Source organism: Bacillus cereus group sp. BfR-BA-01382 (genome assembly GCF_022663475.1).
Classification (GTDB): domain Bacteria; phylum Bacillota; class Bacilli; order Bacillales; family Bacillaceae_G; genus Bacillus_A; species Bacillus_A thuringiensis_S.
In genome coordinates this window covers 1-44501 of record NZ_JAKUFQ010000042.1, presented here as the reverse complement: position 1 = coordinate 44501, position 44501 = coordinate 1, and the positions used below count along the sequence as shown (strand labels likewise).

The following is a 44501-nucleotide window of genomic DNA, read 5'->3' as shown; positions in this document are numbered from 1 at the left end:
ACGTATTCCAGCACTACTTGAGGAAATTCATGACTCTTTATTTAATAAGGCAAAAGTATTTCGCGATGAGAATACGTATAGTGCGACGAATTTTGAAGAGATGAAACAAGTAGCTGATGAAAAGCAAGGATTTATTAAGGCAATGTGGTGCGGAGAATTAGCTTGTGAAGAGAAACTAAAAGAAGAAGTTGGAGTATCTTCACGTTGTATGCCTTTTGAGCAAGAGCATTTAGCTGACGAATGTATTTGTTGTGGTAAAGAAGCTAAACAAATGGTGTATTGGGGAAAAGCGTATTAATAATCCTTCTGATAGGTGATAAAAAGGACTTTAGGCTGCATAATAAAATGCAACCTAAAGTCCTTTTAGTTTTTACAATTTATTTCATGTATTTTTTAGATGGAAGGATGTGTTTTATTTTGCGTTTTTACGGCGAATAAATAGTAACATACCAATTAGGAATGTTGAAAGCCCCATTAAAATAGATGCAGGATAATGTGTTGCCGTATTCGGTAACTTATCGCCTTGTTTTTTCGCATTATCTTTTACATTGCCACCTTGAGAGCCGTTTCCACTGCTATCGCCTTTAACACGGTTACCGCCCTGAGAGCCATTACCACCTTGAGAACTGCTATCGCCTTTAACACGATTACCGCCTTTAGAGCCATTGCCACCAGAGCCATTGCCACCAGAGCCATTGCCACCAGAGCCATTGCCACCAGAACCATTGCCACCAGAGCCGTTGCCACCAGAGCCGTTGCCGCCAGAACCGTTGTCACCAGAGCTACTGCCACCAGAACCGTTACCGCCGGAACCATTGCCGCCAGAGCCGTTACCGCCGGAACCATTGCCCCCAGAGCCACTGCCACCAGAACCGTTACCGCCGGAACCATTGTCGCCAGAGCCACTGCCGCCAGAACCACTGCCGCCAGAACCATTGCCGCCAGAACCGTTGTCACCAGAACCACTATCGTTCTGAGAACCGTTATTTCCTGGAGGTTTATTATTATCCTTTGAGTTTCCTTCTGCAAAATGATCACTATTTTGTACAATAGCGTTTGTTAATGGGCGGAAGTTTTCAGTTGCAGCATTACCAATATTTAAACCGCTAAAAAAAGATAAAGAGAGTGTTGATGCTAAAATGAAGATTTTCGTCATGGTTTTCCTCCTAAGAAATTAATATTCCATCTAAAATACATCCCTTTGTAATATTTCTTAGGAAAAAGAGTTTTATGCAAAAAAAACTATATATAGAAAAAGGTGGTGTATTTCTCAAAGCAGAAAAGAGTTAATGTAGATTTCCTACAAATAGTAGAGGCGGAGAATTTACATTCAGAACGGTAGAGGAAGTGGCAGTAGATGAAAGAGTATATAGCGTTTGATATTGGCGGTACGCAAATTAAGTATGGCATTGTTTCAGAAATAGGGAGAGTATTAAAGCGTAAAACAGTTGCAACAGAAATTCATTTAGGCGGAGAACAAACTATTCAAAAACTTATATATGTATCAAAAAAAATAATGAATGAACATACTATTGCAGGAATTGGTATTAGCACCACGGGGATTGTTGATATTAATAAAGGAATTGTGACGGGAGGTGCGGATCATATTCCGGGATATCGTACTATTCCTATTATTGATAGATTGCAAGAGATATTAAAAGTTCCAGTATCGATTGACAATGATGTGAATTGTGCAGCGTTTGGAGAAAAATGGAATGGTAGTGGAAGAGAGAAAGAGAACTTTATTATGCTCACCCTTGGAACAGGGATTGGGGGAGCGATTTTTATAGACGGAGAATTGTACCGAGGGCATTCATTTAGTGCTGGTGAATGGGGGAATATGTTAATAGAAGGAAAACCGTTTGAAGAGGTTGCCTCGATTTCAGGATTAATTCGTCTTGTCAGAAAATATAAAGGCAAAGGTGAGTGGAATGGGAGATTAATTTTCGAGTTGTATGATAAAGGAGATCGGGAAGTTGCTCAAGCAGTTAGGATCTTCTTTAAACATTTGGCAATCGGAATTAGTAATCTTGCTTATATTTTCAATCCAGAAAAGATTATTATTGGTGGAGGAATTACCGATAGAGGAAATGAGTTTTTAAAAGAAGTAAAAGAAGAGGTCAGTAAATACTTAAATCAAGAGATTTATAATAATTGTGAGATTGAACTTGCACAAAACGGTAATTGTGCAGGAATGATTGGTGCTATTTACCACTTCTTACATCATCATAAGTAAATTATATGAATGTTTTCATATAACTGAGAATTTATCCTTTTTATCGCTAGGTAAATAATGCTACAATATAAGAGAAGAATACAATATTTTCCGATTTGGAAAATGCTTTGTAGAAAGGGAGAAACTTCATGCCTATTATTTTAGAAAAAGGTCAAAAGATCGATTTAACGAAAGGACAACCAAAAGTAGCAAAACTACAGGTTGGCTTAGGCTGGGATCCAATTGGGCAATCAGGTGGATTTCTGTCTTCATTATTTGGAAGTAAACCAAATGTAGATTGTGATGCATCTGTTGTTATGTTAGAAGGAGATCGTTTTTTAAACAAAAATGATTTAGTTTACTTCGGAAATAAACTTTCTACTTGTGGTAGTATTATTCATTCAGGAGATAATTTAACAGGTGAAGGCGCTGGTGATGACGAAACAATTTTCGTAGAATTACATAAAGTTCCGAGCCGTATTAATCGTTTAGTATTCGTTGTAAATATTTATGACTGTGTAAATCGTCGTCAAGATTTCGGGATGATTCGTAATGCATATATTCGTATTCAAAACCCGCAAACTGGTGAAGAATTAGCACGCTATAATTTATCGGATAATTATGCTGGCAAAACGACTCTAATTGCAGGTGAAATGTATCGTCACGGAAGTGAATGGAAGTTTTCAGCTGTTGGAGAAGGCACACAAGATAAAAACTTAAGTGAGATTGTATCACGTTATCAATAAAATAAACCGAGGAGGAATTGAATATGGCATCAATTTCATTGAAAAAAGGACAAAAGGTAGACTTAACAAAAACGAATCCGGGTCTTTCAAAAGTTCTTGTAGGACTAGGTTGGGATACGAATCGTTATGACGGACAAAACGATTTCGATTTAGATGTTAGTATTTTCTTAGTAGGCGCTAACGGTAAAGTTTCAGGTGCAGAGGATTTCGTCTTCTATAATAACCCAAAAGGTGCGAATGGTGCTGTCGAGCATTTAGGAGATAACCGAACTGGCGAAGGTGAAGGCGATGACGAATCGATCAAAGTAGATTTGAAAAATGTACCTGCACATATCGAACGTATTTGTTTCACAATTACAATCTATGATGGAGAAGGTCGTAGCCAAAACTTCGGACAAGTTTCTAACTCTTTCGTACGTATTTTAGATGAAGAAAAGAATGCAGAATTAATTCGTTACGATTTAGGAGAAGATTTCTCTATTGAAACAGCCGTAGTAGTAGGTGAATTATACCGTCATGCAGGTGACTGGAAATTCAATGCAATCGGAAGTGGATTCCAAGGTGGATTAGCGTCTCTATGTAATAACTTTGGTTTAGACGTAGAGTAATAGATTTAATTTATATATCCATCGGTGAAATGTATGTTTACCGATGGATATATTTTTAAAGATAAAAATATAGAGGTGAATATAGATGGTTATTCAATTACAAAAAGGACAGAAAATTGATTTGGGTAAGACAAGCCCTGGTTTAACAAAAGCAGTAATTGGTCTTGGATGGGATATTAAATCTTATGACGGTGGATCAGATTTCGATTTAGATGCATCTGCCTTTTTATTAGATGCAAACGGAAAATGTACGAAGGAAACTGATTTTATCTTCTATAATAATTTACAGTCTCCTTGTGGATCTGTTTTACATACAGGAGATAACCGTACAGGTGAAGGTGAAGGTGACGATGAGCAACTTGTTGTGGACTTAAAGAAAGTTCCAGCAGATGTGCACAGAATTGCTATTACAGTTACGATTTATGATGCAGAAGGCCGTAGTCAAAACTTTGGACAAGTAGGAAATGCGTTTGTTCGTTTAGCAAATGAAGAGACGAATGAAGAAGTTCTTCGTTTTGATTTAGGGGAAGATTTCTCCATTGAAACAGCAGTTGTCTTTTGTGAATTATACCGTCATAATGGACAGTGGAAGTTTAATGCAGTAGGAAGTGGATTCCAAGGTGGTTTAGGTGCGCTTGTAAGAGCGTATGGCTTGGATGCATAGAAAGGAAACGATATTCGTTTCCTTTTTTTGACCTTTCTATAAATCTAGCAAAGAATAGGGGATAAAGGTAAGATGAGTATTTTGCAAGGAATCCTTGATACGTATGCTCAGTTTTTCGACTTGGACATGTGGATTAAAGTGTTGCAAGATCCAGTATCTTGGGGATTAATAGGTACACTTGTTGTACTTGAAGGTTTGTTATCTGCCGATAACGCACTTGTGTTAGCAGTAATGGTAAAACACCTTCCGGAAGAAAAACGTAAAAAAGCATTATTCTATGGACTTATTGGAGCTTATGTGTTCCGCTTTATTGCGATTGGAATTGGAATGTTCTTAATTAAATTATGGTGGGTAAAACTTCTTGGTGCACTTTACCTTGCTTGGTTATCAGTAAAATACTTTATTGATAAGCGTAAAGGTGCAAGTGAAGAAGACGAAGCTCACGGTATGAATCAAAACAGTATTTTCTTTAGAATGTTCGGTGTCTTCTGGGGAACAGTTGCGATGGTTGAATTAATGGATATCGCGTTCTCTGTAGATAGCGTACTTGCTGCATTTGGTGTATCTAATGAAGTTTGGATTTTATTATTAGGCGGAATGCTAGGTATTTTAATGATGCGTGGTATCGCTGGTGTATTCTTAAAATTGTTAGAGCGTATTCCAGAGCTTGAAACGACAGCATATATTTTAATCTTAATTATCGCATCGAAGATGCTATTGTCTCTAATTGATATTCATATTAGTCATACACTGTTCTTCATTATTTTAGTTGTAGCATTTGGAGCAACATTTATAATTCACTACATGAAGAATTCTGGACAAGCTAAAGAAGAAGTTGCAGCTACTAAAGAAGACAATAAATAATTGAAATGGGTTTGCTCGTTTTACGAGCGCCCATTTTTTATAACCAAAAATAGTTTATAATAGAAGAAAGATTTAGAAAAAACGTAAATGTTTTTGGAGGTGAACTGTTGTGTTTTCACGTTTTACACTTCAACCATATGCATTAAAAGATGAATCAGATTTAAAGCAATTTGAAACACTTTTAGAAAAACGCCCACAATATGAGCTGACAGAGAATGAAATGAAATTTAGTTATATAGCATGTCGAATCCTTGGCGTTCCTAATGATGTAGATGAATATTTTAATGAACTGTTTGATTATAGTGAAGCGAAAGGAATCGAAGTTTTACACGAACAAAATTTAAACAAAGTGATTGATTCGGAAAAGCTTCGTCATATTCAAGAAGTGTTCGGATTACATCAAGAAGCACCAAATGGTCTGACAGTAAATAGGCTAGTTGCACATTTATCTGGGAAACAACTTTTACCGAAAGTAGACAATCCTGATTTACAGCATTACATACATGCGACGTTCATTTCAGTATTGAAATTATATGAGAAACAACATAATCAGTCGTTAAAGACAGAAGGTTTCCGTCGTTTCTTAATCGACATAATTAAACTAAGCGAAAATTACGTAGCGAAGTGGTTCTCTACGATTAATTATAAGAAACAAATGCCGCGTATCGTTTGGTATGGTGATGCACAGGAAAGCCGTATATATTTCTTATATTTTCTTATTATGCTCGGTTGTGATGTGCTTTATTATCACCCCGAAGGAAAAGATGGATTTGAAAATATTGATGAAGAGGGAAGAACTTTTGTTGTATCTCATCCGGGTCGCATTTCGCTTGAACCATTCCCTGATCGTCGACGTGAGCGTGTTGCAACAGTAGCGTATCAAGCTTCGAAAGAAATTGAACAAGTACTTCACCACGATAATTCACTATTATATAAACCGTGGCAATTTCGTTCGTATACACCTGTAGCACGTACGTTAAAAACGACATATGATGAACTCTTTTTAATTACGAAAGAAAAGGCATTTGTACGTCCAACATTCTTTGTTGAAAATAAACATATTTATATTCCTTCTTTATTTGCGAAAATATCAGGCGTTTCAAAGAATGATAAAGAATATTTTCAACGATTAAAGGTTGTTACATCATTTGATAACAGTTTATTAATTAATACATTCCCATTTACGAAAGAGCAAAAAGCAAATTTCCAATATCATTATCGAGATGCATTGGACCGAGCTGGGAAATTACATCCTGATCTAATTATGAATAGCCATTGGTGGCCGCATAAGCGTTTACCGGAAGGTTTACAACATGGGATTGCAGAGGCGATTATCCATACGTGCGAAAGTGAAATATGCAAACCAATTGCGAAAGAAACGAAACAAGATGTAGCACTGTATGTTTTCGCACAACTTTCTCAAATACCACCTAATATTTTAGAACAGCTTGAGAAATTTGATTATTCACAAGATGTACCGAAAATTGTTATATTTAATAATGAGAAGAGTGGAGAATTAACTCGTTCTGACGCTGTTTTATTACTATTTTTGAATCAAATTGGAGTAGATGTATTCCATTTCAATCCCACGGGCAGAAACGATATTGAACCGTATGTTGAAGCAGGAGCATTCGATTCCCATTGGCTTGAAGAAGTTAATTTCGATCTTGAGTTTCATGGCTCATCAGCCTATAAAAATTTATCACAAACAATAAAAGGACTATTTCGTCCATTTTTATAAGGAAAGGGAGAATACCATATGAATAACCCAGTCGTACTAGATTCGAAAACTGAATTGAATGAGCAAACCGCACAAGATGTTCGCTTGCAACTTAGACAAGATGCAGATGTGCAACGTATTTATAACGCAGTAGATATTAAAGATCAACTGGAATTAATTGAACTTGGAAAAGAACCTTCTATGGAAATTTCACGTTTCGCTGATCAAATTTTACATACAATGTCTCTATCAAAGATAGAAGATTCTGGTGAATTGTTAAAGCAACTTGGTAAAATTATGGACAGATTTGATAGTAAAGACTTTGCGGAAGAAAAAAGTGGTTTCTTCTCGCGCATGTTCAAAAAAGCGGATAAAATGATAGAACAAATCTTTAGTAAATATCAAACGATGGGCCGCGAAATTGATAAAGTTTATGTGGAAATTACGAAGTACCAAGATGAGATGAAAAAATCAATTGGTACGTTAGATGGCTTGTATGAGCAAAACTTAAAATATTATTTAGACTTAGAGAAGTATGTAGTAGCAGGAGAAATGTTATTAGAGCGTTTAAATACAGAATTAGTTCCGATGTATGAAGAGCGCGTGCGTAATAATGATCAATTAGCAGGTATTGAATTAGAGTCGCTTAAAAACTCGGTTGAAATTTTAGAGCAACGTATTGATGATTTAGAAAAAGCTCGTATGGTTGCGCTACTTACAGCACCACAAATTCGCATGATTCAACGTGGTAATAATAAATTAATTGGTAAAATCAATACAGCATTTATTACGACGATTCCTATCTTTAAAAATGGTATCATTCAAGCAGTAAATGCGAAACGTCAAAAGCTTGTTGCAGATTCTATGGCTGAACTTGATCGCCGTACAAATGAATTACTTAAGAAAAATGCACAAAATATCGCAACGCAAAGTGTAGAAGTAGCGAGATTATCAGGTTCTTCTAGTATTAAAATGGAAACACTTGAGGAAACTTGGAACATTATTTCAAGAGGTATGCAAGAAACACAACAAATTGAAGAACAAAATAAACGTGAGCGTGAAGAAAGTCGCAAGCGTATGGCTACATTAACAGAGAATATCAAAAAAGAATTACAAGGATAAATGAAAAGGCAATGAGGAATAGTCCTCATTGCCTTTTAGTTTCTCTTCACTAATTTAATAATTTCATTCACAACAAGTGGAATGATACTTAATAAGAGAACAAATCCCCAATCTCGCATCGTTAATGCATGTACACCGAATATATTTGCAAGGGGCGGGATGGAGATGATACAAACTTGCATAAGAACACCGATAAGAAGGGAGAAGACTAAATATTTATTTGTAAAGATCCCAATTGAAAAAATCGATTTCGTTCTTGAACGCAAGTTAAATGAATGAACAAGCTGAGAAAAACTAAGAACGACAAATGCCATCGTTTGGGCATGTAATAGAGCATCCTCATCAATTCGCTCTGGGAAAAGAGGGAATAAATTTGTATCTCCAGTATAGAATTTTGCTCCGGCGATAAAGGCTATTAACGTTAAAATCCCAATGACAGCCCCATTGAAAATAAGAAAAGGAACGCTACCACTAAATAGGCTTTCTTTCGCATGTCGTGGTTTTTCCTTCATCACATCTGGATCTTCAGGATCAACCCCAAGTGATAATGCAGGCAGTGTATCTGTAATTAAATTTACCCACAAAATATGAATAGGTCGTAGGGGTGTTGCCCAGCCAAGTAAAATCGCTAAAAATAAAGCGATAATTTCTCCAAAGTTACAAGAGAGTAGGAAGAGAATTGATTTTTTTATGTTACGATAAATATTTCTACCTTCCTCAACAGCTTTCACGATAGATGAGAAATTATCATCTGTTAACACGACATCAGCTGCTCCTTTTGCGACATCTGTTCCTGTAATGCCCATCGCTACGCCAACATCAGCTTGCTTTAAAGATGGTGCATCATTGACACCATCACCAGTCATAGAAACGATATTTCCTTTTGCGCGTAATGCCTTTACAATTTTCACTTTATGCTCTGGAGAGACTCTAGCGAATACATTTAAATGATTAATTTTGCTAGCTAGTTCTGTATCTGAAATGTTATCTAATTCAGTTCCAATCATAATTTCAGATATTTCTTCAGCAATGCCAAGTTCTTTGGCAATTGCAAAGGCGGTATCTTTATGGTCACCGGTAATCATAACTGTGCGAATACCGGCTTTTTTACATTCTGTAATTGAATCTTTCACTTCAGTTCGCGGTGGATCAATCATACCGACAAGACCGATAAAGATAAGATTTTCTTCAAGATGATTTATATCCACATCGTTTGAATTGTATTTTTTAAATGCGAATGAAAGTACTCTTAAAGCTTCTTGAGACATTGCTCCGGCAGATTCTAATATTTGATTTTTATCAGAATCAGTTAAAATCTCGATTTTCCCGTTTTTAAAAATATGGTTACATCGAGGTAAGAGCTTATCGATAGCACCTTTCGTCATGCTATAGCAGTTTTCATCGTATGTATGCACGGTTGACATCATTTTACGATCTGAGTCGAAAGGTAGCTCGTTAACACGTTCATGTATTTTTTCTAAATGATCTTTTTGCATGTTAAAAGTGCTTCCGGCCACCAGAAGAGCAATTTCAGTCGGGTCCCCGGTTTGTGATTCGTTATTGTAAGACGCATCATTACATAGCACCATATTCTCTAACAATAGACGTTGCGTATCATTATTTACATTCAAATGTTCTAAGTGATCGTATGTGTTATCACTATAAAAGTGAGTAACAGTCATTTTGTTTTGCGTTAATGTGCCTGTTTTATCTGAACAAATAATTGTGACAGACCCGAGAGCTTCAACAGCAGGAAGTTTACGGATGATGACGTTTTGTTTAATCATACGCTGCACACCAATTGCAAGAACGATGGAAACGATAGCTGGCAAGCCTTCTGGAATAGCTGCAACGGCTAAACTAATAGCAGTCATAAACATTTCTAGTGTATCTCGTCCTTGTAAAAAGCCGATGAGAAACATCACGATACAAATAGCTACAGCAACAAAGCCTAAATACTTTCCGACTTGTGCTAAGCTTTTTTGAAGTGGTGTCATATCATCGTCTGCTTCATGTAACAGGGTAGCAATCTTACCAATTTGTGAGTTCATTCCAGTTTCAACAGCAACACCGACGCCTCTTCCGTATGTTACAAGAGTAGACATAAAGGCCATGTTTTTTTGGTCGCCGAGTGGTACTTGCTCATCACTTTGCATGGAAGGGTGGTAGATTGCATCTTTATCAACAGGGACAGATTCACCAGTTAGAGCAGATTCTTCAACTTTTAAATTTGCGGTTTCGATAAGGCGTAAATCGCATGGGATATATCGTCCGGCGTCGAGCATAACGATATCCCCTGGAACGACGTGCTCAGATGGAATTTCTTTTAGTTCACCATTTCTCTTGACGATAGCTTTAGGCGTCGCCATCTTTTTCAATGCCTCTAAAGCTTGTTCTGCTTTCGATTCTTGGACAACACCGATAACAGCATTTAAAACTACAACGAGCGCGATAATACTGGCATCCGCCCATTCACCTACAAAGGCAGAAATAAGGGCAGCAATAATAAGGACATATACGAGGACGTCATTAATTTGGGCGAAAATACGCTGCCATAAAGTGCGTTTTTGTTTTGTAGCTAATTCATTAGAACCGTATTGCTTTAAACGGTCACTTACAATCTCATCTGTTAAACCGTGTTGTTCGTTTGTTTCTAGGTCAATTAATGTTTGATCTTTCGTCTTACTGTACCAATTGCTCATAAGTAAGCACCTCCAGTAAAAACAGTTAGCAATGGTAGTGTTGCTATTATTTGTGAGTAGTATGTATGGAGAAAAAATCTAAGATGAGGTTCTACTTCTATTGTACAATATTTTACAGTTGGTTGAGGGAAAGAGAAGAGTTGTCATGAATTTGTTGGAAATAAAAAAGAGCCTCATATAAGAGAGGCTTTTTTACTTTTTAATTAATGTACCTAATTCTTCTGTAATAGCTTGCATTTCACTAATGCTGAAAGTTTCACGTTTCATAACATGATCATAAATGTCACGTAAATCTTCGTACATTTCTTCGTTAAAACTAGCAGCTCTCATCGCTCCAGCATTAACCATACGTAATTTTTCTTTAATAGCTTCGACCATATATTCAACGTTTTCTTCTGACTTTACGGATAAATCCACCGAAGTGTCCCCCTTTAAAATAACATAAGGCTATCTTAACATTTTTTATCATTTTCGTTAATGAATCTTTTCAATCCTATTAAATTAGTAGGGATTTCCTTTATATTTAATAATTGGTTGTTTATACTATAAGTATATATGAAGAAATGCACCAAGAAGGGAAGAAACAAAAACATGGTTCAAGTATTGTTTGTTTGTCTTGGGAACATTTGCCGTTCTCCAATGGCAGAAGCGATTTTTCGAGATCTTGTCGTAAAAGAGGGACTCGAAGAGAAAATTGTCATTGATTCTGCAGGAACTGGAGATTGGCATGTTGGCCATCCGCCACATAAAGGAACACAAAAAATTTTAAAAGAAAATGCAGTCACTTTTGAAGGAATTAAAGCAAGGCAAGTAGAAAAAGAAGACTTAACAAAGTTTGATTATATTATTGCCATGGACAACAAGAATATAGCAGATTTAAAAAGTTTAGGTAAAACTGGAGGCTATATTGGTAGACTGTCCGACTTTGTTCCAGACGGTGGCTGGACAGACGTTCCTGACCCTTACTATACAGGGAATTTCCAAGAAGTATATGACCTTGTAACAGAAGGGTGTGCAAAGCTATTAGCTTTCATTCGAAATGAACAAGGAATATGAGGAAGCTTAGAAAGAAATACTTTCTAACATAAGAAATGAAAGGGTGAAGGAATATGGCAAAGAAAAATAATATTGCTCGAAACATTGCGATTGGTGTAGCGGCAGGTGTAGCTGTATCCATGTTAAAGAAAGAAAACCGTGAAAAAGTAAAAAATACAGCAGAAAAAGCAAAAACAAAGATGATTGAAATTGGTGAAAATGCAAAGATCAAAGAAAAAGTGCAAACTGTTACAGATAAAGGACGCGAACTTGCTGATTTCAATGTGGTAAAAGCGAAAGTAGCAGAAATTAAAAAATTAACGCCATCTGTTGTAGAGACGTTAAAAGAAACGAAAGAAATTTTTAGTAAGAAAAAAGTTGAGCCAGAAGAAAAGCCAGAAACGATTGAAATTCAAGCTGTATCTCCAAAGGTAGATGAGCTGAAAGCAGAAGAAGAGCCAGTAGTTGCTGAAGATGGTGGTATGAAAGAAGCGCGTGAATTATTTATAAAAGACTCAAATGCAGTGGAAAAAAAAACTGAAGCGTACATTGAGTTAAAGCAAGATAAAGAAGAGAAGAAAAGCGTTTAAACATATATGAGAAAAATTTTAGAAAAGGTGAGAAGAAATCGTACTTATTCGTTTGGTAAAGATTTATATGACCGGACGATGCGCGATGATGTAGCGGGCTTGGCAGCACAGCTCGCTTATTTCTTCTTGCTTGCAATTTTTCCTGGGCTCGTTTTCTTAATTACGCTTCTTGGATTTATTCCCATTCAAACAGAGGATGTGCTTAGTTTATTAGAGGTTTATGTACCAGATGATGCAATGAACTTAATTGAGGTAAATGTAGATAAAGTTGTAAACCAGCAAAATGGTGGTTTATTATCATTTGGTTTATTATCCATGTTATGGTTTGCCTCAAATGGTGTTAATGCGGTTATGAATGCTTTTAACCGAGCTTATGACGTGAAGGAAACACGTTCTTTTATTACAACAAGAGCGTTATCAATTGTGTTTACATTAGCTATTATTTTTATGATTGTCTTTGCGTTAATTGTTCCGGTATTCGGACAAGTTATTGGAGCAGCAGTGTTTAAAGCACTCGGTTTATCAGATAGTTTTTCTTTCGTATGGAGCATTACACGATTAGTAGCGAGTTTCTTCGTACTATTTGCTTTGTTTAGTTTCTTATATACATTTGCACCAGATCGAAAGTTAAAAAGAAGAGAAGTTATTTCAGGGGCGTTATTTGCTACTGTAGGATGGATTGTGGTGTCTTACTCATTTGCTTATTATGTAGATAAGTTTGCGAATTACGCCAATACATATGGTGGTCTCGGTGGTATCATTATTTTAATGTTATGGTTTTATTTAACTGGATGGGTAATTTTACTTGGCGGTGAAATTAATGGTTTACTCCACCATTATAGAACCGGTGACAATAATTCCCGTAATGAATAATGAGCTCTTGTTCCATAATAAAAAGGAACAGGGGGGATATTTCATGAGTAATAATAAAAAGAACCATAATAATAAAAGTAATAATAAACAAAAGAGCAGTTCGCATCCAAAGCATAAAACGAGTAGCAGTGCGAACGGTCATAATAGCTATCATTAAAAAAAAACGGGTCCTCTATGAGGGACCCGTTTTATTTGCTTCCTTTTAGTAATCGTAAGCCATTCAAAATGACAAGAATCGTACTTCCTTCATGGCCAATAACACCGAATGGAAGAGCTAAAAATTGCAAGAAGTTTGAACAAATTAGCATGGCAATAACGGCTAGCGAAAAGATTACGTTTTGCTTCACAATACGGTTCATTCGTTTTGATAAACGAATTGCTTGGGAAAGGCGAGATAGTTCGTTCTTCATCAGTACAACATCTGCAGTTTCTAAAGCTACATCTGTTCCTTCTCCCATTGCGACACCAATGCTAGCAGTAGCTAGTGCAGGGGCATCATTTATACCGTCTCCGACCATTGCTACTGTACCGTATTTTTCTTTTAACTTTTTAATCGTTTCAACTTTTGTTTCTGGTAAGCATGATGCGTAATATTCCTTTATATTACTTTCAGAGGCAATTGCTTTTGCCGTTTCTTCATTATCTCCAGTAATCATAATTGCTTCGACACCAATGCTTTGTAAATCACGAATAGCAGCTATTGTTTCTTGGCGAAGCGTATCTTTTAAAGCGATAAGTCCAAGAATGCCTCCCTCATCACTAATATAAACGACAGTTTTACCTTCTTTTTCAAGTGAGGCAGAAATACCATTATGAAATGTCTTTGTTTCTTCACCGATAAAATCAGCTTTACCTATTTTATAAGCGATGTTTTCCAATCTTCCTTTTAGACCAAAACCAGTTACATCTTCAACCTTTTCTGGTTTTTTTAATGTAATGTCGTACGCATGTTGTGCATATTTAACAATGGATTCAGCTAAAGGATGTGTAGAGTGACTTTCAATTGATGCTGTAATAGAAAGTACTTCTTTTTCTGTTATATTTTCTCGAACATATACATCTGTTACGGTAGGTTTACCTTCTGTTAATGTTCCTGTTTTATCAAACGCGATTGCTTTCACAGAAGCAAGGCGTTCTAAATGTATACCGCCTTTAAAGAGAATACCGTTTCTCGCTCCGTTAGAAATGGCTGATAACGTAGCTGGTGTAATGGCAGCTACGAGCGCACAAGGAGATGCGACTACAAGTAAGATCATAGCGCGATAAAACGTTTCATTCCAGCTCCAGTCAAGTAAGAAATGAGGAACGAACATCATAAGCGCAACAACGAGTAGTACACCTTTTACGTATGTTCCTTCAAACTTTTCGATGAATAGTTGTGATGGTGATTTTTCACTTTGTGCACTTTGGACGAGACGGACAATTTTTTGGAATAATGTTTGATCGCTCGGCTTCGTAATTTTAACTTCGATAGCACCACGTAAATTTACAGTACCGGCAAATACTTCATCGCCATGTCTTTTCTCATTTGGAATAGGTTCTCCTGTGATTGCTGCCTCATCGATATTTGTTTCACCGTTATGAATCGTACCGTCAGCAGGAACACGTTCACCAGGTTTAATTAAAATAATGTCGTTAATTTGTAACTCTCCAACAGGAACACGTTCTTCAGTTCCGTTGGAAATACGTAATGCTTCTTCAGGTTGTAAGTCAAGAAGAGCGGAAATTTCTTTTTGGCTTTTACTTAACGTATAAGATTCCATAGCACCGCTGAGCGCAAAGATAAAGATTAAGATAGCCCCTTCTGCCCAGTAGCCAATAATTGCAGCACCAATAGCTGCAAAGAGCATTAGCATTTCAACATTTAGCTCTTTTTCTTCAATCGTATCTTCAATGCCTTCTTTCGCTTTTGCATATCCACCAACTATATAAGCAAGGATATAGCAAGTAATACCTACATTCATTGCATCGTTCTTTGTGAATAACCAGCCAACTAAAATAAAAATACCAGATGCTACTGCAAATACAAGTTCATAATGTTTTTTTAATGTGTCCCATAAAGAGGGATGGGAAATTGCTTCTTTTGCCTGTAACGTTTTTACTTCTGAGTTCATTACTACTCGCTCCTTCCGAATTCTTATTGAGAAAAATAATCAAAATCGAAACCCCTATAAAACGACGAAAGCTGCCATCCATAATGGATAGCAGCATTTCTGTTGAATCTGTTTTTAATCGTTATTATATTGTAATTATTCTATAGTATATCATATGTTTTTATGAGATGGTACGGTTTTGTTTCAAGTATAAACGGAAAACTTGTGTTTTCGCAATTCCTCTGGTATATATGAATATTGTTCATAAAAGATCGGAAAGGAAGACAACAAGTGAAGACAGAGAAATTTTTTACCCATCCGATTGGCGTATTTATTGCTGCAATAGTAGCAACTTTTTTATGGGGAAGCGCATTTCCTTTTATTAAATTAAGTTATGTTGAACTTGGAATTCAACCACAAGAAGTTGGAGAGCAAATATTATTTGCTGGTTATCGTTTCTTGTTATCTGGGGTAATGCTTTTATTCTTTTTTAAAGTGTTAGGGAAAAATATGAGCTTCAAAAAAGGAACGGGGAAACAGTTAATACAAATTGGTTTATTCCAAACGTTTCTTCAATATATCTGTTTTTATATTGGAATGAGTTATAGTTCGGGGATTGAAGGAGCTATCATTTCAGGGACATCATCATTCTTTCAAATTTTACTCGCCCATTTTGTATATAAAGATGATGCTCTCAATATGAGAAAATTAATTGGGGTATCGATTGGTTTTTGTGGCGTCATTTTAGTAAATGTGCCGAGTGATGGTAGCTTATCATTTCATTTTGGAATCGGAAGCTTATTACTTCTTAGTGCAGCAATGCTGTATTCATATGGAAACATATTAGCAAAAGAAGGTAGTAAAACATTAGATGTTGGCTATATGACAGCATACCAAATGATTTTTGGTTCTATAGGATTATTATGTATAGGGGCTTTACAAGTTGGAGTAATGCCATTTACATTTAGTCTACACGCACTACTTATGCTGATTTATTTATCTTTCTTATCTGCAGCTGGTTTTTGCATTTGGAATACAATTATGAAATACAACAAGGTTGGAAAAGTATCTATGTATATGTTCTTTATACCCGTATTTGGTGTGTTATTATCGAGCATGATTTTAGGTGAAGCAATTCATTCATTTGTGCTACTTGGTTTAGCATGTGTAGCCGCGGGAATTATTGTGGTAAATCGGACGCCAGCTAAGCAAAAAATAGAGCAAGAAAAACAAGTGGCATAGAGAGCAGAAAAGCGATTACAATGGAAGAACAGTGCTGTTCTTCTTTTTTAGAAAAAGGATAATAGACTAAGTGTAACGAAAAAAGATACAAAAAGCATTTATTGAGGAGAACATATTATGAATCTACTTTACGTGGTGTTAATTGGGCAAATACTTCTTTTTTTTATTGGTGCAATTTATGCAATAGGGCAGACAAAAAGAACGAAAGTTAATATGCCGTTACCTTTAGCAATCCGTCTTATTCTTAGTTTTTCTTTAACAGCTAGTGCAATTTGGATATGGTTACAAGATCCATCTGTAGAGTATAGTACGTGGGTTGCACTTGGTATGACTTTATCGACTGTGGGAGATTTGTTTATGGCTGGGTTGATTCCAATTGGTCATCGATTAATTGGTGGGATGGTTACTTTCGCCCTTGCTCATTGTTTTTATGTAAAAGCATTTTTGCAAACAGGAATTTCATGGAATGGTTTTTGGATTGGCTTACTTGTATATGGGCTCTTTCTAATTGTAGGATGGTTCTCCTTTATCCGAAATGATAAACAGGATAAATTGTTTACGATAGGAGCTCTAATTTATGGATTGTGGGTTGGGGGAATGGCGTGCTTTGCATTCGCCTTATATTATGAAAATACAGGAATATGGTGGATACCAGCGTTTGGTGGTTTACTGTTTGTGATTTCTGATTTTATTATTGGCGTGACAGATATCGGAGGGCGCAAATTGAAGTATGAGCCACTTTGGATTTGGTTTACATATGTAGCTGCTCAAATGTGTATTGTATATGTGGGATTATAAAAAGATACTCTCAAAAATAGTGGATAGACTATTTTGAGAGTATCTTTTTTGCTTGTTTAATTTGATCAGTATTGTTATTTTGAAATTTCTAATATTATAATTTAATAATTCAGAATTTTATAGAAAAATATCAGTCGTATTATTTATAATAAAAGTAAAAAGATGATGAGATGGTGAAATGATGCAAAGGAAAAAATGTTGGCGTGAATTTTTTGGAACGATTGCAATTGCATGTTTATTGGTGTTTTTGGCGAAAATTTTTGTGTTTTTCCCTACGACTGTAAAAGGAGCATCCATGAGGCCGACGTTGCAAGATGGAGATAAGGTGATTGTTAATAAGTTAGCAAAACAATTTGAAAGCTATGGGAGAGAAGACATTATTGTTGTGAAAACAGATAATTTTTATGTCAAAAGAGTGATTGGATTGCCAGGAGATATTATTGAGATGAGAAATGATCAATTATATGTAAATTCTGAAGTGAAAGATGAAGAGTATTTGGATAGTAATAAAAAACAAGCAGAAAAAAAACTTATGAATTTAACAGAGGACTTTGGACCGATTACAATTCCTAAAAATAAGATTTTTGTTATGGGAGATAATCGCCTAATAAGTAAAGATAGTAGAAATGGTTTAGGTTTTATTGATAGAGAAGATGTGTTAGGAAAGTTAGCAGGCATTTATTATCCGTTTGAACATATGAAAATAATAAAGTAAAAAAACCAAGCAAATTTTAGTTTGCTTGGTTTTTCTGTTAAACAGTAGGAGATTCGTTAGATACAAAGATATCTTCATGTTTCTTTGTAGTACTTAAAACGAATTTATGTTGTAGCAATTGTAGTTTAAATAACGCTAAAGGATCATGATATGTTTCTGGATTGCTTCTTAGCGTTGCTAATGTTTGTTCATCTTCCTGTATCTCAAGTTGAGCTGCATCCACATTTTGTTTCAATATGCTAAGTGGATCTTTAAAGAACATCATGATATCGCGTTCTAATGCCCCTTCAAATACTTCAAATTGTAGGAAGAATTGTTTTGAAATTGTGTGAGCAATTTCTGTATAGTCTTCTGTTTCAATATATTGTTTATATTTGTTGGCGAGCATAGATTGGTTTTTTTGCATATTACCAAATAATTTTCCGGCACTTTTTAAGAAAAACTGTGTCGGTGTAAAGCGTAATAAAATATTGATGTTTGTTACTGTAATTCGATTTGTCATTCGTACAACATCTCGATTCCAATCATCTAATAATTTGAAATCGCAAGGAAGTTTCATACGTTCTTCTTTATATAATTTATTAAATGTTTCACTCATTTCATCTAAATAAGCTTGAGCTTGAATAAATTCATTATGTGCTGTTTCAATCCATTCTTGAATAGACCCAGTAAATTTAGGAAGAAGTACCTGTTGTACATGCTTTTGAACTCGTTCATTCATTGCAGCATTTAATTCTTCATGAACTAGTTTGAAATCACTATCTTCTTGAACAAGATCAGAGCAGCTCTGTAATAATTCAGGAATTTGAGAATGTATATCTCGTGTAATTTCTTCTTTCGTTAAAAGATAGGATTCGGTAATAGAGCGAATTTTATCTTTTTCAAGAGCAGTAAGGTTATTAATAAATCCAGTAAGTTTCACTGAGATGTGTTTATTCCAGCGTACGGATTTTACTAATGTATTTTCTAATTCCACACGTTCGTTTATGAGATAAGCAATCGTCTTTTGCGTAAACCATATTAGCTTTTCTATACGTTCTTTTTCTATATCGCGTTTTGCAAGATTAGAGAGAATAGATTCTGTTACATCTCCAAGTTGCTGGCTACTCTCTTGCGAAGGAGAGTATGGGAAGAATTGTGCATCTGGAAAATGCACTTTAAGTTTACTAATTAGTTTTTCATTAGTAGTCGTATTATTTGTGTGTAATACGAAGTGAATTTGTAAGTTTGATACTTGTTCACGTAAATAAATTAACGTATCAATTTCTTCACTATGCAATGGTGAAGAAGAATTTAATACGTAAACAAGACTATCTGCTGCTTGTAAGTATTCAAAGTATGCATTGTTTTTATCCAATTGTCCTTGAATGGATGGTGTAATAAGAAATGTAAACTTATTTTTTCTTAAAAACCTACTTGGTAGCTTAATTTCTATACATCTTTTCTCAAGTTCCGACTGAGCAGATGTAGCCGTTATTTGATGGAATTCATTAAGGTTAGGGATACTTCGTATATCTAACGCGGTAAATTCTGTTATTTCAGTTTGACTAGCGTCTTTAAATAGAATAGGAGTTGTTAAAGTTTCATTTAAGATGTTCTCTCCTAATATTGAATTAACAAATGATGTTTTATCATGGTCACTAGTTCCAGCTATTAGTAGTGGCGTGACATTTAAATCGCATAGTTCATGGACGAGTAGCGTAAATTGATGACTTAAATCTACATCATTTTTCTCAGCCCACACAGCGATTGTTTCGAATAAATGAGAAACTGTTTCCATATTTACATCTGCTTCAGCAGATGTATTAGAAAGTAAGGATCCAGCACTTTTTACGAGTAATGATTCTAAAGTTGTAGGTGAGACTTCATTCCATGCTAACACTGCTGCAGAGACAACTAGAGAATCTTTTGCTTTCGTTAAACTGAACCAATTTGTTAATAAATTTGGTACAAGTCCGTTTAATTCATGCATAAAATGATTTCCGGTAATTAATGCAAAGTATGTTTCTTGATAGCGAGTAGAAATTTCATTCCAATCGTCATTATTGTCTGTTTCAATATGCAAGAATAAATGATTAATACTTTGAATCCAAGGAAGGTATAAGGATTCATGTTGATAGCTATTCCAAAGAGCAATAACAAGTTCTTTAAATTGAGCTTGATCAACAGCATATAGAGCTTTTAAAGACTCATAGAAATATTCAGGCTTAATATTTTTTGTAAATCCTTTATTTATGTAATTTATTAACGTATCAAACCAGTGTAAAGATTGTGTTCGAATACCTTCTTGAACAGCTAGTTCGATAGCGTTGTTCCAATCTTCTTGTTTTTCATAGAAAGAACGTGCAATTGCAGTAATATTTGGGTAATCCGGTTGGAATGCAACAGCTTCACTAATCGTCTTAAAAGCAAGTCCTAAACGATCTTGTTCGATATAAAGAGAAAGAAGTTGTAAGGAAACCTCCATCGTAAGAGTTGTATCTTCTGTTTGAATGGATTGATAAATTTCTTCTGCCTTTGGTAAAAATCCTAGTTCAAAATAAGCATCTGCAATATTTTTTGTTGCCCAAAGTGCAAGAGCATTATTTACTTTTTCCCATTTAAATATAGCTGCTTCAAAATCTTTATTTTGATAATAAAATTCACCTTGAGCAAATCGAATATTAGAAATGTTGGAGAATTCATTTTTAGATTCATTTATATATGCTTCACCGAGTACTTCCGATGCAGGAGTAGAAGTTTCTTCTGTTAAAAATGTTTTATAGTAAACTTTTTGAATAAATTGATTTTCAATGGTCATGTTCGTTCCCCCCTGTATAATTTAGAAAAATGATGTTGTATGTAAAAGGGTTCATGTTCTTTTAATAGGTAGAAGTTGCATTATATAGACCAAACTATGTTTTTGCTAGATATATCATTTTTCTTGAGAGTTAAACCGTTGCGAAAAGTAACTTTCCTTTATTGTAACAAAAAAACACGCATATGAATTTTTATTTTTTATCGGGTCATTTGCGGGCAGTAAGAATCTACTCTCAAAATTGGTGAATGTAAGTGAGTTATGTGGGAGTCGGGATGTCTGTAGAAGCAAGATTGGCGTAGATTAATAATTAGTAGAGGATGAAGAAAAGCCCCACTGATTAAAGTTTCACTTTATCTCTGTTAAAGGAAAGAATAGAAGTAGAGTTCATTATAAAAACAATGTATAGTGAATATGTATACCATGTTTGCCTTAAAGATAGAAAGGGTACAATGTGGAATAACGATCGTGCATAGGATGTGTCTTCCGAATGGAACAACATATTGGCGAGTTAATCGCGCATTATGGCTATTTTGGAATTGTTATAGCTTTGGCTGGTGGGATTGTCGGATTACCGATACCAGACGAGTTTTTATTGACCTTTATTGGTTATAATGTTTCAAAAGGAGTTATGTCAGGAACTGCTGCTTTTTTAAGTGGGATGGCTGGTGCGATGTTAGGGATTACGTTAAGCTACATATTAGGTTTAAAACTTGGGCTCCCTGTTTTAAAGAAATATGGGCCGAAAATTAGAATTAAAGAACATCACATTGAAAAAACACATATTTTATTTGAAAAATATGGGCCATTTCTTTTAATGATTGGTTATTTTATACCGGGAGTACGTCATTTAACGGCATATTTTGCTGGGGTATCAAATTTGACACTTTGGCGTTTTTGTTTGTACGCTTACGGTGGTGCGCTCATTTGGATAAGTGTTTTTATTGGGCTTGGCTGGAAGTTAGGCGAGAAGTGGCGCTTCGTTGAGTATAGTTTACATCATTATGGAATATGGATTTTATTAATTTCAGCAGTTGTTACATGTGTTGTATGGTTTTACATAAAGAAAAAGAAAAACCGCTAATAGCGGTTTTTTTAGCTGAAAGCAATAAATAATACACCAGCTGTAATAAAGACTACACCAACACCGGTCATAAAGTTTAACTTTTCACCGAGGATAATCATAGCGAGAATGATAGAAAATACGACGCTTAATTTATCGACAGGAGCTACTTGTGAAACCTTTCCTGTTTTGAGGGCAAGAAAATAAAATAGCCATGAAGAAGCACCTGCAATCCCACTTAATGTGATAAATAGCAGTGCTTTTTTATTTAGCAGTACGTCGCCGATATTTTGAAATTTACCTTGTATGATAATAACGCCTATCATAAATAATGCCATAATAATAGATCGAATTGTTGTTGCAACGTTTGCATCGATTCCGTCTAAACCAAACTTTCCAAAAATCGATACAAGGGCAGCAGCAATTGCTGATAATAGTGCAAATAAGAGCCACGAACTCATAGTAAAATCCCTCCAATCTTACAGTATTATACATGAAAATGATTCTCATGTATAAAGTTGAAGTAATTAAGGTTTATAGGAAGCATGACTCCAACTTAACTTCTTGCTCCACTTGAATTTTAAGGTGGGAGTTTTACTGCCCGCAAATAGTGGGCTAAATAACGAAATAATCCCCACCTTATATTTTTAATAAGGTGGGGATTATTATGCTACTCTGCAATTTCCTCATATAAAAAGTACGTTACATTATAAATATGCTCTACTTCATCGTCTGTCATAAACAGTAATTCGTCACGCTCAATCCCTTTCTTCTTTTCAATAAACTCAATCATATTTTTGCGTTCTTCTCTCTTCATCAATTTTATTTCTCCTCTCAATCTGTTTTAATACAGTTTATTTAAGTTACTGCTATTATATAACAGAATCTTTAGAAAGTTCCACCTATTTTATTGTTTTTTTCAAAAGAACTTTTCGACAAAACAAGCCCACCTAAAGGGGGCTTGTTTTATTTTATAGTCGTAAAAACTCAGGCTCCGTCGTACCGGCACCATCGATGTAATAAATTGTGTCGGGATTGATTTTTATCAATACGTAATTAGGGTCTTCAGGACCGAGTAACCAACGTTTTAAGCTATTATTCCAAAACTTGTTTTTTAATGTTGAGTCTTCCTCGATTGAAGCTAACCCTTCAACTTCAATATAATCTTCATCTAATTTTTTTCCTTCTCGTCCGAGTAGTACATGGACATTAGGATTTTGTTCAATATCTGTTATCTTTTTTGATTGTCGATCTGTTGCAACATATAGTACAAAATCTTCATGGAAAAACATCATAAAGGCACTATGCGGTTTCTCGTTACGTACTGTGGATAATACACCGGTACGTTGTCCTTGGATAATAGTTGCAATTTTCTCTTTTAAGTGCATATTCTTTACCTCTTTTCCTAATTTATATTTTCTCTGTTTAAACAATATAATTTAAATATCTTTCATACTGTTTTCTTCAAGTCGATTTTTTAAACGTAATTGTGATGAAATCGGACAAGTTAGGAGAAGAATAATAATAATATTGAGGAGAAATACATACGATGGAAGGGTGAAAAGCATGTTTAATAAAATATTTCTTATAGTAGCACTTATAGGTGTACCACTATCTGTACTTGGAAAAACACTTCATTGGCCAGAAACAATTATGTTCGCTGTGTATTGTATTACGATTATCGCGTTAGCTGGTTTTATGGGGAGAGCAACAGAGAGTTTAGCAATTGTATCTGGTCCTAGAATAGGCGGATTATTAAATGCTACTTTCGGTAATGCTGTTGAACTTATCATTTCAATTTTTGCACTTCAAGCAGGGTTAATTGAAGTGGTGTTAGCTTCTTTAACGGGTTCTGTACTTGGAAATTTATTATTAGTAGGAGGACTATCCTTCTTTGTAGGTGGACTTAAATATAAAAGGCAAAGCTTTAACGTTTACGATGCAAGGCATAATTCAGCTTTATTAATATTTGCTGTTGTCGTGGCCTTTGTTATTCCAGAGATCTTTTCAATGAAGATGGACGCTGGCAAGACGTATCAATTAAGTATAGGTGTTTCTATTATTATGATTATCATGTACATTGCTGCATTACTATTTAAGTTAGTTACGCACCGTGGTGTATATCAACATAAAAGTGACGAAGTAGCGCATGAAGAAGAGCCAGAGTGGTCGAAAGGGAAGGCACTCCTTATTTTAGCGATAGCAACACTGGCGGTAGCTTATGTATCAGAGGCGCTCGTGCATACTTTTGAAACTGTTGCAAAATCATTTGGTTGGTCAGAATTATTTATAGGGGTTATTATCGTTGCAATTGTTGGAAATGCAGCGGAACATGCATCTGCAATTATTATGGCTTATAAAAATAAAGTAAATATTGCAGTCGAAATTGCAATAGGTTCTACATTACAAATCGCCATGTTTGTTGCTCCTGTACTAGTATTGCTATCTATGTTCTTCGCGCAGAGGATGCCTTTAGTATTTACCATACCAGAACTTGTATCTATGATTACAGCCGTTTTCTTAACGATTGCGATTTCAAATGATGGAGATACAAACTGGTTTGAAGGCGGCACTTTACTAGCGGCGTATGTCATTATGGGAATTGGTTTTTATTTATTATGAAAAATAGGCATAACAATTGTGCTCAGAGAAAACAATAAACAAAGTAGTATATATACCTTTACATAGGAAGGAGCCAGACAGGTGAAACGAGTATACAGCATATGTCTTTCAACTATGGTCTCGTTTATTTTATTATTTCCTAACATGAGTTTTGCAAAGACAACAGTAGGAACAAAAATGCCTTCATCTGTTTTAAATATTTCAAAAGACAATACATTTCCAAATGATGCGCAAGATTTGCCACGTTTACAGCCAAGTAAGTTTGCTCAAGAACTATTGAAAACAGCTAATATTAAAATTGAAAATCCAGACTTAATTCGGATGTTTAATGAAACGACAATTTCAAATGCGCCGCTTGCAGTAGGGTACCGGGCAAAAATTTATTTAGGTCAATGGGCTTTACATTATGAATCAGTAGACACATCGATTAATTGGGAATATAAACAAGTGAATCGAAATGTGTATGATAATCGCGGAGGAGACCGTTTATATCCACTTCGCTATAAGCAAGAAACACAAAAGACGGTTGAAGGCGATTTAACAGCAGATATGAAAGATGCTGCAGATGTGAAAAAAATGATGCTTCTCAAAGCGCTTGAAAAAGTACAATTGCCCCTTTCGTTTAAAACAACTATTGGTTATGGTACTGGACATGAGCGTGTGTATAATATTAGTCCGAGTCAACTCGGATATTTATACGCTTATACACCAGCAGTAAATGAAAAGGGAAAAGTAACATTTGGAGAAGTGTATCTTGTATTAAAGGGAAATCAAAAAAGACTTGTTGTGAAAAATATTACTTCTCAAGGAATTGGAGCGGCGATTCCAATTCATGATCATTTATTTTTTAAATTCATTTCTTCTTCCCACTCGCAATAACATAAAAAAACGTCAGCTTATAAGCTGACGTTTTTTTATAATGTAATGTTTGCTGTTTTTGATAAGAAATCTTCTGTCGGATAGTAGCTGTTTTTTACAAGAACATTTGGTCCAAGACATTTTACTGCAGGACAGTGACAGCTTAATGATTTTGCTGTTTTTGAAGCACTCCATTTGTCATATGCTTCTTGTAATGTGTTTGTTTGTATGTTTCCTAGAAGTGGAACATCACCAAAGTCCGTCACAATAATATTTCCATCGAAAATATTTACATTTAAACGAGAACGGCCATCTGGATCGTTACGAACGGTTACATTTTTGCTCTCTTGTAATTTTTTTAATGTGGCAATGTCTCGCTCGTCATCGCTACAAGCATAGAAAGGTAAAGTTCCAAATAACATCCATACATTTTCATCGCGAATTTCTAGTAAATGCTCAATCGCATCACGAATTTCAGCTTTTGTTAAAATCTCTAGATTACTCGCGAAGTCACTTGGATACATTGGGTGAACTTCATGACGTTTACAGCCCATCTCTTCGACGATTTGGCGGTGAATATGTTCAATATGTGGTAGAGTTCTTTTGTTTAACATTGTTTCGGCAGATACAAGTACACCTGCATCTGATAGAGCCTTACTATTTGTAATCATTCTTTCGAATAATTTTGCACGTTGTTCGTAAGTAGGTTTACGCTCCATCATTGCAAATCCGCCTTCAACGAAGTCATCAATTGTTCCCCAGTTATGAGAGATATGCAACACGTCTAAATAAGGAATAATTTGTTCGTAACGTGCTAAATCTATAGTTAAGTTAGAGTTGATTTGAGTGCGAACGCCTCGTTCATGGGCGTATTTTAAGAGTGGTGTTACATAGTTGTCGACGGATTTTTTTGAAAGCATAGGTTCTCCGCCAGTAATACTTAAAGAACGTAAATGAGGAATCTCATCTAATCGTTTTAATAAAAGATCCATCGGAAGCGGATTTGGGTCTTTCGGCTGTAACGTGTAACCAACAGCGCAATGCTCACAGCGCATATTGCATAACGTCGTCGTTGTAAATTCAACATTTGTTAATAGTAGTTTGCCGTACTCTTCAAGGTCCATATACGCTTCCCATGGATCGTAAGAAGGAGTAATCGGCTTCATTTTTTGTGATATCGTCATATGAAATACTCCTTTGACTATTGAAATAACAATTTGTCCATTCTCTATAATAGAAGAATATGTGCTTTTTATAAAGTGAAACTTTTTAGCATGAAAAGAGAGAGGGCTTACATTATAGTGGATGACTGTGACAAAATTGGTGAAATTTCATGCCCATAGCAATCATTTTTGCGGTATAATAAAAGCAACTCGAATTAAAAGGAGAGTGCCTTCATGGGAAAAGCAATTCAAGATAAAGATACACAATTAGTATATTTAAAAGAGCGTTTAAATATGTTCATTGAAGTAATTGATACAATTGAACCTGAAGAAGTAGAATTAGAAGATGTAGATCGTCTTCTTGCAATGTTAGATGAATTAGAATTAAAATGTGAGCAATTTAAAAAAGACGAATAATATATTAAAAAGGCTGCCAATTCCAATTTGGTAGCCTTTTTCTGTGCGGATAATAGAAGGACGATAGAAAAAGAGGTATAATCAAGTTGTGAAAAATTTCATTTATGCTTTAATAGCGTGAAACAAATAAAAAGCTAAAGAGCATAACAATGGAATTTTCAGCTCATAACGTTTTGGTAGCGTTCACAATTGAGGGGGAAGTAACAATGGAAAAGCTTCAAGAAAGCATGTATCAACTAATTGTTGAAACGTCAACGAACTTACCGAAAGATGTTCGTCGTGCGATTCAACAAGCGAAAGAGCGAGAAAATGCAGGGACTCGTTCTGCGATGGCACTTGGCACAATTACAAATAATATTAAAATGGCTGATGATAACATCTCACCGATTTGCCAAGATACAGGGATGCCAACGTTTAAAATTTATACACCAGTTGGTGTGAATCAATTAAAGTTGAAGGAAGCTATCTATAATGCGCTTGAGCGGGCGACAAAAGATGGTAAACTTCGTCCAAATTCTGTTGACTCTCTTTTTGGAGACAATAGTGGAAATAATTTAGGACCAGGTACACCGGTTATTAAGTTTGAACAATGGGAAAAAGATTATATTGATGCACGTTTAATCCTAAAAGGTGGTGGCTGTGAGAATAAAAATATTCAATATAGCTTACCGTGTGAACTAGAAGGACTTGGACGAGCTGGCCGTGATTTAGAAGGAATTCGTAAATGCCTTCTTCATGCAGTATACCAAGCACAAGGTCAAGGATGTAGTGCTGGTGTAATTGGTGTTGGTATCGGGGGAGACCGCACATCAGGTTATGAATTAGCAAAAAATCAATTATTCCGTACATTAGATGATGTCAATCCAGTACCAGAGTTACAACAACTTGAAGAGTACGTATTAGAAAATGCGAATAAGCTTGGCATTGGTACGATGGGATTTGGTGGAGAAACAACTTTACTGGGCTGTAAAATTGGCGTGTATAACCGCCTGCCAGCTAGCTTCTACGTATCTGTGGCGTATAATTGCTGGGCATATCGCCGCCTAGGTGTAACAATCCATCCTGAAACAGGTGAAATTATGGATTGGTTATATCAAGAAGGTGAAGATACACTTCAGCATGAAGCACAAGAAAAAACAGAGCAACGTGAGATTGTATTACAAGCACCAATTACAGAAGAGCAAATTCGTGGACTTCGCGTTGGTGATGTTGTAACAATTAATGGCATGATGTATACAGGTCGTGACGCAATCCATAAGCATTTAATGGATAATGATTGTCCAGTAGATTTAAACGGACAAATTATTTACCACTGTGGTCCAGTTGTTGTGAAAGATGACAATGACAATTGGCAAATTAAAGCGGCAGGTCCAACGACAAGTATTCGTGAAGAACCGTACCAAGGCGATATTATGAAGAAATTTGGTATTCGCGCTGTTATTGGAAAAGGCGGTATGGGTGCGAAAACATTAGCGGCTTTAGAAGAACACGGTGGCGTGTACTTAAACGCAATCGGCGGTGCCGCGCAATATTATGCTGAATGTATTAAAGAAGTGGAAGATGTTGATTTCTTACAATTTGGTATTCCAGAAGCAATGTGGCATTTACGCATTGAAGGTTTTAAAGCAGTTGTAACGATGGACTCTCATGGTAATAGTTTACATGCAGATGTTGATAAAACATCACTTGAAAAATTAGCGAGCTTTAAAGAGCCGGTATTTAAATAAACAAAAATGCATCTCGAATCTTTCGAGATGCATTTTTTGGTATATATAGAAAAACATGCACAGCATGAAAGTAAGTAAGGAAACAGAAACTACAGGTACGATTATATATGGAAAGGAGACTATTTATGAAATATAAATGGTTATATATCGGTCTCATTTTTTCAATTATGATGGCACTTGTTCCAGTTTCAACATTGGCTTATACAAATACTCCACATAACTGGGGAATCCCGCGTCCTAAAAATGAAACAGTACCAGATGCAGGAAAGTTATATACGGATTTACTGCAAAAAAATGGCGGGTTTTATTTAGGAGATACGAAGAAAAAAGATATTTATTTAACATTTGATAATGGATATGAGAATGGATACACAGGGAAAATTTTAGATGTATTAAAAGAGAAAAAAGTACCAGCAACTTTCTTTGTAACGGGGCATTACATTAAAACACAAAAAGATTTATTGTTAAGAATGAAGGATGAAGGACACATTATTGGAAATCATTCTTGGAGTCATCCTGATTTTACAGCGGTAAATGATGAGAAGCTTCGTGAAGAATTAACGAGTGTAACGGAAGAAATTAAAAAAGTAACTGGGCAAAAAGAAGTGAAATATGTACGTCCTCCGCGCGGCGTATTTAGTGAAAGAACGTTAGCTCTTACGAAAGAAATGGGCTACTATAATGTATTTTGGTCACTTGCATTTTTGGATTGGAAAGTGGATCAGCAAAGAGGATGGCAATATGCGCATAATAATGTTATGACGATGATTCACCCAGGATCTATTTTATTACTTCATGCAATATCAAAAGATAATGCAGAAGCACTTGCGAAAATCATTGATGATTTGCGCGAGAAAGGGTATCATTTTAAAAGTCTAGATGACTTAGTAAAAAGCAATCAACCGTAAGCATGTATGCTTACGGTTTTCTCATGCTATAATGATGTGTAAAAAGGATGGGGAAACGTATGTGGAGCGAACATGTTACGTTAGAGTATCCGTATCATTTTGAAGAAGTATTAAAACGTTTATCTTTTGATCCTCTTAACGTCATTCAATTAGATGAGAAAGTCATTTATATCCCGCTTTGCATAGAAGAGGAACAGGTTGTTGTTCGCTTACAAGGGATTGGTACTGTTCAAAATCCACAGTTTTGGATTTCTAGTCAGACAGGAGATCCGGAGAAAGTCATGAAACGAATGAGGGCCATTTTTCATTGGAATGAACCGTTTCAAGATATACAAAATCATTTTTTAAACACATCATTACGTCCACTATTTGAAACATATGCTTATACTCCAATTATTTTAGAATTTGATTATTTTGCTTGTCTTCTTCGCTGTATCATTCACCAACAAATAAATTTGAAATTTGCTACTGTGTTAACAGAACAATTTGTGAAACGGTATGGAACAGAGAAGAACGGTGTATTCTTTTTCCCCACTCCGGAAATAGTAGCAAATATTTCAATAGAAGAATTGAGAGAGCAGAAGTTTAGTCAGCGAAAGGCTGAATATATAGTAGGATTAGGTCGAAGTATTGTCAGTGGTACATTAAATTTAGCGAGTATAGAAACTGGGACGGAAGAAGAAGTTTCAGCACAATTGTTGCCAATTAGGGGAATTGGTGCATGGACAGTGCAAAACTTTTTAATGTTTGGGATTGGACGGAAAAATATGTTTCCGAAAGCGGACATTGGGATTCAGCGTGCAGTGCAAGGTATATTTCAATTAGATGATAAACCTGATGATGCATTTTTAGAAAAAGTGAAACAAGAGTGTGAACCATACTGCAGTTATGCAGCGTTATATTTATGGAAAAGTATAGAGTAGAGGTGTAATAATGATACAAAAGCAACATGAGAGTAAGTTGGAAGTTGGTCAAACGTTTCCTGTGACAATTAAACGTCTTGGGATTAACGGAGAAGGCGTTGGTTATTTTAAGAGACAAGTTGTTTTCATTCCAGGGGCATTACCAGGAGAAGAAGTTGTTGCAGAAACAACGAAAATTCAGCGTGGCTTCGCTGAAGCGAAAGTGAAAAAAGTTCGTAAAGCTTCACCGCATCGTGTGAAAGCACCGTGTCCAGTATATGAGGAGTGTGGCGGTTGTCAGCTGCAACATTTAGATTATAAAGAACAATTGAATCAAAAGCGTGATATCGTTGTACAAGCATTTGAGAAGTACATGAAAAACAGTATGGAAGAGAAAATTCGTCCAACGCTTGGCATGGAAAATCCATGGCATTACCGTAATAAGAGTCAATTACAAGTGGGGCGTAAAGACGAAAAGGTTATTACAGGGCTATATAAACAAAACTCACATCAGTTAATTGATATTGCTCACTGTATGATTCAACATAAAGCAACGAATGAAGCGACAAAAGTTGTAAGACGTATTTTAGAAAAATTAAATGTTTCTATTTACAATGAGAAAAAACAAAAAGGTTTAGTACGCACAATTGTAACACGTACTGCAGTTCAAACAGGGGAAGTACAAGTTACACTTATTACAACAAAAGAAGAATTACCAAATAAAGAACAATTTGTTGCAGAAGTACAAAAACAGATGCCAGCGGTTAAATCAATTATGCAAAATGTAAACTGGCGTAAAACATCTGTTATTTTTGGAGATAAAACATTTAAATTAGCTGGAAAAGAAGTAATTCAAGAAACACTTGGCGATTTATCATTTGAATTATCAGCACGTGCATTCTTCCAGTTGAATCCAGAACAAACAATTGTTTTATATGATGAAGCGAAAAAAGCAGCTGCGTTAACAGGCGATGAGAAAATTGTAGATGCGTATTGTGGTGTTGGTACAATCGGACTTTGGCTTGCGAACGATGCAGCGGAAGTACGTGGTATGGATGTAATTCCAGAAGCGATTGCAGATGCAAGAAAAAATGCGAAGCGTCACGGATTTACAAATACGAAATATGAAGCAGGTAAAGCTGAACAATGGTTACCGAAATGGGTAAAAGAAGGATGGCGTCCAGATGTAATTGTTGTCGATCCACCACGTACAGGTTGCGATGATAAATTACTGGAAACGATTTTAAAGGTGAAACCGAAACAAGTTGTGTACGTGTCTTGTAATCCTTCTTCATTAGCACGTGATGTACAAGCATTAATGAAGAGTTATGAAGTGGAGTATGTGCAACCAGTTGATATGTTCCCGCATACTGCGCATGTAGAAAATGTAGTTAGATTAAAGTTGAAATAAGAAGGATTAAAAATGTTGATGTAGTTAACTACATCAACATTTTTTGTTATGCTGGCAGCTAAATCACGTTACGTAATCAATATACATACTTTCTGTATGAAGTATATGAAATTATTTTCTGCATTTGAAAAGAATTTGTAAAAATATACAGTATTCAGATTGTATAGACCACTTTGTATTAATAAATTACAATATGGATGTAACATAGCAATTTTGCTATAGAAAATAAGCTGAAAGGGAGAAGATTTATGAAAAAATGGTTGGCATTGTTTGTTTTTGGGATGGTTTCTTTATTTGCAACTTCTGCACATGCGGAATCATATGAAACAACAAAAACATTAAAAGTATATGAAAGTCGTAGTTTTAATTCGCCTGTGAAAAAAGAACTGCAGCCAGGAGAAAGGGTTTATGTTACAAATCAACATCCTAGTGGATGGTGGAAGATAAGTGGTGGATTTATCGCACCAGAGGGCGCTAAAGTAGAAATTAATCGAACTTTTGAAGCTTTTGATTGGATTAATATGGACAGTGCGAAGTACGTATTTGGTCCTCAAACTGTTATTGCACGTGATGGTACACTAAGAGGTGAAATTTTGATTGATACATATTTGGGGCAGAAGTGGACAAGTGTAAATGGAATGCCACAAATAATGAAGCAGAATTTTGCAGCATACAGTAGCCCTGAAGCTAAAAATCCAGATGCTTGGTTCGCTCCACAAACGGTTAATATTTTGCAGACAAAAGAAAACGGTTGGTCTTTAATTAACACGTATTTAGGGCCAAAGTGGATTGTTCGTTATCCACACGTGGAACATATTAATCGTGATTTTTATGCATACAATGAACCTAAGTACATGCATCACGGTGTGAAATTCTCAGCCCAATCTGTAAGAGTACTTCAACAAGGAGAAAATGGTTGGAAGAAAATTAAGGTTGAGGTTGGAGAAAAATGGATTGCACCACAAGGATCTTATTACCATGTCCCAAATGTATTTACGGCATTTGATCAACCTTTCGGTAGAGCAATCGGTACTTTTGCACCACAAACTGTATTTGTAGTTGAAGAATCTACAACATCATTTGGTTGGTTAAAAATTAGAACATACTTAGGAGATTCCTGGATTCGAACGAATCGTAATTAGTAAATAGATTACTTTATTCCTTTTAGAATGAAGTAACAATATGTTATAGTTCCCTCATATGGAAAAGCTGTATGAGGGATTATATTTTTAGCCCATTAAGACAAGGAGAATACGATGAATAATTATAAATTAACGATTCAGTACGATGGTGCACGTTTTAAAGGATGGCAACGTCTTGGTAATAACGATAATACGATTCAAGGAAAAATCGAAAGTGTCATATCTGAAATGATCGGAAAAGAAATTGAAATTATCGGTTGTAGTAGAACAGACGCTGGTGTACATGCTTTGAATCAAGTTGCTAACTTTCAAAGTGATGAGAAGTTAGTGGAACATAAAGTGAAAAAATATTTAAATCAATATTTACCTAATGATATTAGCATTACGAATGTGGAAGAAGTACATGATCGTTTCCATGCTCGTTACAATTCTAAAGCAAAAACATATCTGTATAAAATTTGGAATGAAGAGCATACAAATCCATTTATGCGTAAATACAGCATGCATGTGAATAAAAAATTAAATGTGAAAAGCATGAAAGCAGCTGCAAAACATTTAGTTGGTTCACATGACTTTACTGCTTTTTCAAATGCGAAATCAAAGAAAAAATCTATGGTTCGAGAAGTATATACACTTGATGTGATGGAAGAGGCAGGATTTGTACAAATTAGAGTAAGTGGGAACGGATTCCTTCATAACATGGTAAGAAAAATTGTTGGGGCATTAATTGAAGTTGGATTAGGACAATTAGATGCTGAAGCAATTCCAAACATTTTAGAAGAAAAGCAGCGCAATCAAATTAATTGTCTTGCTGAGGCAAGTGGGTTGTATTTAGAGAATGTTGAGTTTTAATGGCAAATAAAAAAATCGGGCTAAGTAGCTCGATTTTTTTAGTATTACGAAGATTTCTCGTTTTTTATATGTAGCTTCAAATTCCAAAAAGCAGCAAGCATAATAGCTGCAAAGGAGCCCGAAATTGTTCCTAATAGCTTTGCATAAGGAGAGCTGCTTACATCGGAATTAATGAATAACATCATACAGAGCATGGCAGGGAAAAAGTATAAGTATTGTAATAACTTTAATTTTTTATCATTACTCATATATATAGCCCCTTTCTAGCATGTTATATGTTCATTATAACATATTTTACCAAATTATTTTTTGCATTTGGAGAAATGTTCATTTCATATGTGTAAATGCAGTTTTTTAATTCGATATTGTAAATTTTGTCTACTTAATCCTAAAAATTTTGCAGCTTGTGAGATGTTACCGTGATTCTCTTTAAGAATTTGATTGATGTAGTTTTTTTCCATTTTTTCTATTGTGTGTTTTAAAGTTTTAGGTGCATCAGTATTGTGATTAGTTAGTGTATGCTGCATGTTGAATTCTTTTTTTATTTGTTCGCGAAAGCGAGTAGGAAGATGAAAAGCTGTAATGATGGTTTCATCTTCTATCAAGTTCATGGAACCTTCAATTATATGTTCCAATTCCCGTACGTTTCCAGGCCAATCGTATGCATAGAAAAATTCACTTACATTTACATCTACATCGGTTACGTTGAGCACGAATTGAGTATTATATTTTTTAATAAAGTGCTGAACAAGAGCTGGAATATCTTCTTTTCTTTCCCGTAAAGGCGGAAGACATAAAGTAACGACGCTTAATCGGTAATATAAGTCTTCTCTTAATCGATCATGTGCGATGGCTTCGAAGGGATCTTCATTAATAGTTGCTATAATACGAACATCAATTTCTTTTTCGTGTGTACCTCCGATTCTTCTTATTGTTTTTTCTTGTATAGCCCGTAGCAACTTAGCTTGAAGAATTGGGCTTAATGAATTGATTTCATCTAATAACAAAGTTCCTCCGTTTGATTCTTCGAATAAACCTGGTTTATCTATTGCTCCTGTAAAGGCACCTCGATTTGTACCAAATAATAGGCTTTCCATTAAGGTATCAGGTATAGCGGCACAGTTTTGTGAAATAAAAGGTTTTGTTGAACGCTGACTTTCATTATGGATGCTTTGTGCAAATAGTTCCTTACCAGTACCTGTTTCTCCTACGAGAAGTATGGAGGAAGATGTACGAATTACTCTTTTTCCTTCTGTAATAATGGATTGAATTGCTTCAGAATCACCAATTATGTGATCAAAGGTAAATTTAGTGCTTTGTTTTCGAGAAGGGCCTATTCTTATTGTTTGCTTTAAGTGACTGATCTCTTTTGATATTTCAATGGCACCTTTAATTTTTCCATTTTCTATTATAGGGAAAGTATCGTTAATCGTTGTAATTTCTTGTCCTTTATTGTTAAAATACGTTTGTTTTATATTTTTCTTTGTTTTTCCAAATTTTAATGCCTCTATAAGAGTACTATTTTTATTTTCTTCAAATGCAAATACCTCTAAAGGACTTTTATATAGCACATCTAAGCGATCCATTGATTCAATTTCCATCATTTTGCGGTTATAGACAATCGTTTTACTTTCCTCATTAATAATATGAATCCCGATATCGAGTTCATTGAGTAAAGTTTCATATAGCATATTCATTTCAATGATCTGTTTAAAATTAATGTCTTCTGTACGCATAGATTATCTTCTCCTCATTTCACCCTATGAAGACTGACTTTTTATAATTTTATTAAAATTCTTATAAAACCGCAAAATTTTTTTGCTATTTTCCTTTTAAAACTTCTCAAATGATAGAAAAATTTTGCGGTTGTGCACGCTTTTTTGTGTGAAACTCTCATTTAATATATGAATCAGAGACTTGGTACGTATTTTGCATAAATAATATTCGAAATCTCTAGAGGGGAGAATATGAATTTTTATAGGATATACAACGTTGCGGTGTCAATTAATAAGAGGGGGAATTTATAAAGTGAAGACAGTTATAGAAGGTGTGTATAGTCCTTGTTATGGAAAAGTAGAGAAGTTATTTGTTACGGAAAGTTCTTACGTATACGAGTGGGAGAAATTAGCGTTAATTGAAACAATAGATAAACAGAAAGTAGAAATTAAGATAGGGATCAGTGGTTATATTGAATCATTAGAAGTAGTAGAAGGACAAGCTATTGCTGATCAAAAGTTATTAATAACAGTAAGGGATGACCTTTTAGTAACAGGCAGTGATTAATGTAAGTGACGTGTAATTTTGCTCTTTTAACTCATTATTTTTACGGTGAATAATTTTAAAAACGCTTACATTAAATGGGTTGGCAAAGTGAAAAGGGGGATTTATATGATGGATCAAAACCAAGGATTAAAAAGAGAATTGAAAAGCAGGCACATATTTATGATTGCACTCGGTGGAGTTATTGGTACAGGACTTTTTTTAGGGTCAGGTTATACGATTCATGAAGCTGGACCTGGAGGAGCAATTGTAGCGTATCTTGTCGGTGGATTTGTAATGTATTTAACGATGCTCTGTTTAGGAGAATTAGCTGTTGCGATGCCTGACGCAGGGTCTTATCAAACGTATGCGACAAAGCACATTTCCCCTGCAGCGGGTTATGTAGTGGGATGGATGTCGTGGTTAAACTGGTCTGCTACGATAGGCATTGAATTAATTGCAGTTAGTATTTTGATGAAACGCTGGTTTCCCGATGTACCGTCATGGATTTGGTGTGTAGTGTTCGCAGTACTGCTCTTTGCTATTAATGCGTTATCTTCAAGAAGTTTTGCGGAAGTGGAATTTTGGTTTGCAAGTATTAAAGTAATTACAATTATTGCATTTATTATTTTGGGCGGGGCAGCAATGTTTGGTTTTCTAGATATGAAAGGAAATGAACCAGCGCCAATGTTCTCTAGCTTTACTGATTATGGTGGATTGTTTCCAAATGGATTATCAGCCATTTTAATTACAATGATTGCAGTTAATTTTTCTTTCCAAGGAACAGAATTAGTTGGTATTGCAGCAGGTGAGAGTGAAAATCCAGAGAAAACGATCCCGAAGGCAATTAACAATACAGTTTGGCGTATACTTGTTTTCTTTGTACTATCTATTTTTATTCTTGCTGGACTATTCCCTTGGCAGCAAGCAGGAGTAATAGAAAGTCCATTCGTAGTTGTATTTGATAAAATTGGTATTCCTTATGCAGCAGATATTATAAATTTCGTTATTATTACAGCAGTACTATCCGTTGCGAATTCAGGATTATATGCAACTTCGCGTATGCTATGGTCTATGTCTAATCAAGGAATGATTAGTCCAATTTTTGGCAAGTTATCTAAAAACGGTGTTCCTATTTATGCATTAATCGTAAGCACAATTGTAGGGTGTCTCTCACTACTATCAGGTATTTATGCGGAAGATACAGTTTATTTATGGCTGCTTTCTATCGCTGGGTTCGGAGCGATACTAGTTTGGGCATCTATTGCTTTATCAAATTTATTAGCTAGAAGGTCATACATGAAGCGGGGCGGGGATGTTAAGGACTTGAAATTTAAAACACCATTGTATCCATTTGTACCACTTCTTGCGTTAGTATTAAATTTAACAGTAATCGTTGGCATGGCCTTTATTCCAGAACAAAGAATGGCATTGTATTGTGGTATTCCATTTATGATTGTTTGTTTACTGTTTTATCGTGCTACAAGAAATAAGGGAAGTAATGTGGAGCATATTGAAAAGACAAATACAACGGAAGTAGAGAATTTATAATAGTGATTAATTAGGAGACTGTAAAATTGTAAACAGTCTCTTTTTTTGTGAAAATAAAGCTGGAAACATACTATGTATGCAAAGGGGAATTAGCGATGAATCCAGAAGTTTCGCAGTTGTTAAAACAAATAGATTCAAGGAAAGAGGAATTACTAGAACTTACAAAAACTTTAATTCGTTTTGAAACACCAGCACCACCAGCGAGAAATACAAATGAAGCGCAAGAATTTATTGCAGAGTTTTTAAGAAAACGAAATTTTAGTATTGATAAATGGGATGTATATCGGAATGATCCGAACGTTGTTGGAGTAAAAAAAGGAATAAAAAGTGACTCATATAAAAGTCTTATTATTAATGGGCATATGGATGTAGCTGAAGTTTCAGCAGATGAGGCGTGGGAAACAAATCCATTTAATCCATTTATAAAAGATGGCTGGTTAGTTGGACGTGGCGCAGCAGATATGAAAGGTGGGTTGGCTGGAGCGCTATTTGCCATTCAACTTTTACAAGAAGCTGGTATTGAATTACCTGGAGATTTAACTTTTCAATCAGTAATTGGAGAAGAAGTTGGAGAAGCAGGTACACTTCAATGCTGCAAAAGGGGTTACGATGCTGATTTTGCAGTCGTAGTGGATACGAGTGATTTACATATGCAAGGGCAAGGCGGTGTCATTACTGGATGGATTACAGTGAAAAGTCCGCAAACGTTTCATGATGCAACGCGTAGACAAATGATCCATGCTGGAGGACGTTTATTTGGAGCGAGTGCGATTGAAAAAATGATGAAAATTGTGCAAAGCTTACAAGAATTAGAGCGCCACTGGGCAGTCATGAAAACATATGAAGGCTATCCATCTGGAACAACAACAATTAATCCAGCTGTTATTGAGGGAGGAAGGCATGCGGCGTTCATTGCGGATGAGTGCCGATTGTGGATAACAGTGCACTTCTATCCGAATGAAACACATGAACAAATAATAAACGAAATTGAAGAGTATATTGGAAAGGTGGCAGCTGCCGATCCATGGTTAAGTGAAAATCCGCCACAATTTAAGTGGGGCGGAGAATCAATGATTGTAGATCGTGGTGAAATTTTTCCTTCTTTAGAAATAGATAGTGAACATACAGCTGTAAAAACGCTTAGCTCAGTACATGAATCAATTCTTTCTAAAAACGCAATTTTAGATATGTCTGCAACGGTAACGGATGGTGGTTGGTTTAGTGAATTTCATATTCCGGCTGTTAGTTACGGACCAGGCACATTAGAGGAAGCTCATTCAATAAATGAGAAAGTAGAAGTAGAGCAGTTAATTGAATTTACAAAAGTAATAACAGCATTTATATATGAATGGTGTCATATGAAAAAATAGATTAGTATGTTGAAATAGTACAGGTATGTATACTTGTACTATTTTTTAGTGAACTATTTCAGAGTTAAATAGAAACAACTGAAATAGTTCTTTATTTTGCTATGTCTTTCGTTTCATTTCAAGTAATTTCTCTTTTGCTAATTCAACGGCAATCGCATCATCTAAATAGCCAATTGGAAAGAGATAGTCGGGAATAATATCTGTCGATAAAATGAAATAAAGTAATGCGCTCCCAAGAACTGCACGTTCTTCTTTTGAAATGGTTTCATTGCAAAATTGTTGATACATATCTGTTAATTGTTCAATAAAAGGACCAGCACTATCAATTTGCTCTAATTTGCTTGCGAAACTGTCACGAATACGATTTTCGCCTTCTGTTGTCTGGGCATAGCGTTCGTAATTTTCGAGTTCTTGTTTTACGCGAGTTGTAGTGTAATCGAAATCGAATAAGTTAGAGGATTGTAAAGTTTGCTGAATGGTATCAAGAGATGTGTACATATCCGTTTTTTCTTTATTTATGTGAGGAGAATCAGGGTACATTTCATCAAATAACAATTGGGGTGGAACTTGAAGACATTCTGCAAATTTTTGTAGATGTTTTTGTTTCGGCGGTTGTTTGCCATTAATAATTCTTGAGACCGTTGCAGGATCAATATTTGTAAGTATTCCTAGTTGGCGCATAGATAGGGCGCGTTCTTTTAAAAGTTTTTTTATTAATTTACCAAGCCGATCATTCGGGTTTTCATTAGCCATAGTGTAGGCACTCCTTTTTTAGTGTTGAAAAAATGTTGAGCATTTATTACAAGTATATGAAACAGACAGGCACAGTTGCTCAACATTTTCATAATATGCATTGAAAAGTGAGAAAAAGGGGTGACTATTTATGAGTACGGCAAGCTTATTTTCAATTTTTTTAATCGGGATCGCTTCTAATTTAGATAATGCAGGTGTTGGAATTGCGTATGGCATTCGTAAAATTCGTATTTCGTGGTTTAACAATTTTATCATCGCATTCTTTGGATTTTTATTTACTTTATTAGCGGGATTTTTTGGGAACTGGATTGCGTTATTTATTTCAGAGTTTACAGCAAACTTGATTGGAGCAATCGTTTTAGGGATAATCGGGGTGTTTATTTTATGCCAGCCTTTCTTGAGTCAAAAAAATACAGCAGGTTCTAAAGATGATAATGTACTTATGGGAATTTTACGTGATCCAGAAAAAGCAGATTTCGATGGATCTAAAACAATTAGTTTTTCTGAAGCACTTGTTTTAGGGGTTGCATTGTCTATTAATAATATCGCAGGTGGGTTCGATGCTGGAGTAACAAATTTAAACCTTTGGCTTACAGCGACTATTTCTGGGGTGTTTAGTTTTATTTGCATAAGTGGTTTTGGGTATGTAGGAAAACGATATTTAGCAGAATACTTAGGGAAATGGGCGACGGTTATTGCAGGAGTGTTATTAATTCTTATTGGGATTGATCAGTTGTTGTAAGGAGAGTAGAAAACAAGGTTCGAGTATTTCCTTGGAAATACAGCAAGGGATTGCATATATCGACGTACTTTTCTCCATACTAATACGGATTTCTTTTAAGAAAGGGGGATTTGTATGGGACGCGGGAAAGCATTTGATCATAAGAAAAAAGGGCATGATCATCAACCACCTAAAGGTGCGTTCATTCATAAAGATGTAAATGAACATACTTTGGAAGAGGAAGAGCTACCAGTAAATATTGAGGCGTATAAAAATAGTTTAAAAAAACATTAAAAGCACCTACATAGGTGCTTTTTTTACCGTATATCTTCAATTAATTGTTCGGATTCTTCATGCATACTGTACTCACTTAATACTTGAATGCAAAGCCACTTTAATTCTTCGATTGTATGCTCAAGTTCTTCAGGAAGCACATGGTGAATGTCTTCAAGTCCCATTCCGAAATGAATAAGTTCAAGTACTTGATCATCGATGTTCCGGTCCATTAATAGTTCAAGTACTTCTAAATTGAATATGTATCGGTGAGCTTCGTCGAGTGAAACAACTTTTAGCTTTAAGCTTTCTACAATACTCAATATAAAAAGAAGAATTGTTTTTTCAAGAACAGGTTGTTTTCCCATTTGAAATATTAGTTTCATCTTTCACACCTCCACATATAGCGCTAGGTTGTACTATATTATTCGGGAGGGGGGAGCAAATATGCATAATAAAGAGAAACTTTCAATACCGTTTTTGTATGGATATTGATAACAGATCAAATAAAAAAATCCCGCTATACTAGCAGGATAACTTTCCATTAAAAAATACTCCAGCCTTCTTGAGCAGAAAGAAGTTCAAGAATTTTAAAACCAGCGATACTATTTCCGTTTGCATCTAAAGCTGGCCCGAAAATACCGATTCCCATTTCACCTTTTACGCAGCCGAAAATGCCACCGGCTACACCACTTTTTGCAGGGATACCAACACGGATTGCAAATTCACCAGATTCGTTATACATACCACATGTGACCATAAATGTTTTGCAAATTTTTGTAATATGTTTAGGGATAATCTGTTTCTTTTTATATGGATCATATCCATCCATTGCAAAAATTAAGCCAATACGTGCTAAATCAATACAGTTTACTTCAACTGCACATTGACGAGTGTATAAATCCATAAGTTCTTCGATGTCACAATCGATAATTCCGTTTTGTTTCATATAGTAACAAAGTGAACGATTTAAGTAAGCTGTCTCTAATTCTGAATTGGCAACTTTAGAAGAATAATTAATAGTAGGATTATCTGTTATTTCACGTACAAAATGAAGGATACGCTCCGTTTTTTCCTCGTTATCTTTTCCTGCTAACATGCTTGTAATAGCTAATGCTCCTGCATTAATCATTGGATTAAGGGGTTTGGACGGACTTGTCGTTTCTAACTTAATAATAGAATTAAATGGGTCACCCGTTGGTTCCATTCCAACTTTAGAAAATACATATTCTTCGCCACGGTCTAAAAGGGCAAGGGCAAGTGTAATTACTTTGGAAATACTTTGAAGAGTAAATAGTGTTTGTGAGTTGCCTGCATGGATATATTCTGATTCTTTATGGAAAATGGCAATCCCTAAATCGTCTGGATTTGCATTTCCTAGTTCGGGGATATAAGTAGCAAGTTTTCCTTTTTTTGTATATGGTTTTACTTGTTCTAACAACTGTTGTAAGTTGTTTGTTTCAATGCACTGCATAGTACCAACGCTCCTATTTCGAATTAACTAAGTTTACTTTTCCCGATATGCTCGGAAATAAATAATAACATGAAAAAGTGGAATGATAAAACGAAAGTTACATGTTCTATAGTAGGTCGTTCGTTTCGCGTCCTCTGTATTAAAAAAGGAGAATTTCCCTTTTATATAACAGTTTGGAAATAGGAGATTTATCCATAAAAAATCCAAAAATAAAAACTACACATCTATACAACTATATGTTATTATGGTTATGTAAATAGAAAGCGTTTTCTAAGGCGTACTTATAATGATAACGATTTCATAAATTGAATTAGGGGGAATTAAAATGTTGCAGTTTTTACAACGTATTGGTAAAGCTTTAATGCTTCCGATCGCAGTACTACCAGCAGCAGGATTATTGCTTCGTCTAGGACAAGAAGACGTATTAAACATTCCTGTTATGGCACAGGCCGGTGCAGCAATTTTTGATAATTTAGCACTTATTTTTGCAATTGGTGTTGCAATCGGCTTATCTGTTGACGGTAGTGGTGCAGCTGGTCTTGCAGGTGCAATTGGTTATTTAGTTATGAAGAATACAACTAATGCTTTAAGTGTTACTTACTCAACAGCAGAATTAAATGATAAATTAAAAAGTGTTCAAGATTTAGTCGGTTCAGTAGATCCAACTAAATTAGCAGATACGATGAATAAAGTTTCTAAAGCAGCAGCTTTGACACCAAAAATAAATATGGCTATACTCGGTGGTATTATTGCCGGGGTTATCGCTGGATTACTATACAACAAATTCCATAAGATTAAACTACCAGAATGGTTAGGATTCTTCGCTGGAAAACGTTTCGTACCGATCATTACGTCTATTGTAATGCTTCTTTTAGGATTATTATTTGGTCAAATTTGGCCAACAATCCAAACTGGTATTGATGCAGTGTCACACGGTATTGTAAACCTAGGTTCAATCGGTGCAGGGTTATTCGGATTATTAAACCGTTTATTAATTCCAATCGGTTTACATCACGTAATGAACACTTATTTCTGGTTTGTACTTGGTGACTTTACAAATGCAGCTGGTGATCTTGTTCATGGTGATATTGCTCGTTTCTTTGCAAAAGATCCATCAGCAGGTATGTTTATGACTGGTTTCTTCCCAGTTATGATGTTTGGTTTACCAGCAGCGTGTTTCGCAATGATTGCGGCTGCTAAACCAGAAAAACGCAAAGCAGTTACTGGTATGTTAGCTGGTTTAGCATTAACTTCATTCTTAACTGGTATTACAGAGCCAATCGAATTCTCATTCATGTTCTTATCACCAGTATTATATGGTGTGCATGCAGTATTAACAGGTCTTTCTTTATTCATAACAACATCACTTGGCATTCGTGATGGTTTCACATTTAGCGCAGGTGCTATTGATTATGTTATTAACTTTGGTATTGCAACAAAACCTGTATTATTAGCAGGTATCGGTTTAATTTATGCAGCAATTTACTTTGCAGTATTCTACTTCTTAATTAAGAAGTTCAACTTAAAAACTCCAGGTCGTGAAGATGACGATGAGTTAGTTGAAGATGTGGATGCACCAGTTGCAGGTTCAATTGGTGAAACTTACGTAGCAGCTCTAGGTGGAAAAGAAAACTTAACAGTTATTGATAACTGTGCAACACGTCTACGCTTACAAGTAAAAGATGCTAGTCAAGTAAACGAAGCAGCATTAAAACGTGCCGGTGCAAAAGGCGTTATGAAATTAAGTGACACAAGTGTACAAGTTATCGTAGGTACAAATGTTGAATCTGTTGCCGATGATATGAAAAAACACGTATAAATAATGAGATAAGAGGATGTCCAAAAAGATTGATAACATCAATTTTTTACAGGATATCCTCTTTTTTTTTTTTTTAATTTAAAGGGAATCTTACTTTTGTAAATTTTCTTTTTCTTTTTTGTACATATGGGTTGGTAATATCTGCAGTGCGTGATAAAGTAGGGATGATATAGAATGGATTATCCATAATCTACTAAAATAAATCTTTAGTAGAGGAATTAAATTATTGGTGAGTAAGGGGAAAAAAGCAATTATGGATCAGGAAAAAAATAATGCGAATGGGAAAGCACATCGGCCGATTGTATACATAAAAAGGACAATCATTCTCGTCTTACTATTATCACTTGTATATTTCATGTATACAAAAATTGTTGAGCATAATAAGAAAGAAGAAACTTTAAAAGCGGCAGCAGAAATGAAGAAACAAGAAGA

At 35.3% G+C, this 44501-nt stretch carries 44 protein-coding genes and 2 pseudogenes; 32 read left to right on the top strand and 14 right to left on the bottom strand.

Features of this window, described 5'->3' with window-relative positions; translation table 11 throughout:
* Positions 1 to 298: pseudogene (locus MR160_RS17630) on the top strand (proline--tRNA ligase); the annotation flags it as partial.
* Between the two features lie 114 nt (positions 299 to 412).
* Here MR160_RS17630 and MR160_RS17625 read toward each other — a convergent pair.
* Complete coding sequence (locus MR160_RS17625; protein ID WP_242297810.1) at positions 413 to 1156, bottom strand: LPXTG cell wall anchor domain-containing protein; 744 nt, start codon at positions 1154 to 1156, stop codon at positions 413 to 415.
* A gap of 201 nt (positions 1157 to 1357) precedes the next feature.
* Between MR160_RS17625 and MR160_RS17620 the strand changes: the two genes are divergently transcribed.
* The 7 genes from MR160_RS17620 to MR160_RS17590 all read left to right on the top strand — a co-directional run bounded on the left by MR160_RS17620 (position 1358) and on the right by MR160_RS17590 (position 7939).
* On the top strand, positions 1358 to 2236 hold the full coding sequence (locus tag MR160_RS17620; RefSeq protein ID WP_017762758.1) for an ROK family protein: 879 nt from the start codon (positions 1358 to 1360) through the stop codon (positions 2234 to 2236).
* 128 nt (positions 2237 to 2364) lie between these two features.
* Positions 2365 to 2961, top strand: a complete 597-nt coding sequence (locus tag MR160_RS17615; RefSeq protein ID WP_001121586.1) for a TerD family protein — start codon at positions 2365 to 2367, stop codon at positions 2959 to 2961.
* Positions 2962 to 2984: 23 nt separating this feature from the next.
* Entirely contained in the window at positions 2985 to 3569 is a 585-nt protein-coding gene (locus tag MR160_RS17610) for a TerD family protein (protein ID WP_000146729.1), read from the top strand.
* An 85-nt stretch (positions 3570 to 3654) separates the two neighbouring features.
* A complete protein-coding gene (locus MR160_RS17605) occupies positions 3655 to 4233 on the top strand; it encodes a TerD family protein (RefSeq protein ID WP_000236653.1) in 579 nt (192 codons plus the stop codon).
* 72 nt (positions 4234 to 4305) lie between these two features.
* A complete protein-coding gene (locus tag MR160_RS17600) occupies positions 4306 to 5097 on the top strand; it encodes a TerC family protein (protein ID WP_000025702.1) in 792 nt (263 codons plus the stop codon).
* Between the two features lie 109 nt (positions 5098 to 5206).
* Positions 5207 to 6838: a YceG family protein gene (locus tag MR160_RS17595; RefSeq protein WP_000492853.1), complete on the top strand. Its 1632-nt coding sequence runs from the start codon at positions 5207 to 5209 to the stop codon at positions 6836 to 6838.
* 18 nt (positions 6839 to 6856) lie between these two features.
* Entirely contained in the window at positions 6857 to 7939 is a 1083-nt protein-coding gene (locus MR160_RS17590) for a toxic anion resistance protein (protein ID WP_001064413.1), read from the top strand.
* 35 nt (positions 7940 to 7974) lie between these two features.
* Here the strand turns inward: MR160_RS17590 and MR160_RS17585 are convergent, their stop codons facing one another.
* Both MR160_RS17585 and MR160_RS17580 read right to left on the bottom strand, forming a co-directional pair.
* Complete coding sequence (locus tag MR160_RS17585) at positions 7975 to 10641, bottom strand: cation-translocating P-type ATPase (RefSeq protein ID WP_000073682.1); 2667 nt, start codon at positions 10639 to 10641, stop codon at positions 7975 to 7977.
* Positions 10642 to 10833: 192 nt separating this feature from the next.
* Entirely contained in the window at positions 10834 to 11058 is a 225-nt protein-coding gene (locus MR160_RS17580; RefSeq protein ID WP_000366196.1) for a DUF1128 domain-containing protein, read from the bottom strand.
* A gap of 174 nt (positions 11059 to 11232) precedes the next feature.
* Here MR160_RS17580 and MR160_RS17575 point away from each other — a divergent pair, with 174 nt between their 5' ends.
* From MR160_RS17575 to MR160_RS17565, 3 genes are read left to right on the top strand one after another with little or no spacing between them, the layout of a single operon-like run.
* Entirely contained in the window at positions 11233 to 11697 is a 465-nt protein-coding gene (locus tag MR160_RS17575) for a low molecular weight protein-tyrosine-phosphatase (protein ID WP_000250910.1), read from the top strand.
* A gap of 53 nt (positions 11698 to 11750) precedes the next feature.
* The gene (locus MR160_RS17570) at positions 11751 to 12266 is read left to right on the top strand and encodes a DUF4075 domain-containing protein (protein ID WP_001085387.1); all 516 of its coding nucleotides are present in this window, start codon (positions 11751 to 11753) and stop codon (positions 12264 to 12266) included.
* Positions 12267 to 12272: 6 nt separating this feature from the next.
* Positions 12273 to 13139, top strand: a complete 867-nt coding sequence (locus MR160_RS17565; protein WP_001226536.1) for a YihY/virulence factor BrkB family protein — start codon at positions 12273 to 12275, stop codon at positions 13137 to 13139.
* Positions 13140 to 13327: 188 nt separating this feature from the next.
* On the opposite strand, the gene MR160_RS17560 is transcribed toward MR160_RS17565, so the two are convergent.
* Entirely contained in the window at positions 13328 to 15253 is a 1926-nt protein-coding gene (locus MR160_RS17560; RefSeq protein ID WP_136804581.1) for a heavy metal translocating P-type ATPase, read from the bottom strand.
* A gap of 270 nt (positions 15254 to 15523) precedes the next feature.
* Here MR160_RS17560 and MR160_RS17555 point away from each other — a divergent pair, with 270 nt between their 5' ends.
* The 3 genes from MR160_RS17555 to lepB all read left to right on the top strand — a co-directional run bounded on the left by MR160_RS17555 (position 15524) and on the right by lepB (position 17987).
* Complete coding sequence (locus MR160_RS17555; RefSeq protein ID WP_000845710.1) at positions 15524 to 16474, top strand: DMT family transporter; 951 nt, start codon at positions 15524 to 15526, stop codon at positions 16472 to 16474.
* A gap of 117 nt (positions 16475 to 16591) precedes the next feature.
* Positions 16592 to 17272: a lysoplasmalogenase gene (locus MR160_RS17550; protein WP_097825775.1), complete on the top strand. Its 681-nt coding sequence runs from the start codon at positions 16592 to 16594 to the stop codon at positions 17270 to 17272.
* A 178-nt stretch (positions 17273 to 17450) separates the two neighbouring features.
* A complete protein-coding gene (gene lepB / locus MR160_RS17545; RefSeq protein ID WP_000983696.1) occupies positions 17451 to 17987 on the top strand; it encodes a signal peptidase I in 537 nt (178 codons plus the stop codon).
* 37 nt (positions 17988 to 18024) lie between these two features.
* Here lepB and MR160_RS17540 read toward each other — a convergent pair whose 3' ends face one another.
* Entirely contained in the window at positions 18025 to 20787 is a 2763-nt protein-coding gene (locus MR160_RS17540; RefSeq protein WP_000151407.1) for a tetratricopeptide repeat protein, read from the bottom strand.
* Positions 20788 to 21274: 487 nt separating this feature from the next.
* Here MR160_RS17540 and MR160_RS17535 point away from each other — a divergent pair, with 487 nt between their 5' ends.
* On the top strand, positions 21275 to 21868 hold the full coding sequence (locus MR160_RS17535; RefSeq protein ID WP_000434870.1) for a DedA family protein: 594 nt from the start codon (positions 21275 to 21277) through the stop codon (positions 21866 to 21868).
* Between the two features lie 11 nt (positions 21869 to 21879).
* On the opposite strand, the gene MR160_RS17530 is transcribed toward MR160_RS17535, so the two are convergent.
* The 3 genes from MR160_RS17530 to MR160_RS17520 all read right to left on the bottom strand — a co-directional run bounded on the left by MR160_RS17530 (position 21880) and on the right by MR160_RS17520 (position 23235).
* The gene (locus MR160_RS17530; protein ID WP_000100295.1) at positions 21880 to 22308 is read right to left on the bottom strand and encodes an EamA family transporter; all 429 of its coding nucleotides are present in this window, start codon (positions 22306 to 22308) and stop codon (positions 21880 to 21882) included.
* A gap of 209 nt (positions 22309 to 22517) precedes the next feature.
* The gene (locus MR160_RS17525; protein ID WP_000817786.1) at positions 22518 to 22664 is read right to left on the bottom strand and encodes a BH0509 family protein; all 147 of its coding nucleotides are present in this window, start codon (positions 22662 to 22664) and stop codon (positions 22518 to 22520) included.
* Between the two features lie 154 nt (positions 22665 to 22818).
* Positions 22819 to 23235 carry a pyridoxamine 5'-phosphate oxidase family protein gene (locus tag MR160_RS17520; RefSeq protein ID WP_000550220.1) on the bottom strand — a complete coding sequence of 139 codons (417 nt, stop codon included), beginning with the start codon at positions 23233 to 23235 and terminating at the stop codon, positions 22819 to 22821.
* Positions 23236 to 23413: 178 nt separating this feature from the next.
* Between MR160_RS17520 and cax the strand changes: the two genes are divergently transcribed.
* Together cax and MR160_RS17510 are read left to right on the top strand one after the other, a co-directional pair.
* On the top strand, positions 23414 to 24469 hold the full coding sequence (cax, locus tag MR160_RS17515) for a calcium/proton exchanger (RefSeq protein WP_000482131.1): 1056 nt from the start codon (positions 23414 to 23416) through the stop codon (positions 24467 to 24469).
* Between the two features lie 81 nt (positions 24470 to 24550).
* Positions 24551 to 25348, top strand: coding sequence for a YfkD famly protein (locus tag MR160_RS17510; RefSeq protein ID WP_002083605.1), 798 nt, complete (start codon positions 24551 to 24553; stop codon positions 25346 to 25348).
* Between the two features lie 35 nt (positions 25349 to 25383).
* Here MR160_RS17510 and yfkAB read toward each other — a convergent pair whose 3' ends face one another.
* Entirely contained in the window at positions 25384 to 26511 is a 1128-nt protein-coding gene (gene yfkAB / locus MR160_RS17505) for a radical SAM/CxCxxxxC motif protein YfkAB (RefSeq protein WP_242297809.1), read from the bottom strand.
* A gap of 213 nt (positions 26512 to 26724) precedes the next feature.
* Between yfkAB and MR160_RS17500 the strand changes: the two genes are divergently transcribed.
* The 7 genes from MR160_RS17500 (at position 26725) to truA (ending at position 33849) form a co-directional block, all read left to right on the top strand.
* Entirely contained in the window at positions 26725 to 26907 is a 183-nt protein-coding gene (locus MR160_RS17500; RefSeq protein ID WP_000513558.1) for an SE1561 family protein, read from the top strand.
* Between the two features lie 206 nt (positions 26908 to 27113).
* Positions 27114 to 28634: a class I fumarate hydratase gene (fumA, locus tag MR160_RS17495; RefSeq protein WP_000413529.1), complete on the top strand. Its 1521-nt coding sequence runs from the start codon at positions 27114 to 27116 to the stop codon at positions 28632 to 28634.
* Between the two features lie 125 nt (positions 28635 to 28759).
* Positions 28760 to 29542 carry a delta-lactam-biosynthetic de-N-acetylase gene (pdaA, locus tag MR160_RS17490; protein WP_000875970.1) on the top strand — a complete coding sequence of 261 codons (783 nt, stop codon included), beginning with the start codon at positions 28760 to 28762 and terminating at the stop codon, positions 29540 to 29542.
* A gap of 59 nt (positions 29543 to 29601) precedes the next feature.
* Positions 29602 to 30465: a DNA-3-methyladenine glycosylase family protein gene (locus tag MR160_RS17485; protein WP_000269427.1), complete on the top strand. Its 864-nt coding sequence runs from the start codon at positions 29602 to 29604 to the stop codon at positions 30463 to 30465.
* A 10-nt stretch (positions 30466 to 30475) separates the two neighbouring features.
* Entirely contained in the window at positions 30476 to 31855 is a 1380-nt protein-coding gene (gene rlmD / locus MR160_RS17480; protein ID WP_000615212.1) for a 23S rRNA (uracil(1939)-C(5))-methyltransferase RlmD, read from the top strand.
* Positions 31856 to 32103: 248 nt separating this feature from the next.
* Positions 32104 to 32997: a hypothetical protein gene (locus tag MR160_RS17475; RefSeq protein WP_000758929.1), complete on the top strand. Its 894-nt coding sequence runs from the start codon at positions 32104 to 32106 to the stop codon at positions 32995 to 32997.
* 114 nt (positions 32998 to 33111) lie between these two features.
* Entirely contained in the window at positions 33112 to 33849 is a 738-nt protein-coding gene (truA, locus tag MR160_RS17470) for a tRNA pseudouridine(38-40) synthase TruA (protein ID WP_001067298.1), read from the top strand.
* A gap of 44 nt (positions 33850 to 33893) precedes the next feature.
* Here the strand turns inward: truA and MR160_RS17465 are convergent, their stop codons facing one another.
* Together MR160_RS17465 and MR160_RS17460 are read right to left on the bottom strand one after the other, a co-directional pair.
* Positions 33894 to 34097, bottom strand: coding sequence for a hypothetical protein (locus tag MR160_RS17465; protein ID WP_000063865.1), 204 nt, complete (start codon positions 34095 to 34097; stop codon positions 33894 to 33896).
* A gap of 84 nt (positions 34098 to 34181) precedes the next feature.
* Positions 34182 to 35585 carry a sigma-54 interaction domain-containing protein gene (locus tag MR160_RS17460; protein ID WP_001258425.1) on the bottom strand — a complete coding sequence of 468 codons (1404 nt, stop codon included), beginning with the start codon at positions 35583 to 35585 and terminating at the stop codon, positions 34182 to 34184.
* Positions 35586 to 35877: 292 nt separating this feature from the next.
* On the opposite strand from MR160_RS17460, the gene MR160_RS17455 reads away from it, so the two are divergent.
* From MR160_RS17455 to MR160_RS17445, 3 genes are all read left to right on the top strand, one after another.
* Positions 35878 to 36132, top strand: coding sequence for a biotin/lipoyl attachment domain-containing protein (locus MR160_RS17455; RefSeq protein ID WP_000859489.1), 255 nt, complete (start codon positions 35878 to 35880; stop codon positions 36130 to 36132).
* 105 nt (positions 36133 to 36237) lie between these two features.
* Positions 36238 to 37659 (top strand): amino acid permease, encoded by a 1422-nt coding sequence (locus MR160_RS17450; RefSeq protein WP_000969252.1) that lies wholly within the window; start codon positions 36238 to 36240, stop codon positions 37657 to 37659.
* 95 nt (positions 37660 to 37754) lie between these two features.
* Positions 37755 to 39029: an acetylornithine deacetylase gene (locus MR160_RS17445; RefSeq protein WP_242297808.1), complete on the top strand. Its 1275-nt coding sequence runs from the start codon at positions 37755 to 37757 to the stop codon at positions 39027 to 39029.
* Between the two features lie 99 nt (positions 39030 to 39128).
* On the opposite strand, the gene MR160_RS17440 is transcribed toward MR160_RS17445, so the two are convergent.
* The gene (locus tag MR160_RS17440; RefSeq protein ID WP_001262777.1) at positions 39129 to 39782 is read right to left on the bottom strand and encodes a DUF1232 domain-containing protein; all 654 of its coding nucleotides are present in this window, start codon (positions 39780 to 39782) and stop codon (positions 39129 to 39131) included.
* 130 nt (positions 39783 to 39912) lie between these two features.
* Here MR160_RS17440 and ytaF point away from each other — a divergent pair, with 130 nt between their 5' ends.
* Together ytaF and MR160_RS17430 are read left to right on the top strand one after the other, a co-directional pair.
* Complete coding sequence (gene ytaF / locus MR160_RS17435) at positions 39913 to 40524, top strand: sporulation membrane protein YtaF (protein ID WP_097826072.1); 612 nt, start codon at positions 39913 to 39915, stop codon at positions 40522 to 40524.
* Between the two features lie 114 nt (positions 40525 to 40638).
* Positions 40639 to 40797 carry a hypothetical protein gene (locus MR160_RS17430; protein ID WP_000532409.1) on the top strand — a complete coding sequence of 53 codons (159 nt, stop codon included), beginning with the start codon at positions 40639 to 40641 and terminating at the stop codon, positions 40795 to 40797.
* Between the two features lie 23 nt (positions 40798 to 40820).
* On the opposite strand, the gene MR160_RS17425 is transcribed toward MR160_RS17430, so the two are convergent.
* Both MR160_RS17425 and glsA read right to left on the bottom strand, forming a co-directional pair.
* Complete coding sequence (locus MR160_RS17425) at positions 40821 to 41162, bottom strand: DUF3969 family protein (protein ID WP_000766603.1); 342 nt, start codon at positions 41160 to 41162, stop codon at positions 40821 to 40823.
* Between the two features lie 158 nt (positions 41163 to 41320).
* On the bottom strand, positions 41321 to 42250 hold the full coding sequence (gene glsA / locus MR160_RS17420) for a glutaminase A (RefSeq protein ID WP_001149847.1): 930 nt from the start codon (positions 42248 to 42250) through the stop codon (positions 41321 to 41323).
* 69 nt (positions 42251 to 42319) lie between these two features.
* Here glsA and MR160_RS35150 point away from each other — a divergent pair, with 69 nt between their 5' ends.
* The 3 genes and pseudogenes from MR160_RS35150 to MR160_RS17410 all read left to right on the top strand — a co-directional run.
* The gene (locus tag MR160_RS35150; RefSeq protein ID WP_003276512.1) at positions 42320 to 42433 is read left to right on the top strand and encodes a hypothetical protein; all 114 of its coding nucleotides are present in this window, start codon (positions 42320 to 42322) and stop codon (positions 42431 to 42433) included.
* A gap of 142 nt (positions 42434 to 42575) precedes the next feature.
* Positions 42576 to 44069: an N-acetylglucosamine-specific PTS transporter subunit IIBC gene (gene nagE, locus MR160_RS17415; protein WP_000938888.1), complete on the top strand. Its 1494-nt coding sequence runs from the start codon at positions 42576 to 42578 to the stop codon at positions 44067 to 44069.
* A gap of 226 nt (positions 44070 to 44295) precedes the next feature.
* Positions 44296 to 44501: pseudogene (locus MR160_RS17410) on the top strand (serine hydrolase domain-containing protein); the annotation flags it as partial.

Bases quoted from the DNA above. Each gene is read 5' to 3' on its own strand.
- MR160_RS17625 (WP_242297810.1), bottom strand. From the start codon at position 1,156: ATGACGAAAATCTTCATTTTAGCATCAACACTCTCTTTATCTTTTTTT.
- MR160_RS17620 (WP_017762758.1), top strand. From the start codon at position 1,358: ATGAAAGAGTATATAGCGTTTGATATTGGCGGTACGCAAATTAAGTAT.
- MR160_RS17615 (WP_001121586.1), top strand. From the start codon at position 2,365: ATGCCTATTATTTTAGAAAAAGGTCAAAAGATCGATTTAACGAAAGGA.
- MR160_RS17610 (WP_000146729.1), top strand. From the start codon at position 2,985: ATGGCATCAATTTCATTGAAAAAAGGACAAAAGGTAGACTTAACAAAA.
- MR160_RS17605 (WP_000236653.1), top strand. From the start codon at position 3,655: ATGGTTATTCAATTACAAAAAGGACAGAAAATTGATTTGGGTAAGACA.
- MR160_RS17600 (WP_000025702.1), top strand. From the start codon at position 4,306: ATGAGTATTTTGCAAGGAATCCTTGATACGTATGCTCAGTTTTTCGAC.
- MR160_RS17590 (WP_001064413.1), top strand. From the start codon at position 6,857: ATGAATAACCCAGTCGTACTAGATTCGAAAACTGAATTGAATGAGCAA.
- MR160_RS17585 (WP_000073682.1), bottom strand. From the start codon at position 10,641: ATGAGCAATTGGTACAGTAAGACGAAAGATCAAACATTAATTGACCTA.
- MR160_RS17575 (WP_000250910.1), top strand. From the start codon at position 11,233: ATGGTTCAAGTATTGTTTGTTTGTCTTGGGAACATTTGCCGTTCTCCA.
- MR160_RS17570 (WP_001085387.1), top strand. From the start codon at position 11,751: ATGGCAAAGAAAAATAATATTGCTCGAAACATTGCGATTGGTGTAGCG.
- MR160_RS17565 (WP_001226536.1), top strand. From the start codon at position 12,273: ATGAGAAAAATTTTAGAAAAGGTGAGAAGAAATCGTACTTATTCGTTT.
- MR160_RS17560 (WP_136804581.1), bottom strand. From the start codon at position 15,253: ATGAACTCAGAAGTAAAAACGTTACAGGCAAAAGAAGCAATTTCCCAT.
- MR160_RS17550 (WP_097825775.1), top strand. From the start codon at position 16,592: ATGAATCTACTTTACGTGGTGTTAATTGGGCAAATACTTCTTTTTTTT.
- lepB (WP_000983696.1), top strand. From the start codon at position 17,451: ATGATGCAAAGGAAAAAATGTTGGCGTGAATTTTTTGGAACGATTGCA.
- MR160_RS17540 (WP_000151407.1), bottom strand. From the start codon at position 20,787: ATGACCATTGAAAATCAATTTATTCAAAAAGTTTACTATAAAACATTT.
- MR160_RS17535 (WP_000434870.1), top strand. From the start codon at position 21,275: ATGGAACAACATATTGGCGAGTTAATCGCGCATTATGGCTATTTTGGA.
- MR160_RS17530 (WP_000100295.1), bottom strand. From the start codon at position 22,308: ATGAGTTCGTGGCTCTTATTTGCACTATTATCAGCAATTGCTGCTGCC.
- MR160_RS17525 (WP_000817786.1), bottom strand. From the start codon at position 22,664: ATGAAGAGAGAAGAACGCAAAAATATGATTGAGTTTATTGAAAAGAAG.
- MR160_RS17520 (WP_000550220.1), bottom strand. From the start codon at position 23,235: ATGCACTTAAAAGAGAAAATTGCAACTATTATCCAAGGACAACGTACC.
- cax (WP_000482131.1), top strand. From the start codon at position 23,414: ATGTTTAATAAAATATTTCTTATAGTAGCACTTATAGGTGTACCACTA.
- yfkAB (WP_242297809.1), bottom strand. From the start codon at position 26,511: ATGACGATATCACAAAAAATGAAGCCGATTACTCCTTCTTACGATCCA.
- MR160_RS17500 (WP_000513558.1), top strand. From the start codon at position 26,725: ATGGGAAAAGCAATTCAAGATAAAGATACACAATTAGTATATTTAAAA.
- fumA (WP_000413529.1), top strand. From the start codon at position 27,114: ATGGAAAAGCTTCAAGAAAGCATGTATCAACTAATTGTTGAAACGTCA.
- pdaA (WP_000875970.1), top strand. From the start codon at position 28,760: ATGAAATATAAATGGTTATATATCGGTCTCATTTTTTCAATTATGATG.
- MR160_RS17485 (WP_000269427.1), top strand. From the start codon at position 29,602: ATGTGGAGCGAACATGTTACGTTAGAGTATCCGTATCATTTTGAAGAA.
- rlmD (WP_000615212.1), top strand. From the start codon at position 30,476: ATGATACAAAAGCAACATGAGAGTAAGTTGGAAGTTGGTCAAACGTTT.
- MR160_RS17475 (WP_000758929.1), top strand. From the start codon at position 32,104: ATGAAAAAATGGTTGGCATTGTTTGTTTTTGGGATGGTTTCTTTATTT.
- truA (WP_001067298.1), top strand. From the start codon at position 33,112: ATGAATAATTATAAATTAACGATTCAGTACGATGGTGCACGTTTTAAA.
- MR160_RS17465 (WP_000063865.1), bottom strand. From the start codon at position 34,097: ATGAGTAATGATAAAAAATTAAAGTTATTACAATACTTATACTTTTTC.
- MR160_RS17460 (WP_001258425.1), bottom strand. From the start codon at position 35,585: ATGCGTACAGAAGACATTAATTTTAAACAGATCATTGAAATGAATATG.
- MR160_RS17450 (WP_000969252.1), top strand. From the start codon at position 36,238: ATGATGGATCAAAACCAAGGATTAAAAAGAGAATTGAAAAGCAGGCAC.
- MR160_RS17445 (WP_242297808.1), top strand. From the start codon at position 37,755: ATGAATCCAGAAGTTTCGCAGTTGTTAAAACAAATAGATTCAAGGAAA.
- MR160_RS17440 (WP_001262777.1), bottom strand. From the start codon at position 39,782: ATGGCTAATGAAAACCCGAATGATCGGCTTGGTAAATTAATAAAAAAA.
- ytaF (WP_097826072.1), top strand. From the start codon at position 39,913: ATGAGTACGGCAAGCTTATTTTCAATTTTTTTAATCGGGATCGCTTCT.
- MR160_RS17430 (WP_000532409.1), top strand. From the start codon at position 40,639: ATGGGACGCGGGAAAGCATTTGATCATAAGAAAAAAGGGCATGATCAT.
- MR160_RS17425 (WP_000766603.1), bottom strand. From the start codon at position 41,162: ATGAAACTAATATTTCAAATGGGAAAACAACCTGTTCTTGAAAAAACA.
- glsA (WP_001149847.1), bottom strand. From the start codon at position 42,250: ATGCAGTGCATTGAAACAAACAACTTACAACAGTTGTTAGAACAAGTA.
- MR160_RS35150 (WP_003276512.1), top strand. From the start codon at position 42,320: ATGAAAAAGTGGAATGATAAAACGAAAGTTACATGTTCTATAGTAGGT.
- nagE (WP_000938888.1), top strand. From the start codon at position 42,576: ATGTTGCAGTTTTTACAACGTATTGGTAAAGCTTTAATGCTTCCGATC.